The following is a 57,147-nucleotide window of genomic DNA, read 5'->3' as shown; positions in this document are numbered from 1 at the left end:
AGTTTGCCTTTGTCTGTAGCTAAGTTATTGAAAAAAGTTATTGAAACCGGTGTCTGATTCGTCCGACGCCGGCCTTCTCGATAGTGTGATCTAGTTAACAGTAATTGACGTTGTACCGGCAACCGCTGTTTTGTAGCGGAGAGTCGCCCTTTGTGGCGAATTGCTAAAATGTGTAACTCCCCGCTTGATCTGACATCAATTTCAGCTATGACCTCTAACCGCAACTAGCCCAGTGTGCCGACCACATCGATGTGCATCTGCTCCGGCACTTCGTTGTAGGACAGCACCGCCAGCCCGCGGGCGAAGGTGCGGGCATAGCGCGCCAGTAGCGGCCGCAGCTGCGGCACGACCAGCAGCACCTGGGGCAGGCCCTGACGTTTCATTTCATCGCGAACCTGTGGCATCGCCTGTTGCAGCCGTCCCAGCATCTGGGGCTCCACCGGGAAGCTGTCCAGTGACGCCTGGCCGGACTGCTGGGCCTGCTGCAGCGCCTTCATCAGGGTCTGTTCCAGCTCGTCCGCCAGGGTGACCACATTGAGCTGATCGCGTTCACCGATGGTCTGGCGTACCAGGCTGCGCTTCAACGCACAGCGTACGTCGGCGGCCAGCAACACCGGGTCCTTGGTGACGTCGGCGCTGTCCACCAGGGTGGTGGCAATGGTCTGGATGTCCGACAGGCTGACCTGGTCGGACAGCAGGTGGCGGAACACCCGCAGCTGTTGCATCGGGCTGAGCTGGCTGTTGAGGGCCTCGGCGAGTTTTTCCGACACCCCCTTGAGGCGTTCCCCCAGAGCCAGGACGTCGTCGTGGCTGAAGATTTCATCCAGGTGCTGGCGCATCACCTTGCCCAGATGGGTGCTGATCACGGTGGCGGCATCCACCACCGAATAGCCCAGGTTCAGTGCCCGCGACTTGTGCTCGGGGGCAATGGCCACCGCGCTCATGTCGTAGGCGGGCTCTTTGACCAGTTCGCCGTCGAGCTGGCCATAGGTCTCGGCGCCTTCGATGGCCAGCAGTTTGTCCGGGTCCACCTCGCCGCTGGCAATGCGAACGCCATCGAGCTTGATGCAGTATTCCGCCGGTTTCAGTCGCAGGTTGTCGCGAATGCGGACCTCCGGCAGCAAAACCCCGAGCTGCTCCGACAGGGTCTTGCGGATGCCGCGAATGCGGTTGGGCAGTTCCGCCTTCTGCTCCCGGTCGGCCAGCGGTACCAGCCGGTAACCCAGCTCGATGCGCATCTTGTCGACGTAGGGCAGGTCCTGCCAGCTCAGGGGCGGGTCTTTCTGCAGTTGTTCGGTGAGCTCCTGTTCGGCCTCCTGGTCGGCTTCCTCCGGGCTGCCCTGGTGCAGGTTCCAGGCCGCGAACGCCAGCACCCCGGCAAACGCCAGGAACGCCACCGTCGGCATGCCGGGAATCAGCCCGAGGATACCCATCACCAGAGCAGCGGTACTGACCACCCGGGGCGAGGCCAGCAGCTGCTGCTGGACCTGGTCGGCCATCTCCGATTCGTCGTTGACGCGGGTGACGATGATGGCCGCGGCGGTGGCCAGCAGCAGCGACGGAATCTGCGCCACCAGGCCGTCACCGATGGTGAGCAGGGCGTAGATCTGGAACGCCTCTTCGCCGGACAGGCCCTGCTGCAGCACGCCGATGGCGAGACCGCCCAGCAGGTTGATCAGCAGGATCAGCAGACCGGCGATGGCATCGCCGCGAACAAACTTGGAGGCGCCGTCCATGGAACCGTAGAAGTCGGCTTCCCGGGCAACGTCCTGGCGGCGCTGGCGGGCCTGGTTCTGGTCAATGGTGCCGGCGTTGAGGTCGGCGTCGATCGCCATCTGCTTGCCGGGCAGGGCGTCAAGGGTAAAGCGGGCGGACACCTCGGAGATGCGCTCGCCGCCCTTGGTGACCACCACAAAGTTGATGATCATCAGGATCACAAACACCACCAGGCCGACCACGTAGTTGCCGCCGATCACCACCTCCCCGAACGACTGGATCACCTGGCCGGCGGCGCCGGGGCCGGTGTGGCCATCCAGCAGCACGATGCGGGTTGAGGCGACGTTGAGGGTCAGCCGCATCAGGGTGGCGACCAGCAGCACGGTGGGGAAGACTGAAAACTCCAGCGGTCGCTTGGCGGAGACCGCCACCAGCAGCACCATCACCGCCAGCACGATGTTGAAGGTGAACAGGGTGTCGATCAGCCACGGCGGCAACGGCAGGATCAGCATGGCCAACACGGCCATCAGGATCACCGGGATGGCGGCGTAGGAACGGGTCAGGTTGAATTTCACCTTGGGTCACCTATTTCCTGAGGGAGTCCGGAATCTGGAAGCGGGGCAGCGGCGCGGGTTTGTGTCCGCGCCGGGCTTTCCAGGCATTGAGCTGCATGACGTACATCAGCACATGGGCCACGGCGTTGAACAGTCCGGCCGGAATCTCCTGGTCGATTCTCGTGGAGTGGTAGACTGCCCGGGTTAGCTCCGGCAGTTCCAGTATGGTTTTATTATTTTTTGTAGCAACGTCGCGGATGCGCAGCGCCAGGTCGTCCACCCCCTTGGCTATCACGTAGGGGGCATCGGCGGTATCCGGGGCGTAGCGGATGGCCACGGCGTAGTGGGTCGGGTTGGTGATCACGACGTCCGCTTCCGGCACTCGCTGGTCGATGCGCTGGCGGGACATCTGCATCTGGATTTCGCGAATCCGCTGTTTGACCTCGGGCCGGCCTTCGGTGTTCTTGTGCTCGTCCTTGACCTCCTGTTTGGTCATTTTCAGCTTCTTCACCATCGACCAGCGCTGGTAGGGCACGTCCAGCAGGGCGATGAACAGCAGCACCAGCCCCATGGCCATCAGCGCCAGCCCCAGCAACCGAACGCCTTCGCCAATGGCGGCTCCCAGCGGCAGGCGGTTGATGGCCACCAGGTCGTCGGCGTGGGTCCACAGCAGCCACACCATAACCCCAAACAGCAGCACCACCTTGAGGGAAGACTTGGCCAGTTCCACCAGGCTCTGGCTGGAAAACATCCGCTTCAGTCCCGACAGCGGGTTGAGTCGCTTGAGCTGGGGCTGGATGGCCTTGCCGGACGTCAGCCAGCCGCCCGGCACCATGCCGGAGACGGCGCCGATCAGCCACAGCGTGATCAGGAACGGCAGCATGGCGCCCAGCCCCAGCTCCAGGGCGCTGCCCAGGTGCTGCAGCATCATCGCCGGGTCGGTGGCGGCGGCGCGGTCGAGCTCAAAGTGCTGCACCATCAGATCCCGGGCAAACTGGGTGAGGAAGCTGGACATCAGCAGCAGTACCCCGCCGATGCCTACCAGGGCGGCGCTTTGCAGCTCCCGTGAGCGGGCAATCTGGCCCTCTTCGCGGGCCTTGCGAAGTCGCTGTTCCGTGGGTTCTTCGGACTTGTCCTGGCTGCTGTCGTTCTCGCTCATGGGCTGACCGTGGTTACCAGCAGGCGCATTTCATCCAGCACATGGGTGGTGAACTCGCCATAGCGGCCGGGCACGCCGGCCACCGTCAGCATCAGGCTCAGCAGCCCCATCAGCATGCTCAGCGGGAAGCCCAGGGCGATGACGTTCATCGACGGCGCCGAGCGGTTCATCACCCCGAAGGTGAGGTTGACGATCAGCATCGCCACCACCGCCGGCATCGCCAGCAGCAGGGCGCCGCCGAACATCCAGCCAAACAGGGCAAGCACCCGGTTGAGATCGAGGGCGTAGATCGACTGGCCGGGCGGCCAGGTGAAGAAGCTTTCCACCAGAATGTCGATGGCCACCAGGTGGCCATCGAACACAAAGAACAGAAACGCGCCCAGGATGATCAGCAGCTGTCCCATTAACGGCACCGCCTGACCGTTGGTGGGGTCGTTCATGATGCCCATGGCCAGGCCCATCTGCATCGACAGGATCTGCCCCAGCAGCGACATCAGGGCAAACAGCATCTGCAGCATGAAGCCGAGGAAGAAGCCCAGCAGGATCTGTTCGCCGGCCATCACCAGGGCTGTGAGGGAGAACGGGTCGACGCTGGGCATCGGTGGCAGCATGGGGGCCATCAGTGCCGCCAGCGCCAGCGACAGCAAGACCCGGACCCGCACCGCGGTCAGCCGGTCGCCGAACATCGGCATGGTCCACAGCAGCGCACCGATGCGAAGAAAGGGCCACCACAGGCGGCCCAGCAGGGAGGTGATGTCGGCGCCGGTGAGTTCCACCAGGCTCATCCGATGGCTCCCGGAATGGTGGTGAAGATCATCTCGAACAACCGCAGCACCCGCTCCAGTATCCAGTGGCCGGCGAACACGATCATCCCCAGGGTGGCGAGCAGCCGTGGCAGGAAGCTGAGGGTCTGCTCGTTGATCTGGGTGGCGGCCTGGAACACGCTCACCACCAGCCCCACCACCATGCCCGGACCGATCAGCACGGCGACGATCAGGGTGATGGTGAGGACCGCTTCGTAGATCAGTGAGACGGCGAGTTCGGCGGTCATGGCGCTACCCGAAGCTGGCGGTGAGGGTGCCGACGGTCATCGACCAGCCGTCGGCCAGCACAAAGATCATCAGCTTGAAGGGCAGCGAGATGATCAGCGGAGACAGCATCATCATCCCCATCGCCATCAGCACGCTGGCCACCACCAGGTCGATGACCAGGAACGGGATGAACAGCATGAAGCCAATCTGGAACGCGGTCTTCAGCTCCGACAGCACGAATGCCGGCAGCAGCGCCGAGAAGGGCACATCGTCCTGGGCCAGGGTCAGCGGCTCGTTGGCGATCCGCAACATCTGCTCCAGGTCCGCCTCGTGGGTCTGCTTGAACATGAAGCCGCGCAACGGCTGTTCGGCGCGGACGAACGCCTCTTTGAGGGTGATCTCATCCTGTTCGTAGGGCACGAAGGCGTTGGCGTAGATGTCGGTCCACACCGGGCGCATGATCAGCAGGGTCAGCACCAGGGCAATACCCACCAGCACCCGGTTGGGAGGGCTCTGCTGCAGGCCGAGGGCCTGGCGCAGCACCGCCAGCACCACGATGATGCGGGTAAAGCTGGTAAGCATCAGCAGCATCGCCGGCAGGAACGACAGCGCCGTCAGCAGCAGCAGGATCTGGATCTTGATGCTGTAGTCCTGGGTGGAGTCGCCGTCGGTGACCGAAAACAGCGGCAGGTCCTGGCCCCAGGCCAGCCCCGGCACCAGCAGTGCCAGCAGCAGGAGCATTCGCATCGGGCGTCAGTCCTGGTCGGGGGGGAGATTGGGGTTGCGGGGCACGTCCACCAGGCGCAGACCATAGCGGCCATCAACCACCACCACTTCGGCGCGGGCCAGCAGTTCGCCGTTAACCCGCACATCCAGCGGCTCTCCCACTTTCTTGTCCAGCGGCAGCACTTCGCCCGGGTTCAGATCCAGCAGGTTGCCAAGCATGATCTCGACACTGTCCACTTCCAGCGTCAGTTTGACCGGAATCTTGCCGAACATTGCCATGTCCCGCTTGGGGGCGGCGTTGCCGGAGCTGGCCTGATCGCCATCCGCCGGGTCGGAAAACAGCTCTTCCAGGCTCTGGTTGCCCAGCCCCTCCAGGGAGTCGAGCTGATCCTGGCCCTGGGGCTTGTCGTCTTGAGGGTTCATTCCGCGTCTCCGATAAAATCACGAATTCTCAGCGCCAGACGGTCGCCGTGTTCACAGACTTCGCCGCGCAGGCAGGGGGCGCCGCCGGCGCTGGCGGTTACCAGACTGTCCAGCTCCATCGGCAGGATGTCGCCTTCGCGCAGTTGCGCCAGGTCTTCAAGGTTGAGGGTGAGGCTGGCCAGATTGGCCTTCAGACGTACCGTGACCGCCTGCAGGTTGTGGCGCAGGCGCTCTTCCTGGCCGGCCGGCGCTTCGCCGGTGCCTTTGGGGTGGTGGCCATCGAGCGCCAGTGGCCAGCCGCAGGCCAGGGAGACCTGCCAGGCGTCGCCATTGCCAAGGCGGATCTCGCTCCACAGCGCCTGTTGGCTGCTGGTCTGTGGCGGGTAGTCCAGCCACTGGCTTTGCCAGTCGTCCAGATCCAGTGACAGCGCCGGGCACACCAGTGCCAGCAGGGCGTTGAATATCCGATTGACCAGACGTCGTTCGGTGTCCGCCAGGGGCCGGTCTTTCAGTTGGCTGTCACTGAGCTGGGCGGGGTCACCGCCAAAGAACAGTTCCGACAGGCTGTACAGGCAGCGGTTGTCCATGGCCAGCAGAACGGGATACTCTGCCTCGCCGTTGCGGATGGCCGCCAGCCAGTGGTTGTGGGGCTGGGCGGGTGCGTCGGCACGCCAGGGGCCCACGCTGACATCCAGGCTGCCAAGGTTGAGCAGCTGACGCAGCGCCGCGGCGAGTTCATTGTTGAGACTGCTGGTCAGGCCGTCGAGCTGGCGGGTCAGTGCCTGCCGGCGCTGCTGGTAGCCGGTCAGGTCGTAGGCCGGGCAGTCGGCCGCGGCGTCAGCAGACAGGAAGCGCCTGTCGGCGGGGTGTCTCGATGTCACGGGCATGGACCTTGGTTGCGGTGTTGGCTCTGTCTTTCACAGGGTAGTCCTGTCGAGGCGGTTGCGCATGAAACGGCGCTCTCGACGGCCCCGGGCTCAAGATTCTTGCACAAAAGGTCGTTTCACATTGTATAGATACTGTTTCGGGGGTTACCTGCTTGAAAAGCCAGAGTATTAAGCGTCGTCGTGAAATCCGTCACCAGCTTCGTGAACCGCTGCCCGCGAGGGTACTGTTGCGTCGTCTGCGAGACGGTGGCAGCCGTGGCGTATCGGGCCTGTTGATGGATGTCAGCAAGAACGGTCTGGGGGTTCTGGTGCAGGAACATGTGGCGCTGGACAGCCGGTGCCGCATCGAGGTGGTGTGCAACCAGAAACGCCAGGTGTTTCGCGGTGAAGTCTGCTACGGCACCCGCACCGAGGCCGGGTTGCGGCTGGGCATCCTGTTGTCCCCGGGCAACACGGTGTCGGCGTTGGAGTACCTCAAGGCTGAGCAGGTGGAGCTGTTTTAAGGCTCAGTCGATGAGCTCGCGGTTGAGCACTGTGATGGCTGGTTATTCGGCTGAGCGGGGCAGCCCTGGCAGAAAGTACTCACTCACCAGGATGGCGCCCTGGGGGCCGTGGAAGCAGGAACGGCGGGCGACCCGGGGCTGATTGCGGCCATCGGAATGGCACAGGCCAGTCTCGAACCCACTGCGTTGCCATTGCCGGGTGGCGAACAGGTAGCTGCCCAGGGGGCGTCGCCCCAGGTGGCGGAGCCGGCGTCCACTGCCCCGCAGTGTCGCCGCCGGCATCACCGTGCGGGCCAGTACCCAGGGCTGGCCGTCGCCGCACAGGCGCACTTCCCGCACCCAGGCCAGCTGTCGCTCAGGCAGGCCGAGACGGCGGGATTCCTCCAGGCTTGGCCGGGTGAAGGTCTCGCGTACGACGTCAACGTGAAAGCGCTGGCGGCAGCGCAGTGTCAGGGCGCGAGTCAGCGAGCCTTCGAGCTGCAGCCAGAACGCCAGCGCCTGCAGGGGCTGGCGCTGGTGCAGGGCAGCAGCCTGCCAGGAGGGATGCCAGTGGGTCCGGGGCAGGGCAAACGTCTGTGGCCGGACCGGGTTGGTCGGGCTCAGTCCCGCCGGGTGGTCGCAGCGGCTGGGGCTGGCGACCTCAAAGTCCCTTAACGGCATAGATGCCTGGCGCGTTGCGCCAGTAACCCTTGTAGTCCATGCCGAAGCCGAACAGGAAGCGGTCTTCCACTTCCAGGCCGGTGTAGTCCGCTTTCAGATCCGGGCGGGCTTTGCGGTCGTGCTGTTTGTCCACCAGCACCGCGGTCAGCACTTCCTCGGCGCCCTGGGCTCGGCAGTAGTCGGCAATGGCATCGAGGGTGGTGCCCTCATCAAGGATATCGTCGACGATCAGAACCGAGCGGCCCTGCATGTTGGCGTCCGGACGCAGTTTCCATTCCAGCAGGCCGCCGGTGGTTTCCTGGCGGTAGCGGGTGGCGTGCAGGTACTCCGCCTGAACCGGGAAACGCAGCTTGGGCAGCAGCTGTCCGGTGAGGATCAGGCCTCCGTTCATTACGCAGAACAGCAGTGGGTTGCGATCCTTGAGGTGATCGGTAATGGCGCTGGCCATGCGATCGATTGCGGCGTGAACCTCCTGCTCGGTGACCAGGCAGTCGGCTTCCGCGAGGACCTGGTTCATTTCGGCGACGGTATCGGTCATAGTGGTCTGATCCTGTCGTAAAACGCCGCATTATACCGAAGCCGGCTCCCGGAAGGGAGGCCGGCGCTGGTCTCCCGTCATCCTGTCGTCAAACCGCTGCCATTCGCCGCCGGCGCCGTGATCATGCCGCCTGTAGCCGAATTGGTGGCGAGTGGGTATATACCGCTATTGGCAGCAGCGTCGATCCGTGAGGTTCGATGCGGCATTGGTGTACGCGTGTTCGCTGGGTATGATGGTCGGCCAATAGGTTCGGCGTCGCCAGCGCTTGGAAGATCCTTCTAATCGTGTATGATTGTCCGACAATATTAGGCGTCCCTGATGATGAGTCTGGAGGAAGTGGTATGAAGAAGTGGCAATGCGTCGTCTGCGGCTGGATCTACGACGAGGCCGAGGGCTGGCCGGAAGACGGCATTGAGCCGGGCACCAAGTGGGAAGACATTCCCGATGACTGGGTATGCCCGGATTGTGGTGTCGGTAAAGAAGACTTTGAAATGATTGAGATCGGCTGAGCCGGTCGACCAGTAACACAGGAGCGCAGTGAATGAGTGAGCAAGCCCCCATCGTCATTGTGGGTACCGGCCTGTCCGGTTTCTCCCTGGCCAAGGAGATCCGCAAGCAGGACCGCGAAATGCCGATCCTGATGATCACCGCCGATGACGGATTCAGCTATTCCAAGCCCATGCTGTCCACCGGTTTCACCAAGGGCAAAGAAGCGGATGAACTGGCTCAGGCGACAGCAGCGGCCATGGTGGAACAGCTCAACATTGAACTGCGCACCCACACCACGGTCACCGGCATCGACAGCGCGGCCCATCAGTTGCTGATCGGCGACGAGCGTCTCGAGTACAGCAAGCTGGTACTGGCCTGGGGGGCAGACGTGATCCGCCTCGACATCGCCGGGGATGCCCACGAACACGTCTATTCCATCAATGATCTGATGGACTACCGCGCTTTCCGCCAGGCACTGGCTGGCAAGCGCCGGGTGGCCATTATGGGCGCCGGCCTGATCGGCTGTGAGTTCGCCAATGACCTGCGCAATGGCGGCTACGAGGTGGACGTGATTGCACCTTCCGACACCGTGATGCCGGGCCTGCTGCCGAAGCCGGCGGCGGATGCGGTGGTGGCGGCACTGACTGACGAAGGCGTGGGTTTCCACCTGGAGACCGTGGTGGAACAGCTGGACCGGGCCGGCGACGGCGTCCGCCTCAGCCTGGCCAATGGCGAGACCCTGGAAACGGATCTGGTGATCTCCGCCGTCGGCCTGCGACCGCGCACAGAGCTGGCGGCTGCGGCAGGGCTGGAGACCGCCCGGGGTATTGTGGTCAACCGGGCGTTGGAAACCTCCGCTGAGGATGTTTATGCCCTGGGCGATTGCGCCGAGGTGGATGGCCATGTACTGCTGTACGTGCTGCCACTGATGGCCTGCTCCCGGGCGCTGGCGAAATCCCTGCTGGGCACCCGCACCGAGGTGGCCTACGGCACCATGCCGGTGATGGTGAAAACCCCCTGTTGCCCCACGGCGGTCTGTCCGCCACCGGTCAATGCCGAGGGCGACTGGCAGGTGGAGCAGAATGGCCGCAACGTGCGAGCACTGTTCCGCGATGCCGAAGGCACCCTGCTGGGCTTTGCGGTGACCGGCGACTACGCTATGGAGAAGCAGGCTCTGGCCAAAGAAGTGCCGCCAATCCACGGTTGATCCGGGGCGCCTGGTTCTTCCAGGTAAGCGAACGGTGTTGGAGTTTAACGCCGAGACAAGGGCAGTTGTGGTCAACCACGCTGCCCTTTTTGGTCATTGCATCCTGCCCCGGGTCTGGGATAGAACGTTCTGTCCAAACCAATAAATCGAACAGGAGCAGGCATGCTGGAAGTCACCAGAAAGCTGGTAGAGTTGCTGGACCTGTCGCCCACGGGCGATGATCATTTTCAGGGGGACAGTGAGGACCTGGGCTTTCCCAACGTCTTTGGTGGCCAGGTGCTGGGCCAGTCGCTGATGGCGGCCTGCCGCACGGTGGAAGGTCGTTTGCCCCATTCCCTGCATGCCTATTTCCTACGCCCTGGTAACCACAGCCTGCCGATCGATTATGAAGTCCAGCGGGTCCGCGACGGCGGCAGCTTCTCGGTGCGTCGGGTGATTGCCCGGCAGGACGGCAAGGAGATTCTCACCGGTGCGATGTCGTTTCAGGGCGAAGAAAGCGGCTATGAGCACCAGTTTGAGATGCCGGCGGTGGCGGGGTATGACGACCTCGCCTCGGAGTCTGACTACGTTGCCCGGCTGATGCCCCACATCCCGGAAAAGATGCGTGACAAGCTGGATCGTGAGCGGCCCATTGAAATCCGCCCCATCGATCCGGTCAACCCGCTCAAACCGGAGGCCAAACCGCCCTACAAACAGAGCTGGTTCCGTGCCCAGGGCGAGCTGCCGGATGATCCGGTGCTGCATCGTTGCCTGTTGGCCTATGCCTCCGATTTCACCTTCCTTGGCACCTCGCTGCATCCCCATGGCGTTACCTTCATGAGCCGGAACATGCAGGTGGCAAGTCTGGATCATGCCATCTGGTTCCACCGCGATTTCCGCATGGACGATTGGCTGCTGTACGACAAGGACAGCCCCAGTGCCTCTGGTGGCCGGGGCTTTAATCGGGGCAATTTCTTCAGTCGCGACGGTGTGCTGGTGGCCTCCACCACTCAGGAAGCGCTGATCCGCCAGCGCTAGCCCGCAGACGGGACTCTAGCCCAGCTTGCGGGCGGTGGCGTCGGCGCGCTCGTCCAGCCAGGTCAGCAGGTCCGCCAGGGGCATGGGCCGAGCCAGGTGGTAGCCCTGGATCATGTCGCAGCCCATGGCCATCAGCAACTGCTGGGTTTCCGCGTCTTCCACGCCTTCGGCCACCACCCGGTAGCCGAGGCTGTGGCACATCTGGATGGTGGTCTGCACAATCACCCGGTCTTCGTTCTGTTTGGGCAAATCGCCCACCAGGGAACGGTCGATCTTGATCTCGCGAGCCGGCAGTTGCTTGATGTAGGAGAGCGACGAATAGCCGGAGCCGAAGTCGTCGATCGACAGTGGGATGCCAGTGGCGTCCAGTGACTTCAGGGTTCTCAGCGAATTGCCGGGGTCCAGCATCATCGAGGTTTCGGTGACTTCCAGGGTGATGTGTCCGCGGTGATCCGGGTGGCTGGTCAGCAGCCGCTGGACGTGCAGCGGGAACTCCGGCTCCCGCAGGTTGTTGGGGGAAATGTTGACGGAAACGCCGATTGCATGCCCCCGCTCCAACAGTTGTTGGCGGACCCGCAGCGCCTCCTCAAGAACCCAGCGGGTCAGGGGCTTGATCAGGCCGGTCTGCTCGGCCATCGCCACCAGCTGGTCGGCGGGAATCGGTGTGCTGCGTCCGGGCCAGCGAATCAGCGCCTCGGCGCCAACGATCTGGTTGCTGCTCAGGCCCAGCTTGGGCTGCAGGTGCAGCTCCAGTTCCTGGTTTTGCAGGGCTAGGCGGAACTCGGACACCAGAGTCAGGCGGTCGGCGCTGTAGGAGTCCCGGCTGGGCTGGTAGTACGCCAAGCCGCGATCCCGGGCCTCGTCCGATTCCTGGGCGATGTAGGCCCGGCGAATCAGCGAGTTGGTGTCCTGGGCGTGGTCGGGGTAGATCGCCACACCGGTTTGGGGGTCGAGCGGCAACTGCATGCCCAGGTAGTCGATGGGTTCGCGGAACTGCTCCAGGCCCTGGACGATGCGTCGCGGGTGCAGGGCGATTAGGTCGGCATCGATGAGAAAGCCAAAGGCGGCGGACTCCAGTGACGCCAGATAAAAGGTCCGGTGGGGCGTCTCCTCGATTGGTTGCACCCCGGGCAGATCGGCGACGATGCTGTTGAAACGGCGGGCGGCCAGCTCCAGCAGGCGGTCGGTGTTACGGTGCCCGAGGGTCTTGGTAATCGCCTGCAGGTTGGTGAGGTAGATAATGCCGACGGCCTGTCGCTGTTTGGGCTGACGACCAATGCGTTCGTTGATCACCAGCTCGAAGCTGGTGCGGTTCGGCAGTCCGGTCAGCGGATTGTGCAGGGCCTGCTCCATCATCCGCAGTTCGGCCTTGCGCCGCGCCGCCATCGCGTTCAGCTCGGCTTCCCGTGCCGCGATCTTGCCCTGACGCTCCTGATGTACCCGCACCGCCAGGGCGACGGTCAGCAGAATGGCCTCCAGCGCTGAGCCCAGTTGCATGCCATAGGTGGTGATGAAGCTGTTGGCGATCCAGCCGTACTTGTTGGCGGCGGTGATGGCGCTGCCCACCGTCAGCAGGCCCCAGGCGATGGTGTAGAAACCAGCCTGGGGGTTGCCCCGCAGCCACTGGATCGGGCCGATCACGGTCAGCATCAGGCAGCTGGGGATCGCCAGCGCCACCGACAGCCGGATCGAGGTGTTGTAATCCAGCGCAAAAGCGCCAGCGAAGCTGATGACATTGAAGATCACCAGGGAGCGGACCACCAGGTCCAGCCGTGGTGCATTCTGTGGCAGTTTGAGGAAGGCCCGGACAAACATCAGGGTGAACAGCATCGCCGCCGGTACCGACAGCAACACCGTCAGATTATGGAGTAGTGGGTGGTCCGGCCACAACAACTGGAACGGCACTCCCCGCAGGGTCGACAGCAGAAACAGGTAGCTGGCGGCCGACAGGGTGTAGAGCAGGTACGTCACCTCACGTAGCGCCAGGAAAATGAACAGGTTGAAGCAGATCACCGTCAGCAGCACGCCGTAATAGAGATTGTGAAGCCGGTCTTCCTGACCGATAACTTCGAACACCTCGTTCTGGGGCCAGAGCCGGATCGGCACCTGCAGCGCGCCCTGAGTCTGCACCCGCAACAGCAGTTCGTCCTTGCCGCTGCCGGACACGGTGTATGGAATCAGGAACGTCGGATGGTCGATGGGGCGGGCTGCAAACGGCTGGCGATCGCCGAAGTGGGTGGTCTGGATGACCTGTCCGTTGCGGACCAGGTAAAGGGTAACGTCGTCAAGGTGGGGGTAACTGATATCAAGAATCTGGTGATCCGGTGACGTTGGCGGGGTCATGCGGAACCAGTATTCGTTGGTGACGTAGCCGAAGTTGGGACTGGCTTCGGCCAGCGCCTGCCAATGACGGCTGGCCAGTGCCTGCTCCAGACTGAAAGCGGTCTTGGCGGGCACTTGCAAAAAGCGGATGTCAGGCTGGTGCCAGCGATGGCTGCTGGTTTCCGCCTGGACACCAGCGGCCACAGCCAGCAGCAACAGCAGCCAGCTGGTGATGATCAGGGATTGGCGCACGGTAGTTCTGTCTTATTGTGATTGTTCTGGTTACCGGGCAGGGGTGTTGGCTTCTGCTCCGGTGGAGCCGCCACCGGTGGCGGTCCGGCTCTGCTGTTGGTTGGCAACAGTAGAACCAGTATGGCGGTTGGGCGTGTGCGCCTCAAGCGCGGGCTGCGGCTTTTGAGACAAAAAAACGAGAATCTGTCACAAACTCTGCAGCCATTCCCGTACCCAGTGCAGGGCGGGCTCTTCCGGCTCCAGGGTCTCCAGCGCGTCGATGCGCAGGGTGTCACCGACCTTGCGGGCGCTGGTTTCGTAGAGTGCTTCTTCCATCAGTTCGCCAGCGCCGCAGAAGGTATCGCCGTAGGAGCTGTCGCCCAGCACCATCACCCCAAACGGGCGTCCCGGCATCTGTGGCAACTGCTCCCGCAGGGCCAGGTAGAACGGCAGCAGGTTGGGGGGCAGTTCGCCCTGGCCGGTGGTGGACGTGCAGACCAGGATCGGGTCGTCACTGCCGGCAATGTCATCCAGGGTGGGGGTTTCCAGCACGGTGACCTGATGTCCTTCCGGCTCCAGGGTCTTCTTGATGGCACGGGCGGTCATCAGGGCGCCACCGTAGACGCTGCCTACCAGTATCCGGATTGCGGCCATGGCGTGAACCTCTTGCTAATGGGATGGCCGGCTATGGTAGCGAGCCGCCAGCAGCGCCTCAAGCGTCGGGGATGGCCGGTGTCAGGCGGCTCTTGACCCGGGGCGCAATGCGGTTGCGGCCGGCGGCCTTGGCGTTGTAGAGCTGGACATCCACCTGCTTGAGCAGATGGTTGATGGAGTCGGATTGGGTGATGGAGCTGACGCCGGCGCTGATGGATACCGGCAGGGTCTCACCCCGGAACTGGAAATGGTTGTCTGCTACTTTCTGGCGCAGCCGCTCGGACAGGGTCAGCGCCTGCAGCAACGAGGTGTCCGGCAGCAGTAGCAGGAATTCCTCGCCGCCCCAGCGGGCCGCCAGGTCAGTCTGGCGCACCATCTGTGCCAGCAGCTCGGCAAACTGGCGCAGGACCGCGTCGCCGGCGTCGTGGCCGTAGTCGTCGTTGATGCGTTTGAACCAGTCCAGGTCGATCAGGGCGACCGAAAAGTGGTGGCCGGAGCGCTGGTAGCGGTTGTACTCGAGCTGCAGCCGTTGCTGCATTTCGCGGCGATTGGCCAGGCCGGTCAGCTCATCGGTACGGGCCGCCTGTTCATGACTCATGGCCTGGGCCAGCAGTTCGTTGCGGGCCTTGCGCCGGCTGTACTCCAGCAGGAAGCAGAACATTGCCTCGAAGCAGATGGTGGCGAAGAACCGGACCTTGAAGTCGGCGCTGTACTCGGCGGTGACAAACGGCAGCTGGGGGAACTGGAACACCAGGGTGGCGAACAGCAGACACACCAGCAGCATCAGGGTGCCCACCCGCAGGCCGGTGAGGTAGAACAGCAGCGGCGGGAAGACGTAGAACCACAGCGGCCCGGTGTTGTTCTCGCCGCCGGAGGCGAACAGGTAGACGAACAGTGCCGACACCACGATCAGCAGACCCACCTTGTGCTGGCTCGGGTCGCGGGTCTTCAGGAACGCCAGGATGTTGAGGGCCACCAGCACCGCAAAACACCAGAGCACCACGGCGTGGTTGCCATGGCCGGAGAACCACGACTTGGCACCAATGCCCAGCAGGAACAGCAGCGCCATGGCGGATAGCCAGGCCAGCAGCCGGGCAGCCCGGCCCTCTTCGTCCTGCTTGGCCGATTGGCGGCGGTCATCGGCAAGGTGTTTCATGGTGTCTCGCTCGGCGGTTATCGTTCTTTTCGGCGACCATGGTGGGATTATGCGGCAATCACTGTGGACAAAACAGTGATCGAGTGCCACTGATTAGCTTGCTTTATGTCAATAAGGCGGCAAAACGCCGAAACGCTGGGCCCGGAGTCTCGGTTTTCGAAGATTTCAATTTAATGACAAAATCACTATAGTGCGCCCCTGGTTCCTATCTGCATGAGTGTGGTTTTCTCCATGGCCCAGGCTAACGGTTTTCTCGACTCCATCCTTACCAGTCCCACCACAGAGCGCTATCGGATCGGCATCAGTCTCTTCTTCCTGCTCGGCGTCTGGCTGGTCGTGGGGCAGTTGAGCAGCGGCCTGCCCAACAGCATGCTGCTGATGGCCGCGGCGGTGATCGGTGGCTACATGGCCATCAACATCGGTGCCAACGACGTGGCCAACAACGTCGGCCCGGCGGTTGGCTCCGGGGCCCTGTCACTGGGGGCTGCGGTGGTGTTGGCGGCGGTGTTCGAAGCCAGCGGTGCACTGATTGCCGGTGGCGATGTGGTCTCCACCATCAAGGGCGGCATCATTTCGCCGGAGCGCCTGGCCGATCCCAACAGTTTTGTCTGGCTGATGACCGCGGCGCTGCTGGCCGGCGCCCTGTGGCTGAACCTGGCCACCTGGATGGGTGCGCCGGTGTCCACCACCCACTCCATCGTAGGTGGGGTCCTGGGAGCGGGGATCGCCGCCGGTGGCTGGGGCATCGCCAATTGGGCGGTGATGGGCAAGATTGTGGCCAGCTGGGTGATTTCACCGGCCCTGGGTGGGCTGCTGGCGGCGCTGTTCCTGTTCCTGATCAAGAAGGCGGTGCTCTACCGCCGCGATGTGATTCCGGCGGCCCGCAGCTTCGTGCCCTGGATGGTGGCCATCATGGCCTGGGCCTTCGGCACTTACCTGATGATCAAGGGCGTGAAGAAGGTCATCAAGGTGGACTTTCTGGATGCGTCCCTGGTGGGTCTGGCGGTGGCTGCTGTGACCTTCGCCATCATGCGTACCCTGGTGGCCCGTAAGGCGGCGACCATGGCCAACAGCTCAACCGGGGTCAACACCCTGTTCACCTGGCCGCTGATTTTCGCCGCCGCCCTGTTGAGTTTTGCCCACGGCGCCAACGACGTCGCCAACGCCATCGGTCCGCTGGCGGCCATCAATGGTGCGCTGTCCAACGGTGGTGTGGTGACTTCCGCCAGCATCCCGCTGTGGGTGATGATCGTCGGTGCCCTGGGCCTGTCCTTCGGGTTGATGCTGTTCGGGCCACGGCTGATCAAGACCGTGGGCAGCGAAATCACCGAGCTGGATAAGACTCGTGCCTTCTGTATCGCGCTGGCGGCGGCGCTGACGGTGATCATCGCCTCTCAGCTTGGGCTTCCGGTCAGCTCCACCCACATCGCCATTGGCGGGGTGTTCGGGGTGGGTTTCCTGCGGGAATACCTGAAATCCAACTACGCCTCCCAGCTGCACTCCATCATTGAGCGTCATGGGCCCGAGCAGCGGGCGCGCCTGCAGCCGTTCCTGGACAACTTCCGGGAGGCGTCGGTGGAAGAGATGGAGCAGCTGCTGAAGGAAGCCAAGCAGAACAAAAAAGACGTCCCGCTGTCGAAGTCAGAGCGTAAGCGGCTGAAGAAGATCTACCGGGAAGAGCTGGTGAAGCGTTCTCACCTCACCAAGATCGTGGCGGCCTGGGTGATTACCGTGCCGGCGTCGGCCAGCATGGCGGCGGTGCTGTTCTTCACGGTGCGGGGGCTGATGGTCTGACCGCCTGGCGTCCGTTGCCGCCGATGGCATTCGCCCCTGCTATAATGGGCGGTGCTGCGGGGGCGGTATCGTGGGCCGTGACAGTATCGCGCGGTTGCGGCATGATCGCAGCCCGGGTCATTTATCGAGGGAGTAAACAGATGAGTTCAGCATCCGAGAGTCGTCAGGCCAAGACCATTGACGAACTGCGCACCTTTATCAAGAAGGTGCTGAGCGATCCCACCGTGGCGGTCAAATCCGTGGAGATCGCCCGCAAGTACCGCAATGAGCAGAACGCCAACGAACTGATCGCGCGGGAAATCAGCGCCAACACCACGGTCCGTATCCCGGAGCAGTGGAGTGAGGCGGATCGCATGTTCCTGGACATCCTCCACGAGGTGCTGGACGACGAGGCCGCCCTCTACTGAGGTCCGGCCCCCGCCATTCGGTGACGGGACGGCATCGGCCGTCCTGCACCCGTCTCAGGCCTGTGAGCGCAGGTCTTCCCCGCCTTCCTGCCCGGCCAGCACGGTCCGGGTGATCTCCTCCAGAATCGCCATCTCATCGGCAATGCCCGCTTCCCGGGCCAGTTCCGCCTGTTCGCTGAGAATGTCCCGCAGGATTTCGTCAGTGGTCAGCGGGTTGGCCAGCACCACGCGGAAGACAATGCAGGGGAAACGCTGATAGGCCACCGGTTCCAGTCGGGTTCGGGAGACAAACGCCTTGCCCCGCTCACGCTGGGTTTTCTGGATGAACTTGGTCACCCGGTTGAGTCCGGTATTGAGGCGCTCCTGCTGGAGCGGGTCTGCCAGCGCCAGTGCTTGCTGAACCTTGGCGGGACAGTAGCGGTAGGTGAGAATGTTCAGCTCCGGTCGGGAAATCAGTTCAAAGTCGTCGCGGGCATCGATCAGGTCGGCAAAGCGACGGGCCTTGGCGATGCCCTCATTGATCAGGATCTCATAGCCCTCCCGGGCGAGAATCTTGAGCCCGGAGTGGATCAGCATCGCCATGCCCGGGCGGGAACCTTCCAGGGTGGTGCTGCCGAGGTCACGGGAACCCTTGCGGATGATGTACTGGGCATGGTGCTCCACCGCGCTCGACAGGCTGGGGTCACGGAACACCACCAGGCCGGCCCCCATCGGCGTATACAGCTGCTTATGGGCGTCAAAGGTGACCGAGTCGGCCTGCTCAATGCCCTTGAGCAGATGGGCGTGCTGGCGGGAGAACAGGGTCGGCCCGCCCCAGGCGGCGTCAACGTGGAAGTGGGCGCCAAATTCCCGGGCAATGTCGGCCATCGCTTCCAGCGGGTCGACATTGCCGGTTTCGGTGGTGCCGGCAACGCCGCAGATGGCCATCACCTTGATCTTCTGTTTCTGCAGTTCCAGGCACTTTTCCCGCAGCGCATCGGTCTGGATGCGGTTGTCATCGTCGGTCGGCACCGGCACCAGGAAGTCCCGGCCCAGCCCGAGCACGTCGGCAGCCTTGCGCAGGGAGTAGTGGCCGCGACTGGACACCAGCACCGCAGCGCCTTCGTGGCCGTAGTAGCGCAGCGCCCGGAACAGACCCTCCTGGTGCAGGCCGCGGAAGCTGCCCTCGGCGGGGAAGGCGCGGTTGCGGGCCACCCACAGCGCCGTCAGGTTGGCCACGGTACCGCCGGAGCACATGGCCCCCAGTGAATGCCGTGGATCGTGCATCCATTTGCGGTAGAAAGCGCCGTCCTGCTTGTAGACCAGGCGGTGAATCATTCCCAGCACCTGCCGCTCCATGGGTGTGAAGGCCTTGGAGGTCTCCGTTTTCACCAGGTTCTGGTTCAGTGCGATCATGATCTTTGACAGCGGCAGCATGAAGTAGGGCAGTGCCGAGGTCATATGACCGATGAAGCTGGGGGAGGCGGTATGCACCGAGTTGGCCACCAGCTTGTCGAGCAGGAACTGGGTCTGCTCGGACACAAACACCGGTTTCTCGGGGATGCTGGAGTCGGAGAAGTTCTTCTCCACATCGCTCAGGTCCCGTTCAACGGCGACGATGTGCTCCTGCAGGAAACCCGCCAGGTTGTTGGATATGTTCTGGTCGATCCGGCTCAGGGTGGAGTCGGGTGCTTCCGGTACGGTGAACACACGATACATGGCCTCGATCGAGGCGTGAGCGGATTTTTTCTTACCGGTCATAGGCGCCACACGGTCTCCGTGGTATCCGTCGGCCGATCCCGGCTGGCCAACGGAGAACGGCGGTAAGCCAAGGCTTACCGCTGGTCTGTTACAGCAGTCTGGCACACTTTTCTGGGTTCCCAAACGGGGAGGCCGACTGCCGGTTGCAGAGACACTCTGAACAACACCTCACACCGTCCGCTGGCGAAGCAAGTGCTGTTCAGAGGCTTCTGTTAGCTGCCTCTAAATACCTTCGGATCACCTATGGGCCAGGGCGCAGAGGCGATTCAGAGTTATTCAGAGGGTCATTTCTGGTCCTCTCAGGGGGGCGTAGTATACGGGCTCCCCGGCAGTGGTGCCATAAGCCGGATTGACCCGGGTCGGATCGTTGCCGCGGGCACCCGGGCGGCCGTCAGAGCAGTTCCCGCTGGACCTCGAGCACCGGCGCGTCGATGCGCTCGGCAATGGCTTTCTCGATCTGGTCCAGGCGCTGGTCGATGGCCTGGGAGGAGGTGCCAAGGACCGCGACGCTCCAGGTGGCGCAATCAAGCGCTTCCTGGTCGGCGGTTTCCGCCACCGCCAGGTCCGGCTCCCGTCCCCAGACCGCCTTCAGCGGCGCGAACGCCTTGCGCTTGGCCTTGAGGTCGTCGCAGCCATAGACCTGGAAATGCAGGGTCATTACCCCGATATGCGGGGTGATGGTGGGCTGTTGCGGATCGGCCTGGATCAGGCGGCGCAGGGCGTCGGACATGAGAAACCTCCGGCAGTGGAGCAGGGCAGGCCGGACGCAGGACGCGACCGGCCGGGGCTGTGTGATACGCCGTCAGTCTACTATACGCCGTCAATCGACTACAGGTGTGGCCCGCTCGATAATGGCGCGGACATCCACACCGCGGGGCAGGTTGCCGTAGTTGAGGCCGCCGTGGTGCTCCAGGCGGGCGGCGCAGAATGCGTCCGCCACCGCCGGGGTGCCCTGTTGCAGCAGCAGCGAGGCCTGCAGTGACAGCGCCAGCCGGTCCACCAGGTTGCGGGCGCGGTACTGGATGTCGTCGGTGCGGGCAAAGTCACCCTTGAGCTGATCGACAAAGCGGTCGAAGCGATTGTCGCTGCCGCGGGCCAGGTCGAGCTCGGCAAAAAACGCCTCCAGCGAGTCCGGCGACTTCTGCAGTGCCCGCAGGGTGTCCAGGCACTGGACGTTGCCGCTGCCTTCCCAGATGGCGTTGACCGGGGACTCCCGGAACAGCCGCGGCATGATGCAGTTTTCCATGACCCCGCTGCCGCCGATGCATTCCATCGATTCGTAGGCGTGATTGGGTACCCGCTTGCAGATCCAGTACTTGCCCACCGGTGTCGCCAGCCGGGTGAACAGCTGCTCCTGTTCGTTGTCCGGATTGTCGAGGGCGCGGCCGACCCGCAGGGTCAGGGCCATGGCGGCTTCGCTCTCCAGCGCCAGGTCTGCGAGCACGTTCTGCATCAGCGGCTGGTCTGCCAGGGTGGCGCCGAACGCACTGCGGTGGCGGCAATGGTGCAGGGCCTGGGCGGCAGCCTGACGCAGGCCGCCGGAACTGCCAATCATGCAGTCAAAGCGGGTCATGGCCACCATCTCGATGATGGTAGGGACGCCACGGCCTTCTTCGCCCACCATCCACGCCAGGGCGCCGCGCAGTTCCACTTCGCTGGAGGCGTTGGCGACGTTGCCCATCTTGTTCTTCAGGCGCTGGATCTGCCAGGGGTTCTTGCTGCCGTCCGGGCGCCAGCGCGGCATCAGGAAGCAGGACAGGCCACCGGGGGCCTGGGCCAGTACCAGGAAGGCGTCGCACATCGGGGCTGAGACAAACCACTTGTGGCCGACCAGCTCGTAGGCCTGGCCGGGGCCACCCTGGCCCATCGGCAACGCCCGGGTACTGTTGGCGCGGACATCGCTGCCGCCCTGCTTTTCTGTCATCGCCATGCCAATGGTGACGGACTGTTTCTCGCTGTCCGGGACATTGCGGGGATCGTAGCTGTTGTGGAGGATCTTGCTTTCCCACTGCGCCGCCAGGTCCGGCTGATGGCGGATCGACGGAATGGCGGCGAAGGTCATGGTGACCGGGCAGCCATGGGCGGCCTCGACCTGGGAGTGCATGTAGTACTTGGCCGCGCGGGCGACGTTGGCGCCCGCGCCCGGGTTGGTCCAGGGGCTGCTGTGGAGGCCGTTTTCCAGGGCAATCGTCATCAGCTCATGGTAGGCGGGGTGGAACTCCACCTCGTCGATACGGTGGCCATAACGGTCGTGGGTGTTGAAGGTCGGCTTGTTCTCGTTGGCCTTGAAGCCAAGATCAATGGTCTCGGCCTGACCGGCCAGGGCGCCAAAGCGCACCAGCTCATCCTCAGCCCAGCTCGCGCCTTCCCGCGCCACGGCCTGCTGCAGGGCGGTGTCCTGCTGGTAGAGGTTGTAGTTCTCCAGCGCGGTTGGCTGGTTGGTGACCTCGTGGGTAACCGCCAGGTAGCGGTCGGTTGGCTGCTCGTCGATGGAGCTGGCCGTGGGCTGGTGCTGGGCGTTCATAACTTACCTCCGGTTGCCGGTCAGTCCCTGCAGGCAAAAGCGCACAATGGTGTCGACCAGCGGGTCAGTGTGTTCCGGCTCGACGATATCGCCATCGCCCGCTTGTGTGGGCGACAGTGGCCCCACCAGGCTTTCCGATATCGCGCCTACCAGACAGGTACTGCTGAAATGCGCATCCTGTGGCGGCAGTGAGCCTTCCTCGATCCCTTCTTCAATGGTGCGTTGAAACAGCTCGGCGTAGGCCCGGCGGTAAATCAGCCGTTGCGCCTCCACGCGCGGGTCCACCGGTTCGGCAATCAGCGCCCAGGCCATCACCGGGGCATCCAGTGCCCGTTCGGCGAAGCGTCGCAGCGCCTTGCCCAGGCGGCTGACGGCATCGCCGTGACTGGCCAGATCCTCCGACACCTTGTTGACCTCCCGTTCGGTGGCGTCACGGAAGATCTCCGCGAACAGCTCCTCCTTTGAGTCAAAGTGGCGGTAGATGGTACCCGTGGCCACACTGGCCAGTTGCGCGATGCGGGTTACCTGGGCGTTGCCGAAGCCCCCCTCGAAGACCCGTTGGCGGGCGCAATCCAGAATGCGCTGGCGTGTCTGGGCCTTGCGTTGGCGCATCTTTTCGGTTTCGCGATAGGCCATGGCTGTTTCCTCTAAAACAAGTGAATCACTATTCATTCTTTGTGTCAACGCCGCCGGGGCAATCCGTGGCGCGGCGTCCGTTGCGGTACGCAGTTGCCGCAATGCCGGTGCCCTGGGTCGCGCCGCAGGTCAGGGCTGGTGCGGTCTGGGCGGCGCTGTCATTAATCTGTAACAATTTGGTTGCTACCCTCGTCGTGTCGGGGTCTGTGCTCCTCGCGGCAGAGGTGTATGATGGAAGAATTTCCTTTCCTAATAGACTCCTACAGGAGGTTGCAGTGAACTCTCCCATCCATCGTGCCTTCCCCGCCAGCCGTTTGCGTCGTAACCGGGTCGACGATTTTACCCGTCGGCTGGTGCGGGAGCATCGGCTCAGTGTTGATAACCTGATCTTTCCGGTGTTTGTGCTGGAAGGGGAAGGTCAGCGGGAGGCGGTGCCTTCCATGCCGGGCGTTGAGCGCCTGAGCATCGACCTGCTGGTGGAGCAGGCGGCGGAACTGGTGGAGCTGGGGATTCCCGCGGTTGCCCTGTTCCCGGTGGTGGCGCCGGAGGACCGCAGCCTGTCGGCCAGCGCGGCCTGGGACAGCCAGGGCCTCATTGCCCGCACCATCCGGGCGCTCAAGCAGGCGCATCCGGAGCTGGGGGTGATCACCGACGTGGCACTGGACCCTTACACCTCCCACGGTCAGGACGGCATCATCGACAATGATGGCTATGTCCTCAACGATGTCACCGTAGAGGCGCTGGTGAATCAGGCCCTGTGCCACGCCGATGCCGGTGCCGACATGGTGGCGCCGTCGGACATGATGGATGGCCGCATTGGCGCCATTCGCCAGGCGCTGGAGGAAAACGGCCATATCAACACCCGGATCATGGCCTATTCTGCCAAGTACGCATCCAGCTACTACGGTCCGTTCCGGGACGCGCTGGGCACGTCCTCCACCCTGGGCAAGAGCAGCAAGGAAACCTACCAGATGGACCCGGGCAACAGCGATGAAGCCCTGCACGAAGTCGCCATGGATCTGGCGGAAGGCGCGGACATGGTGATGGTGAAGCCGGGTATGCCGTACCTGGACATCGTTTACCGGGTCAAGCACGAACTGAAGGTGCCCACCTTTGTCTATCAGGTCAGTGGCGAGTACGCCATGCACATGGCGGCTGCGGAGAACGGCTGGCTGGACGGCGACAAGGTGATGATGGAAAGCCTGCTGGCCATGCGCCGGGCCGGTGCCGACGGCATCCTGACCTACTTCGCCGTGCGAGCGGCGCGGATACTCCAACAACGCGGCTGAGCCCAGGCTGGCCGTGGCGAACTGCGAGGACGACACGACATGACGACGGATTCTGCAAATGCCCTGAAACCGGTGGCCGGCAAGGCCGAGGTGGATTCAGTGGAGGAAGTTGTGACCATTGATCCCACGGCCAGCGAGAACTACTTCAATCGCGAACTCAGCCACCTGCAGTTCAACTACCGGGTGTTGCAGCAGGCTCTGGACCCGACCCACCCGCTGATCAACCGGTTGATCTTCTGCTGCATTTTCAGCAGCAACATGGATGAGTTCTTTGAAATCCGGGTGGCCGGGCTGCGTCAGCAGATCAAGTACGGTCGTGAGAGTACGGGGCCGGATGGCATTCTGCCCAACCAGCTGCTGAATGAGATCAGCCAGGTGGCGCACCGGTACATCACCGAACAGTACGACATCATCAACAACGTGCTGATCCCGGAGATGGAGAAGGAGAACATTCACTTCGTCCGCCGCCGGGAGTGGACCCCCGCCCAGGTGGAGTGGGTGCAGCGCTATTTTGAGGAAGAGATCCTGCCGGTGGTGAACCCCATTGGTCTGGACCCGTCCCACCCATTCCCGCGGCTGGTCAACAAGAGCCTCAACTTTATTGTCGAACTGGACGGCAAGGACGCCTTCGGTCGTGAAACCGGTATGGCAATCGTGCCGGCGCCGCGTTCACTGCCGCGGCTGGTGCGCTTGCCGGACGAGGTCTGCGACGGTGGCGACAACCTGGTGTTTCTGTCGTCGATGATTCACGCCCATGCCGATCAGCTGTTCCCGGGTATGGAGGTCAAGGGCTGCTACCAGTTCCGGCTGACCCGCAACGCCGACCTTGAGCTGGAAGACGACCTGGAAGACCTCGCGTCCGCCCTGCGGGGCGAGCTGCTGAGCCGCCGCTTTGGCGACGGCGTACGGCTGGAAGTGGCGGATAACTGTCCTGAGGAACTGGTGCAGTTCCTGCTTCGGGAGTTTGGCCTCACCGAGCGTGATCTCTATAAGGTCCATGGCCCGGTTAACCTGACCCGGCTGATGGCGGTGGGTGGCCTGGTGGACCGGGACGACCTCACCTATCCCGGTTTTTCGCCCTCGGTGCCGAAGAAGATCCGCAACGCCGAGGCGATGTTTGACGCCATCCGTCAGAAGCCGCAGCTGCTGCTGCATCCCTATGAGAGCTTTACGCCGGTGATCGACTTCCTGCGTCAGGCCGCCAAGGACCCGCAGGTGCTGGCCATTCGCCAGACCCTTTACCGCACCGGCGCCGACTCCGAGATTGTGGAAGCGTTGATGGACGCGGCCCGGCGCGGCAAGGAAGTGACCGCGGTGATTGAACTGCGGGCGCGGTTCGACGAGGCGGAGAACCTGGAGCTGGCCAGTCGTCTGCAGGAAGCCGGGGTGATCGTGGTGTACGGCGTGGTGGGCTTCAAGACCCATGCCAAGATGATCCTGATCGTGCGCCGCGAGGAAGGCCGGCTCAAGCGCTACGTCCATCTGGGAACGGGCAACTATCACGCCGGCAATGCCCGGCTGTACACCGATTACAGCCTGCTGTCCTGTGACGACGCCCTGGGGGACGACGTCAACAAACTGTTCCAGCAGCTCACCGGCATGGGCAAGGCGCTGAAGATCAAGAAGCTGTTCCATGCACCCTTTACCCTCCACAAGAAGCTGATCGAACTGATCGACCGGGAGGCGGAGTACGGCGAGAACGGCCATATCATCTTCAAGATCAATGCGCTGACCGAACCTGAGGTAATGCTGGCGCTGTTCCGCGCCTCCCAGGCCGGGGTGCGGGTGGACCTGATCATCCGTGGCATCTGCTGCCTGCGGCCGGGGGTGCCGGGACTGTCGGAGAACATTCACGTGCGCTCCATCATCGGCCGTTTTCTGGAGCACACCCGGGTCTACAGCTTCGGTAACAATGGCAAGCCGGAGATCTACTGTTCCAGCGCCGACGGCATGGTCCGTAACCTGATCAACCGGGTGGAAGTGGCTTTCCCGGTGGATGACCGGGACCTGGCCGAGCGTTTGCGCAGTGATCTGGACGCCTACCTCCATGACAACTGTCAGAGCTGGGAGCTGCAGCCGGATGGCCAGTACATCCAGAACCACCCGGCGGAGGGCGAAGAACGCTTTGCGTCCCAGCTGGTGTTACTGGAGCGCCTGGCGGGTAAATGACCGCCGGTAAACAACCGCATATAGCGACGGAGTAGAGTTTGAAACGACCATGGATGTTGGCCGCCGGGGCGCTGGTACTGGCCCTGGCGGCCAGTGCGCCCTGGCTGGTGGGCAAGGCCACCGAAACCCAGTGGCAGCGGGCGGCAGCGGAGCTGAACCGCACTCAGGCATTGTTCCGGCTGGAAACCGGCCGCTACGACCGGCATTACCTCAGCGCCGATGTCAGCGGTCGGTTGGTGTTCACCAACCCCGAAACGGGGCGGGCGATCACCATTCCGTTCCAGGGCGAGGTCAGTCACGGCCTGCTGGGCAGTGAATTGGACGTCACCACCTCAGAGCGTTTCCAGGTCCTGGGGCAGCCGCTGTTCGGCGAGCGCCGGCCGCACCTGGTGATGGCATCGCGACTGTGGGGCACGGTGACGCTGGAGCTGAACGTGCCGGCGGTCAGTGTCGAGAACACCGCCACCGGGGAGTCCTTTAACGCCGCCGAAGCCTATGGCTGGGCGCGGATCACCAATCAGGGCCGTGATGCCGAGATCGACCTGCGCTGGCCAGGAATGGCGGCCAGGGCGCCAGGGGTGCGGCTGACGTTCGACGATCTGCGGCTCAGCCAGCAGCTGCAGCAGGTTCGCGGGCAGCTCTGGCAGGGCGGCGGCGAGCTGACGCTGGCGCAGGTGTCCCTGGCGGATACCGATCAGCCGGCGGTGGTGCTGAAGGACATTGCGGTGCGGGGCAAAACCACCGCCACCGATGACCAGCAGCGCTTCGACAGCGAGGCGGAATTGGAGGTGGATGAACTGGCGGTGGCTGACACCGACTATGGTCAACAACGGGTGAGCTTCGCCATTCAGGGCGCCCACCTGGACAGCTGGAATCGCCTCAGCGAGCTGTTCGCCGATCTGCAGAGTCTGGCGCGTCCTTCCGGGCAACCCACCCGGGCCCAGGTAGATCGACAGCTGGCGCTGATGGCGGAGCTGTCGGATACCCTGAAAGCCCTGGCAGGCCATGGTCTGACGGTGGCGGTACCGGAACTGTTATTGCAGACACCGGAAGGCGACATCACCGGGCGGGCATCATTGCAGCATCCGTTGGTGCCGGAAGCTGAGCGGGCGAATCTGCGGGTGGTCATGGATGGTCTGGTCGGGGATCTGGAGCTGGCGGTGCCGGCGGCACTGGTGGACAAGAATCCGCAGCTAGCCCGGGACGTGCTCCGTCCGCTACAGGCCCAGGGCCTGATTGTGAGGGATGACGATGTCTATCGCATCGAGGCCCGGCTTAAGGACCGGGTGATCGGCGTTAACGAGACCAGCATCCCGCTGCCGCCGTTGATCTGAAAGCCGGCGGCTGTCGGGCCCGGTACCAGAGAGTGGGCCGGGCCGACCGCCGCGTTGTGTTATTACCCGGTCAGTTGGTGGTATTTGTCCATCAGCTGCTCCCGGGTCTCCTCCCGTTCCGGATCGACCGGAATGCAGTCCACCGGACATACCGCCTGGCACTGGGGCTCATCGTAATGGCCGACGCACTCGGTGCACTTGTTGGGATCAATGATGTAGATCTCATCACCGGGCGAAATCGCCTCGTTCGGGCATTCGGGTTCACAGACGTCGCAGTTGATGCATTCGTCGGTAATCATCAAGGCCATCAGGCATCACCTCGGGAATCTCAAAGAACGCCGGTATTTTACCGGAAACCGGGGGCAAAGTGGTGGCTGTTGCCCCCGGAATGCTGATCAACAGAGCGACTATTGGCGACCGAACTTGCGGGCCAGCGCCGCGGCCACCGCCGGCGGCACGAATTCGGAAATATCACCGCCCAGGGATGCGATCTCCCGAATCAGCGTCGAGGAAATGTAGGACAGGTGGTTGGCCGGTGTCAGGAACACGCTTTCCACCTCCGGAGCCAGGCGCCGGTTCATGTCCGCCAGTTGGAATTCGTACTCGAAATCCGACACCGCGCGCAGGCCGCGAAGGATCACCGTGGCGTTCTGCTCTCGCACAAATTCCGCCAGCAGATTGCTGAAACCGGTCACCCGGACATTGTCCAGATGGGCGGTGCACTCCTCCACCAGTTCAACCCGCTCTTCCAGGGTCAGCAGCGGTTGTTTCTTGGGATTGTAGGCAACGGCGACCACCACCTGGTCAAACATCCGGCCGGCCCGCTCGATCAGATCGGTGTGGCCGTTGGTGATGGGGTCAAAGGTTCCTGGGTAGATGACGGTGGGCATGATTGGGCTCCTTGTGCTCTCCAGGCGCGTAGGATAGCAGCAACTGGGGCCGAAGTTCGCGTCGGTACGGTGACAGCGATGATCTGGTGCGCAATCCGGTTGGCAGGGAGGTTGGTATAGCTGGGTGGCCGGCCCGGCGGTCAGCGCGGGCCGGCAGTGGAGCTCAGCGGATAAACAGCTTGTACACCAGCTTGTGCATGGCGGTGCCATGGGGGGCATAGACATATTTGCCGCTGTTGAAGCGCTGCTTGGTGAAGATGGAGCGGGCGTGGGAGAAGGTCAGGAAGCCTTCCTTGCCGTGGTAATGGCCCATGCCAGAGTCACCAATGCCGCCAAAGGGCAGGTCGTCCTGGGCAACGTGCATCAGCGCGTCGTTGATGCACATGCCACCGGAGTGGGTGCTTTCGGTGACGTGCTGTTGCAGCCCCTTGTCGTAGCCGAAATAGTACAGCGCCAGCGGACGTGGCCGCTCATTGATGTAGTGGATGGCGTCGTCGAGGCTGTCATAGCTCACCACTGGCAGGATCGGGCCGAAGATCTCGTCCTGCATCAGTTTCATGTCCGGGGTGGTGTTGAGCACCAGGGTCAGCGGAATCTTGCGGGTGCCGTCACTCAGGTTCTCCCCGGCTGGGTTGATCTCGATGATCTCGGCGCCCTTGTCCCGGGCGTCGTCCAGGTAGCCCCGCAGCCGGTCGTACTGGCGTTCGTTGATGATGGCGGTGTAGTCATCGTTGTCCCGCAGGCTTGGGTACATGGTGGAGAACTGGCTGCGGAATTCGTCGACGAAGCTCTGCAGGCGGTCGGCCGGGCACAGCACGTAATCCGGGGCGACGCAGGTCTGGCCGGCGTTGAAAGCCTTGCCGAAGGCAATCCGTTGCGCCGCATCGGCCATGGGAACATCAGCGGACACCAGTGCCGGGGATTTGCCGCCCAGCTCCAGGGTGACCGGGGTCAGGTTCTCGGCGGCGGCCCGCATGACGATCCGGCCGACGGAGGTGGAACCGGTAAACAGCAGGTGGTCAAACGCACGGCCGGAGAAATCCGCGGCGACATCGGCCTCACCGAGAATGACGGACACCAGATCTTCCGGGAATGTGGCGCTGAGGATATCGTGGACCAGCGCGGAGGTGTGCGGGGTGAACTCGGACATCTTGATCATCGCCCGGTTACCGGCGGCCAGGGCGGCCACCAGCGGCCCGATGGCGAGAAACAGCGGGTAGTTCCAGGGCACGATGATGCCGACGACGCCCTTGGGCTGGTAGAACACCTGGTTGCTGGCGGGCTGGAACAGCACTGACACGTGGCGTTTGGATGGCTTCATCCAGCCGTCCAGGTGCTTCATGGCGTAGTTGATGCCCTGCACCGACGGCATGATCTCGGCAATCCGGGTCTCATCGCGGGAGCGGCAGCTGAAATCCTGGTCGATGGCCTCGAGCAGTCGTTCCTGGTTGCTGAGCAGGGCGCGTTTGAGGCGCTTGAGGTTTTCCAGTCGTTCCGTGGCCGAGGGCATCGGGTTTTTGCGGAAGGCCGCGCGCTGCGCGTTGAAAACCTGGCCGATGTGTTGAATCTGCTTCTTGCTTTCGGTCAACTCGATGACGGTTGCACCCATGATTCTCTCCTCGTCTCCCCGGACCGTGTCAGCACGGGCGGATGGCGTTTTATCGTGGCCGGGAGGCTGGCCGGTAGTGCGCTGTGTCGGGCCGGTTCCCGGGTGTGTCTGTGCAGGTCTGTGTTGGTTCAGGACTGCATTTCTGTTCAGGGCTGCCGTTCAGGGTTTTGCGGCTGTACAGAAACTGTTCGATTTGATCTTTGGTGTATTATTAGAGTATATACTCTAGTCAGTCAAGGGAAGGGGTGGCCGATCGGGCCATGCCGGAATTGCCACCCACGATGCGTTGCCGGACAGCGCTGAGTGCAAGCAGTGAGTCTATGAAAACAAGAGATAAAATCATCCTTGCCAGTCTGGATCTGTTTAACGAGCGGGGCGAGCGCAACGTCACCACCAACCACATTGCCGCCCACCTGGCGATCTCGCCGGGCAACCTCTATTACCACTTCCGTAACAAGTCCGACATCATCTACGAGATCTTCCTGGAGTATGAAAAGCTGGTGGATTACTACCTCCAGGTGCCGGAGGGGCGCTCACTGACCCTGGAAGACAAGATGTTCTACCTGGAGTCGGTGTTTGACGGGCTGTGGAGCTATCGTTTCTTCCACCGCGATCTGGAGTTCCTGCTCGACAGTGACGAGCGCCTGCGGGAAGACTATCGCCGCTTCACCAACCGCTGCCTGGACGCCATCAACCGTATTTTCGCCGGGCTGTCCGATGGTCAGGTGCTGCAGCCGCAGACCGACGAGATGCGCACCGCGCTGGCGCTGAACGTGTGGCTGGTGATCACCAACTGGATGGCGTTCCTGAAGACCGCCCATGGCACCGAGTTGTCCTGCAGCCTCAACAAGACCAAGCTCAAGCAGGGGATCTTCCAGGTGCTGACGCTGGAGCTGCCCTACGTTACCGAGCCTCATCATGAGGCGGTGCTGGCGTTGCGGGAGCGGTACCGGCCGGATTTGCCGGAGGCTGATTAGTTTCCCGGAACTTTTGGATCTGTCGCCGGGTCGTACATACACGCCCAAGGATTCGGACTTCCGGGGCGTCTCCTGAGCGTTCGCTCGGGTTTTAGCACGTCGATAACCCTGACGTTTGGCCGGGGTCCCGATGCGGGACGCCGGCTTTTTAGAGGCGGGCGGCGGCTGTCTGGCCGGTCATGCCACCGGGGCGGGGGACTCAAACCATTGGCTGAGAATGTCGCGGGTTTCATCGAGACCGCGCTTGGTGGTGGCGGAAAACATCACCAGATTTTCCACGAACTGCTGCTGCTTCAGTTCCTTGGCGATGGTCAGCATGGCGGTCTTGGCCTGCCCGAACTTCAGTTTGTCCGCCTTGGTGACCAGGATGGTCAGTGGCACCTGGTTGTGCTCGCACCAATCCACCATCATCCGGTCGAACTCGGTGAGCGGGTGGCGGATGTCCATCACCAGTACCAGTCCCCGCAGGCAGCGGCGATCGTTGAGGTAATGACCCAGGTGTTCCTGCCAGTCTTCCTTCATGTTGCGGGAGACTTTGGCGTAGCCGTAGCCGGGCAGGTCCACCAGACGGCAGTGTTCTCGATTGAGGCTGAAGAAGTTGATCAGCCGGGTGCGTCCCGGTGTCTTACTGGTGCGGGCCAGCTTGCCATGGCCGGTGATGCAGTTGATGGCGCTGGACTTGCCAGCGTTGGAGCGACCGGCAAACGCGATTTCGACACCGTCGTCGGGCGGACATTCGTCCAGCCGCGAGGCGCTGATCAGGAAGCGGGCGCTGTTAAAGGATACGGGTTTGGACTGCTGTTCGGCCGACACGAATTTAGGCTTTCCTATTGGATTTCAGTTATCAGGGATTAATGTATAATGCTACACCAATTTCAGGCGGCACGCCGAGCGTAGCTGCTGACAGCCCCGGAGAACCGAGGCTGCGTGAAACTGTCTTAGGTCAAGGCCCAGCCTCGCGTTTTCTGGCAAAAAGGCCCTTCGCAGACGGCCCGTCAACCTCTTGCCTGCGGTTTGGGGTTCTTTCCGGTGGCGGCCACGTTGCCGGTAAGAGGTGTTCGGCGAGCCGGGTTCACGCAGCACCTCCTTGGCCCAGGCCCGCCGGCTGTATGACGAATAATCGGTTTTAAGATGAGAGAGAAGCGGAGCGAGCATGAAAAAACTGATCGCAGGAGTAGTTCTCGGCGTTAGCCTCAGTGCCGTGGCTTACGGGGCGGGAGATCCTGAAGCTGGTAAAGAGCTGGTGTCGGGTATGGCGTGTCAGAGCTGCCACGGCCAGGGCGGTGCCCAGCCACTCATGGGCAACTACCCGAAACTGGCCGGCATGGGCGAGGTCTACCTTACCCGCCAGCTCAAGCATATCCAGGATGGCACCCGGAACATTCCGGAGATGGCTGGCCAGTTGAATGGTCTGTCTGACCAGAACCTGCAGGACCTGGCAGCCTATTTTGACCAACAGCCCGTGGGCCTGAACCAGGCCGACCCGGCGCTGGTGGAGCGCGGTTCTGCGATCTACCGCGGTGGTAACATGGCCTCTGGCGTTCCGGCTTGTGCCGGCTGTCACAACCCCCAGGGCAAGGGTAACGAGCCGGCCGGCTATCCCCGTCTGAGTGGTCAGAACGCCGAGTACGTGGCCAAGCAGCTGCGGGCCTTCCGCGATGGTGAGCGTGCTGCCACCGCTAACGCCCAGATCATGGCTGATGTGGCATCTCGCCTGACGGATGCCGAGATCGAAGCGGTTGCCAACTACGTGTCCGGCCTGCACTAAGGCCAGTAGACGTTGTGGCAGAAAACCCGCCGTGTGCGGGTTTTTTTGTGGCCGAACTGGCTGGATTAACATGGCGTAACCTGCCAGGCGTGGATAAATGTGGCTGTTTATCGATAATTTGGGGCATCGTCGGAGCCCGGATGAGCAGGGCGTAAGCTGCCTGGCCAGAACTATTTGGCTGGTGCATGGTCACAGCGCGGGCATGACGACGAATCGGGCCCGTCGGGCCAATCCCTTGCAATGTGGAGAAAATCGATGACCAAACTACTGAACGTGGCGCTGAGCCTGGTGTTGGCGCTCACGGCTTTTTCAGCCCAGGCCGCCGACGGTTCCTGGGAAGAAGGGCGCCACTATGAGCGCCTGAGCAATCCGGTGCGCACCAGTAACCCCGATGTGATCGAGGTGGCTGAAGTATTCTGGTATGGCTGTGGCCACTGTTACCGCTTCAAGCCGCTGGTTGAGGCGTGGGCGGACAAGCAGGCTGAAGACGTCAGTTTTGAGATGGTGCCGGCTGCGCTGGGGCGTTCCTGGACCCCTCATGCCATGGCGTTCTATGCCCTCAAGGCCATCGATCAGCTCAATGACACCACCAACGATGCGCTGTTCAAGGCACTGGCGGTGGAGCGTCGGGCGCTCAACGACGCCGATGCCCTGGGTGAGTTCCTGTCGGACTATGGTGTCGACAAGGCTGAGTTCGTAGCCGCCTACGAGAGCTTCGGGGTCAGTGCCCAGTTCCAGCAGGCCCAGTCGCAGATCCGTGGTGCCCGCATCACCGGAACTCCGACTATGCTGGTAAATGGCAAGTACACGGTCACCGGCACTGGGGCGGGTAGCCATGAAGCCATGCTGGAAGTGGTAGACTACCTGGTGGCGAAGGAGCGCGACGCGCGCTGATTCGCTGCGCCGCCGGATCTGAACGGGTCCGGCGGTGTGTGTCAGGGAGACGAAAGGCCTGGAGGTAGTGAGGCGAGCCGTCCATGTACAAGCGAATCCGTAAGCAGCTCAATGGCATGCTTGGCACCGAGTCTCAACCTCGGGGTGCCTGCTCGGGCGAGGTCCATGTTCCGGACTTCGAGCCCCATCGACATATCCGCCTGTTGACCTTCAATATCCAGGTGGGCATCAATACCTCTTCCTACCACCATTACCTTACCCGCAGCTGGCAGCACTTCCTGCCCCATCGTCGTCGTATCGAGAATCTGGACCGTATTGCCGGGCTGTTGCGTGGCTACGATGTGGTGGCGCTACAGGAGTGTGACGGCGGCAGTCTGCGCAGTGGCTACATCAACCAGGTTCAGTACCTGGCGGAGGCGGCGGGCATTCCCTACTGGTACCAGCAGCTCAACCGCAATCTGGGTCAGCTGGCCCAGCACTCCAACGGTCTGTTGAGCCGATTCCGGCCCCTGGATGTCTGTGAGCACCGGCTGCCGGGGCTGATTCCGGGGCGCGGTGCGATCATCGCCCGTTACGGTGCCGAGGATGATCCGCTGGTGCTGGTGATGATGCATCTGTCCCTGAACAAAACCGCGCAGCAGAAGCAGTTGGGGTATATCCATGAGCTGATCAGTCAGTACCAGCATGTGGTGCTGATGGGGGACATGAACAACCATGCCGAAGAGCTGTTGAGCGGTACGCCGCTGAAGGCGGCGAATCTGGTGCCGCTGCCGGAGACCGCCCACAGCTTCCCCAGCTGGCGGCCGGAGCGGGCGCTGGATCATATTCTGGTGAGCCCCAGCCTGGAAATACGGCGTTCCGAGGTGGTCAGCTACCCAATGTCGGATCACCTGCCAATTGCGATGGATATCGCCTTGCCGAAGGGGTATCTGGAGACTTTCTGAGCCGATTGGCGGCCACAAAAAAACCCGGCGGTTGCCGGGTTTTTTTGTGGCCGGAGATCAAATTACTTGATCTTGGCTTCTTTGTACGCCACGTGCTTGCGAACCACCGGATCGTACTTTTTGATCTCGATCTTTTCCGGGGTGTTACGCTTGTTCTTCACCGTAGTGTAGAAGTGGCCTGTGCCTGCTGAGGATACCAGCTTGATCTTTTCGCGCATGATGCGGCTCCTTAAACTTTCTCGCCGCGGGCGCGAAGATCGGCCAGCACAGCGTCAATGCCTTTTTTATCGATGATGCGCATGCCCTTGGTGGATACGCGCAGCTTCACGAAACGTTTCTCGGACTCGACCCAGAAGCGATGGTTCTGCAGGTTCGGCAGAAAACGACGCTTGGTGTGGTTCATTGCGTGAGAAACATTGTTACCGGTGACCGGTCGCTTACCGGTAACCTGACAAACTCTGGACATACTTGCCTCCGACCTGAGCGTTGGTCTACTAAAGAACGAATTCGTTAAATTGCGTCTCTGGTTGCTACTCGCGCCTCTGCTATTGCGCCCCTGAGTGCACGCTGCCCGCCAGACGCCGCCAGAAAGGGACGCTTTTATACCAGAACTGCCCAGGCAAAGCAAAAAATTGTTGGGAATTTGGCCAGGCCATCGGCTAAGCCCCCGTTTTCACAGCAGCCCCCGTTCTGCCAGGGAAACCACCTCACCGTGCCCCACCACCATATGGTCCAGCACCCGAATGTCCACCAGCCCCAGGGCTTCCCGCAGTCGTTTGGTGAGGGCGACATCCGCCTGGCTGGGCTCGGCGACGCCGGACGGGTGGTTGTGGGCGAAGATCACCGCGGCGGCGTTATCCTCGAGAGCCTGACGCACCACTTCCCGGGGATAGACCGCGGCGCCGTCAATGGTGCCGCGGAACAGCTCGCGATACTGGATCACCCGGTGGCGGTTGTCCAGGAACAGGCCGGCAAACACCTCGTGGGGATAGGTGCCCAGGCGACTGCACAGATAGCGTCGGGTGTCCTCTGGAGAGCGTAGAGGGTCGCCCTGGCGCAGGGGTTCGTCCATCACTCGCCGGGCCATCTCCATGGCGGCCTGGATCTGGGCGTACTTGGCGCTGCCCAGGCCGCGGACGTCGCAGAACTGGCGCTGGCTGGCGGTCATCAGGCCCCGCAGACTGGTGAAGCGCTCGATCAGTTGCTGCGCCAGCGCCATCACCGGTGTGCCGCTGGTGCCGGTGCGCAGGAAGATGGCCAGCAGTTCGGCGTCGGAGAGGCTGCCGGCGCCATGGGCCAGCAGGCGTTCCCTGGGGCGTTGGTCCCGGGGCCAGGAAGATTGTGACATGGTGAATCCATTCCCTTGATGTCGATAACGGCTCGTCCTGAGCCGGGTTTACGGTGTCCGTGACGATGAGACTACCACAGTTGGCGGGCTGTCGATGGGCGGCCAGCGGTGCTATCTTATACGCCCCTGGGTTTGCTAACAGGGTGCCTTGATTTTCAAGGCTTTTGGCGAGATCAAACGGGAGAGGACATGGTGCAGAAACGCATCCTGCTGGGAGTAACCGGCGGTATCGCGGCCTACAAGAGTGCCGAGCTGGTTCGCCTGCTGCGCAAGGCCGGGCACGAGGTGCGGGTGGTGATGACCGGCGGTGCCGAGGCCTTTGTGACGCCGCTGACCTTCCAGGCCCTCAGTGGCGAGCCGGTGCGGACCTCATTGCTGGACCCGGAAGCGGAGGCCGGCATGGGGCACATCGAGCTGGCCAAGTGGGCCGAGCTGGTGCTGGTGGCTCCGGCGTCGGCGGACTTCCTTGCCCGCTTCGCCCAGGGCATGGCGGATGACCTGCTCACCACCGTGTGCAGTGCCACCGAGGCGCCCATTGTGCTGGCGCCGGCGATGAATCAGGCGATGTGGCGCAATGCCCGCACCCAGCGCAACGTCGCCCTGCTGGCGGACGACCCCCAGGTGTCGCTGTGGGGACCGGACCAGGGCGAGCAGGCCTGTGGCGACACCGGCCCCGGCCGGATGCTCGAACCCCAGGCGCTGCTGGCCAGGCTGCAGGCGCCGGTTGACGGTGTGCTGGCAGGGCTGCGACTGGTGATTACCGCCGGTCCCACCCGTGAGCCGATCGACCCGGTGCGCTACATCAGCAATCACAGCTCCGGCAAAATGGGGTACGCCCTGGCGGCGGCGGCCCGGGCTGCGGGTGCCGAGGTCACGCTGGTGAGCGGGCCGGTGGCCCTGGCGGCGCCGGACGGGGTTGCGGTGGTGCCGGTGGTGACAGCGGCCGATATGCTGGCGGGCGCCAGTGAGGCGGTCGATGCCGGTTGCGACATTTTCATCGCCACGGCGGCGGTGGCGGATTACCGCCCAGACCAGTGTGCGGATCAGAAGATCAAGAAATCCGAGCGCGCCATGTCATTGGCTCTGGTGCGCAATCCCGATACGCTTGCGACAATATCTTGTCGCGAGAGCGCCCCATTTACCGTCGGATTTGCGGCGGAGACCACAGACGTGGCCCGCTACGCCCGCGATAAAATGCAACGCAAAAACCTCAACATGATCGTTGCCAACGATGTGTCCCGCCCCGGGCTGGGATTCAACAGCGACGACAACGCCGTGACGGTGTTCTGGGCCGACGGCGAGCAGCCCTTCGAGGCCCAGGGCAAGGCCGAACTGGCGACCAAACTGGTGGCGTTGATCGCCGACCGCTACCGTGACCGGGCCAGTGCCGGCTGATGCCGTTTACTGCGGCGCGGAACGCAAACGTTTATTAAGGAATCTGGATGACCAAACAATCTTTACAGGTCCGGGTGCTGGACCCCCGCATCGGCGATACCATCCCACTGCCGGAATACGCCACCGATGGCTCTGCCGGGCTCGATCTGCGGGCCTGTCTGGATCAGCCGCTGACCCTGGAACCCGGTCAGACCGAGCTGCTGAAAACCGGCCTGGCGATCCACATCGGAGATCCTTCGCTGGCGGCGATGATCCTGCCCCGCAGCGGGCTGGGTCACAAGCATGGCATTGTGCTGGGCAACCTGGTGGGACTGATCGATTCCGACTATCAGGGCGAGCTGATGGTGTCCTGCTGGAACCGGGGCAACACCACGTTCACCATCGAGGCCGGGGAGCGCATTGCCCAGCTGGTGCTGGTGCCGGTGGTGCAGGCGGAATTTGAGCTGGTGGACAGCTTCGAGAGCAGCGATCGTGGTGCCGGTGGCTTCGGCTCCACTGGCAAGCACTGAGGGATTCGCTCTCCCTCGGGTAGGGTGACTATACTTTTCCACTAAACATTTGTTGCTCTAAATCATATTCCTACGAATCATCGTGTCGTCACCGATACGCAACTGGCATGCAGGGTTGGCTATGAAACTGGGGAAGAAAAAGGCGTCGGACGACGACGTGCCGGCAAAGCCGAAAGACAAAAAGGACGCTTCTGCCAAGCAGAAGAGAAAAGCCGACAAAGGTAAAGGGGAGCCTTCCCTGAAGCGACTCGGCAGTGTCGCCGGAATGCAGGCTGCGGTGGTGGTGATTGCCGCCGCGGTCGCCGCAGCCCTGCTCTACCTGCTGGTGTTCCAGCCGGCGGAGAATCGCCGCCAGCAGGCGGTGGTGGAGCGTTTGGCGGACCAGGCCGAAGCCCGGTTTGCGCAGCGGGTGGCAGGCCTTCAGGCCTTGGTCGGTGGGATGTCAGAGCTGGATCAGGTCCGTGATGCCTTGGGCAACCAGGCGGCCACCCAGCAGATCAGTGCCGATCTGCAACGGCTGATGCCGGGGATTCAGGAAGTCCACCTGTTCCCCTATGGCCGGGTGCCCCGCTCGGCGGTGGGGTCGGTTCGACTTGGCTTTGCAAGCCTGGACCTGGCGCGTCGTGCCGAGTCCGGCCGGGCGCTGAATCCGGATGCCTTCCCCCGGGATGGTAACTGGTTTGTGCAGATTGCCGCGCCGGTGAGGAACCCGACCAGTCAGGCGGTGGAAGGCAGTCTGCTGGTGGTGATGAACGCGGATATCCTGGCGCCGGCACTGACCAGTGCTAGTGCAGAGCAGAGTGCCCGGGTGGCCCTGGTGCAGACGGTATCCGGCAATACCAATACCGTGGTGGCCCAGGGCTCCGGCCAGGGTGCCGTGGTGGAACGCAGTCTCGACATCCCCAACTGGACCCTGCAGGTGACTCCGGGTATGAGCCTGGCTCCGGTGCTCAACCCGATGCTGGCGCTGGCGATGGTGGTAGCGCCGCTGCTGGTGGCCGCGGTGGTCGTCTGGCTGTTGCTGGGCCAGGCCCAGAAGTCCCTGCGTCAGGAGTCCACGGCGCTGATCCAGTGGGCCCAGAAGACCTTCAGTGGCGAGCGCCAGAAATTGCCCGCCATGTCCTGGGAGACCCTGGCGACCATGGCGGATGTGCTCCAGCGCCTGTCCCAGGCGATTGAGAAGCGGCTGCTCAAGGCTGCTGAAGCCGCACGAGCCAAGCCCGCTGCGCGGGCTGCTGCCCCTGCCTCCGAGTCGGCCGCAGGCGCCAAGGCGGCGCCAGCAGCCGAAGAACCGCTGTTCCAGGACAAGGATATGCTGGACATCGACATGCTGGACGGCGACGACGACCTGTTGGGCCTGGGTGACAGCCTGGACAGTGCGGCGGATGAACTCGGAATCGAGGAACAGCCGGCGGCCCAGGTGTCGGTTGATGCGGGCATCTTCCGCGCCTACGACATCCGCGGCATTGTCGGTGAGACGCTGACGCCGGCGGTGGTGGAAACCATCGGCCGGGCCATTGGCAGCGAGGCACGCCAGCGTGGCCTCGATACCCTCTGTGTCGGCTACGATGGCCGTCACTCCAGTCCCGAGCTGGCCGTGGCCCTGGGCAATGGCCTGATGGCAACCGGTTGCAACGTGATCGACATCGGCGCGGTACCCACGCCGGTGCTGTACTTCGCCACCCACCAGCTGGAAACCGGTTCCGGGGTGATGGTGACCGGCAGCCACAATCCGGCCAACTACAACGGCCTGAAGATGATGCTGGGCGGGGACACCCTGTCCGGCGACGCCATCCAGGGGCTGCTGCAACGCATCCAGACCGGCGATTTCGCCACGGGGCAGGGCCAGAGCCGTCAGGAAGACGTCCGTCGTCCCTACCTCGATCGGATACTTGGCGACATCGCCGTGGCGGCACCGCTCAAGGTGGTGCTGGATGCCGGCAACGGCATTGCCGGCGAACTGGCACCGATCCTGGTGGAAGAGCTGGGCTGTGAAGTCATTCCGATGTACTGCGAAGTTGATGGCAGTTTCCCCAACCATCATCCGGACCCGGGCAAGCCGGAGAACCTCAGTGACCTGATTGAACGGGTCAAAAGTGAAGGCGCAGACCTTGGTCTGGCGTTCGATGGCGACGGCGACCGTCTGGGTGTGGTGACCAACAGCGGCAAGATTGTCTGGCCAGACCGGCTGATGATGCTGTTTGCCCGCGACGTGGTCTCCCGCAACCCGGGCTCGGACGTGCTCTACGACGTCAAATGCAGTCGCCGCCTGGCCAGTGTGATCAACGAGGCCGGTGGCCGGCCGATCATGTGGAAAACCGGCCATTCGCTGATGAAGGCGAAGATGAAAGAAACCGGCGCCCTGCTGGCAGGGGAAATGAGCGGTCACGTCTTCTTCCAGGAACGCTGGTACGGTTTTGACGATGGCCTCTATTCCGCCGCCCGCCTGCTGGAGATCCTCGGGGTGGAAGACCGCCAGAGCGACGAGGTGTTTGCCGACTTCCCCGAGGACGTCAGTACCCCGGAGCTCAACGTGGCGGTGACCGAGGACAGCAAGTTCTCGCTGGTGGAGAAACTCAGCAGCGAAGGTGACTTCGGCGATGGCAGCATCAGCACCATTGACGGTGTGCGGGTGGATTACCCGGACGGCTGGGGCCTGTGTCGCGCCTCCAACACCACGCCGGTACTGGTACTGCGCTTCGAGGCGGAGTCCGGCGATGCCCTGGAACGCATCAAGACCGTGTTCCGGGAACAGCTCCAGAAAGTCGCCCCGGACCTGGTGGCGGAATTCTGAATCGCTCCCTACCCAGGGCCGGCAGGCAACGGCCGCCGGCCCACCCCAACAACACTTCGATGAGTAAGGCAGAGAATGGCACTGGATCGTGAAACGGCAATGCAGGTGGCTGCGGTATTGAGCAAAGGCCTGCCCTACATCCAACGGTTTACCGGCAAGACGGTGGTCATCAAGTACGGCGGTAACGCCATGGAGAATGAGGACCTGCAGCGCAGCTTTGCCCGTGACATGGTGCTGATGAAGCTGGTGGGTATCAATCCCATCGTGGTGCACGGTGGTGGTCCGCAGATCGGTGAGCTGCTGGAACGTTTGAGCATCAAGTCTCACTTCGTCAACGGCATGCGGGTGACCGACAGCGAAACCATGGACGTGGTGGAGATGGTGCTCGGTGGTCAGGTCAACAAGCAGATAGTGTCACTGATCAACCAGCAGGGTGGCACGGCGGTGGGGCTGACCGGCAAGGACGGCAACCTGATCCGCGCCCGCAAGCTGGAAGTGAAAAACCACGCGGACGAACTGGCCCGCCCAGAGATCATCGATATTGGTCACGTTGGCGAGGTGCAGGAGGTCAACGTCGAGATGATCGACATGCTGACCCGCAGCAATGTGATTCCGGTGATCGCCCCCATTGGGGTCGGCGAAGACGGCGCGTCCTACAACATCAACGCCGATCTGGTGGCGGGGAAGGTGGCTGAGGCGCTGAAAGCCGAGAAGCTGATCCTGCTCACCAACGTCTCCGGGCTCAAGAGCAAGGACGGTGAGGTGCTGACCGGGCTCACCGCCCAGGAAGTGAACGACCTGATTGAGGACGGCACCATCCACGGCGGCATGCTGCCGAAGATCCGCTGCGCCCTGAACGCGGTGGAGAGTGGGGTACGGACCTCCCACATCATCGATGGCAGGGTGGCCCACGCCACCCTGCTGGAAATCTTTACCGACGAAGGTGTCGGCACCCTGATTTCCCGGCACTGATCGCAGTGGCGTTGGCAGACCGGGACAGGATGTAGGGAGGCCAGAGTGAAGAAACTGTTGGTGACGCTGGTTTTGATGGCCCTGGTGGTCTTCGGGGCCTACAAGGCGGCGGTGTGGTGGCTGACGGAGCAGGACCTGAAGCAGGCCCGCGCCGAGCTGGAATCGTTTGGCGTGCTGGAGTGGGGCAGTATCCATTCCAGCGTGGCTGGTCAGTTGACCCTGCGGGGTAACGGCTACCAGTCCTTCCACCTGACCCAGCCTCTGGAGATTGGCGAGGCCTCGCTGGATGCCTCGTCACCGTGGGCGCTGTTGCAACTGCTGGCCGACCCGGCCCGTTTGCCGTCGCACTGGGAGTTTCAGGCCCGGGACGTTGGTCTGGCGCTGGACGCCGCGATGTTCCGCAGCTGGGTCAGCGCTGGCGACAATGGCGGCAACGATTCCTTCGCACCGGTATGCGGACCGGACCATCGTCAGCGCCTGGGCAGCGGCGACCTGGTGCGCATCGGCATCACCGAGGTGAGTGGTGAAGCGCTGTTGCGACAAAGCCCCGACCGGCTGCATGCCGAGCTGGTGACCGATGGCACCGGCAGTATCGAGATCGACTGGCCCGGCGCCCGGTTCCGGTTGCTGGAGCCGCAGTCGCTGTGGCAGGACGCCCCCGGTCCGTTGACCCTGACACTGCGGGATGGTGGCACCATGCGGAAAATCGCTGCCTACTGCGCCCGGGAGTCCGGGCTGGCGGTTGACGAGTGGACCGCCTCGGCGCTGGCGGCGCTGAAGGCCCGTTTCCGGCAGGCCGGGCTGGCGCCCAGTCGCCAGTTGCAGGCGCTCTATCGACGCTGGCTGGCCGACGGCGGCGAGCTGGTGGTGGTGCTGGACCCGCGCCAGGGCCATTGGGGACTGCCGGTCCGCGCGGCCAATACGGACTCTGGAGCTGACGGCACGACTAACGACGGTGCCGAACTGGCGGCACGGTACAACGGCGCCGAGGTCCCCGGGCTGTTCCTGAACCGGGTGGCTGCCGCCGTTTCCGAGCTGCCCACCGAGGCCCTCGAACCGGTGGTGCCCCGGGACCGCAGTCTGACCCAGCCGGGTTGGCGAACGGTGACGGTGGAGAGTGCCTCGCAATGGCTTGGCCACCGGGTTCGGGTTACTCTGAACAATGGCCGAACCGTCCAGGGCCGTCTGGATCGGGCCGATGACCGGGAGCTGGAAGTAGCGCGGGCGGTGGACGGCGGCGAAGTGGCCTACCCGATGATGGTTCGCGCCGTGGCCACCCTGGAAGTGTGGCGGCGAGGTGGCCAGCCATCATCCCGATAAAGTACCGGCGACCGGGCCGTGGTGATGGCGCCGTGGTGATACGGTGGTCATGCGGTGGTGATGGACAGTGGTGATGGACAGCAGCGATGGGAGAACGGTGATGACCCAGGCAAACCCGGTGGCAACCCCGCCGGACATCCAGACCATGCTGGCCCGGCTGATTGCGCTGCCGTCGGTCAGCAGTGCTTCCCCGGACTGGGACCAGAGCAACGCTGCGGTGATCAACCTGCTGGAGGAATGGCTCCAACCCCTGGGCTTTCGCACTGAGGTGCTGCCGGTCCCTGGTCGGGATGGCAAGTTCAACCTGGTGGCCACCCTGGGGAGCGGTCCCGGTGGTCTGGTGCTCTCTGGCCACACCGATACCGTGCCATACGACCCCAGCCGCTGGCAGAGTGATCCCTTCACCCTGACGGAGCGGGATGATCGTTGGTACGGCCTGGGCACCTGCGACATGAAGGGTTTCTTCGCCCTGGCCATCGAGGCGGCCCGGGAGCTGGCGGGGAAAAAGCTGAAGCAGCCGCTGATCCTGCTGGCGACCGCCGACGAGGAAAGCTCGATGGACGGCGCCCGGGCACTGGCGGAAGCCGGCTACCCCAAGGCCCGCTATGCGGTGATCGGCGAGCCTACCAACCTGCGTCCCATCCGTATGCACAAGGGCATCATGATGGAGCGGTTGGCGTTCGAGGGTCAGTCTGGCCATTCCTCCAATCCGGCGCTGGGCCGCAATGCCCTCGAGGGCATGCACCAAGCCATGAGTGAGCTGCTGGCGCTGCGGGCAGACTGGCAGGCCCGTTACCGCAACCCGGCGTTCGAGGTGGCGGTGCCGACTCTCAACCTTGGTTGCATTCACGGTGGCGACAACCCCAACCGCATCTGTCGTCGCTGCGAGCTGCATTTCGACCTTCGGCCATTGCCGGGCATGGCGATGACCGAGCTGCGCGAGGCCATATTGGAGCGGCTCCAGCCGCTGGCCCGGGCGCGTCAACTGGACCTCACCTTCGAGCCGCTGTTCGATGGCGTGCCGCCGTTCGAGACTGCTGCCGACGCCGAGCTGGTCAAGGCCTGTGAGGCGCTGACCGGGCATCGCGCGGAAGCGGTTGCCTTCGCCACCGAGGCGCCCTGGCTGCAGAAACTGGGCATGGAGACCCTGGTGCTGGGGCCGGGCTCGATCGACCAGGCCCACCAGCCGGATGAGTTCCTGGCGCTGTCCCAGGTGGCCCCCACGGTGACTCTGTTGCGGCAGTTGATCCAACGTTTTTGCCTGGAGTAACTCCTTGAAATCGAATGACTGGCTGCACGGGTTCCGTCACTCGTCGCCGTACATCAATACCCATCGTGGCCGTACTGTGGTGCTCTCCATCAGCGGTGATGCCATTGCCCACGACAATCTGATCAACATCATTCATGACCTGACGCTGCTCAGCAGTCTGGGCATCCGTCTGGTGATCACCTTCGGCGCCCGCAGCCAGATCCAGCGACGGCTGGATCAAGCCGGCGAGTCGTCCCGCTTCCATCGTGGTTTGCGTATTACCGGCGAAGGCCAGCTTCCGCTGGTGCTGGAGGCCATCGGCGGCCTGCGGAGCCACCTGGAGAGCCAGCTGTCCATGGGGCTGGTGAACTCCCCCATGCACAACGCCCGCATCCGGGTCAGCAGCGGCAACTTTGTGACGGCGCGCCCGGTCGGGGTGCTGGATGGGGTCGATTTCGGCTACACCGGCAAGGTTCGGCGGGTTGACGTCGAAGGCATCGAACGGCTGCTGGAGTTGGGTCACATCGTGTTGGTACCGCCCCAGGGCTATTCGGCCACCGGCGACGTCTTCAACCTCTCCTACGAGGACGTGGGCAGTCAGGTGGCGGCCGCCCTGCAGGCGGAGAAACTGATCATCTTCACTCGCCACCAGGGCGTGCTCGACGAGGAAGGTGCTCTGGTGCGGGAGCTGTCCGCCCGCCAGGCGTCTGACCGGCTGGCCGCCGGGCGCCTGACCGGCGACGATGCCGACCTGCTGCGGGCTGCCTGCGATGCCTGTGTCAAAGGCGTCAAACGGGCCCATATCATCAGCTACGCCGCCGACGGTGCGTTGCTGGAAGAACTGTTCACCCGCGACGGCTCCGGCACTCTGGTCAGTGGCGACACCTACGAGCAGATTCGCGCCGCCGGGGTGGAAGACATCGGCGGCATCATGGAGCTGATCCGGCCGCTGGAAGAGCAGGGGGTGCTGGTACGCCGTTCCCGGGAGATGCTGGAAACTGAGATCGACCGTTTTGTGGTGGCGGAGCGGGATGGTACCGTGGTTGGCTGTGCGGCCCTCTACCACTTTCCCGACGAACGCGCGGGTGAGTTGTCGTGTTTCGCCGTGGATGCGGCCTACCGCCGCGCCGGTCGTGGTGATGACATTCTCGCCACGGTGGAGCAGATGGCCCGACGCCAGGGTATCCAGCGGCTGTTTGTGCTGACCACCCAGACCGAGCACTGGTTTCGCGAGCGTGGCTTCCAGCCCTCCACGGTGCAGGCACTGCCTGGCCCGAAGCTGGCTACCTACAACGCCCAGCGCAACTCCAAGGTGTTCGTCAAACCGCTCTGAGGGCCTGAGGTGATCCGCCGTTAATCGGAGTCCCCATGATCCGGATCGGGTTGGCCGGCAGCGGCGGTAGCCAGCGTGTGCAGCCGGCGTTGCCGTTGCGCTGGGGGTTGTGCGGCGAGCGTTTTGACAGCGTCATAGAAGTCGGCAAAATGATGGTCATGCTCGCGCAGCAGTTGACGAAAGGCCGGCAGGTATTGGTTGTACTGACGAAACAGCGCCAGGTGGGCGTTGTTGAATGCCGGCGGCGATAGCCCGAACGGACCCGGCGCGTGCCATTCCCGGGTTTTGGCCAGATAGGCCTGACGCAATTCGGAGAGGATGCGGGCCTTGTGTTGTCGCAGCTGCTCGGGCGGCAGTGGGTCTTCACTGTGGTACAACGCCTGCAACTGCTCGCTGGCGGCGGCGACCAGGGCGAGGGTCTGGTCCCGCCGCTCCAGGCGCGCCAGGGTGGCCTGGAAACGCGCCTGTTCACCTTGCCGGCTGAGCCACAGTTCCAGTCCGGCCAGTTCCACCGCCGTGGCGAAGCTTTCATTGAAGGCGGTATCGCCGGCGACGTACACCACCCGGTGGGCGAGTTCGTGGAACAGCAGGGCGGCCATGCGCTCACTGGGCAGGCGGGTGAATCCGCTGTGCAGGGGATCGTCGAACCAGCCCAGGGTGGAATAGGCGGTGACGCCGCTGACCAGGGTGTCAAAGCCCTGATCCCGGAAAGTCTGGGCCTCGGCCCTGGCCATCTGCGGATCGAAATAGCCGCGGTAGGCCTGGCAACCCACCACCGGGTAACACCACTGGTGGGGCTGCAGGGAAAACTCCGGCACTGCCACCACGTTGACCACCACGTAGGGGCGGTCGAGGGCGACGAAGTCGCGGTAGGCGTCGCCCACCGGCAGTGCCAGCTGGTCGCGGGCAAAACGTCGGACCGCCTGGGTCTGCTCCAGGCGCTGACGCAACGCAGGATCGGTGTCCGGGTCGGCAATTACCTCGCTCACCGGACGCGCGGACCACATCAGATCAAGCTGACCTGCGACGGCCTGCTGGTAGTAGCGCAGCGACGAGCAGCCGCAAAGCAGGCCGGAGATCAGCAATGCCAGCACCAGCAGGCAACCGCGTCGGGACCATACGGCGAGAGCGTCTGCATGTACTGGAAGGCTACGCAAAATCACGGGTTTTTTCTCCTACCTTGGTAGCCGCTATACTACAGCCAACGTAATCCGGGTGGCAGTTGCCACGCCGGGTCAGAACAAGGAAGCGGGAGGGCACCGCCACTCTCGTATCGGCTTCGCCAGGTATCAGGTCGTCAATGGATTCCAAGGATCGTCGTTCCAGTCCCCGCAGGGCTATCAAACTCGCCGCTCAGTTGGTGCTGGACGATGGCACGGTGCTGCCGTGCCAGATCGCAGACTTCTGCGCCGAAGGGCTCTACATCCGCTTTTCCCCGGACTCTGAACGCCGTATGGAGCAGCAGCTCCAGCGGGGCGACAGCCATGCGGTGGATGTGCGCTTTCGCGCCGCCGATGGCCAGACCCGCCATGAGTTGCGGGTCAATGTGGTGCGCCGCACCTCAGGCGCTGCCGGCGTGGCGTTTGCCAGCATCAAGCCGGAGGCGGTGGCTGCCATGCTGCAACTGTGTGGGGCCGAGCAGGAACAGGAGCGTCCGGCCCTCAACGCCCCCAGCGAGCGGGTCCAGTTTGTGCTTCACCAGTGTGCCCGCTCGGTGGTGCGCTATCTGGAACCGTTGATGCAGGAATGCTTCGGTCAGATGACCGCCAGTTTGCAGGAAGCGGCGCAGCATGCCACCAGCGACCAGCAGGCGAACGACTTCCTCGATGCCTCGGGGCTGTTGGCCGGTCGCCAGAAGGTGATCTGGCACCAGATGAGCCAGGCCCTGTCGTCGCCCCTGAAGCCGGCCGGCAAGAGTGCCGATGGCGGTGAGCTGTCGCTGGTCGAAAAGGGCGAGTTTGAGGACTGGCTGACCCTGCGGGTGATGGTGACCAAGGCTGACACCCAGTACCGTGGCGATCTGCTGCAGCTCAAACTGCGCCTCGACAAGCTCGGTGTCAGTAACGACACCGGCCACCAGAATCCCTTGGGGCCGGCGTTGATCTGCGAGTCTTTCCATGCCGGCCTGGCACTGCTCAAGGCCAGCCGGGCGGTGGAGAAGGTGTGCCTGAAAACCTTCGAGAAAACGGTGCTCAACCGCCTGGCGGAGCTGTACCAGGAACTGAATCAGATTCTCATTCGTCACGGCATCCTGCCGGATCTGGATCTCAGCAAGTACCTCAGTGAGCGCAAACCGGTCAGCGCCCAGGCTGAGCGCAAGCAAACAGTGGCTCCGCCGATGGCCGAACCTGCTGCAGCGCCGGCCACGCCGTCACCGGCGGATGTCGGGGCGACTCCCAGGCCTCGCGCCGACGCGGCCCAGGCCGGCGCCTCGGGACTGGGGTTCCAGAGTCATTCCCAGGCCGCGCAGTCGGCGTTTGCCACGGTGCGCAACCTGTTGTCTACCCTGCAGGCCAGTCGCCTGGCCCGGGGGGATTCGGACCCGGTAGCGTTTCCACCCAACGCTAGGCCACTGTCCACCGGGGAGTTCCAGCGTGAACTGCAGCAACTGCAATTGGCCGCTGTCGCCAAGGCGGATGACCACACGCCGTTGAAAGACCGGGTGGTGGCGCGGGTGCGGGACGATGCCGACGGTCGCCTCGATGACGAGCAGCAGGACGCCCTCGATGTGGTGGACCGCTTCTTCAGCAGTATTTCCGAGAGCCCCCGTATCAACGAGGCGGTGCAGCGCCACCTCAAGCAGCTGGAAGTCCCGGTATTGAAGGTGGTTCTGCGTGACCGCTCGTTCTTCGATGACGAAAACAGCCCGGTGCGGGGCGTGCTCAATCGGCTGGCCCAGCTCAGCGTCAAGGGCGGCCGGATCAATCCGGTTACCCAGCGCCGTATCGATGAGCTGGTGCAGCAGATTGCCACCAACTTTGAGCAGGACACCGGGGTGTTCGAGCACGTGGTCCATGAGTTGGACACCCTGATCGAGCGTCAGAACCTGGTCTATCGTCGCAACGTCGAGCGGGTCACGGCGGCCTCGGAAGGGGCCCAGAAGGTGGCGGAATCCAAAACTGCGGTGGCTGAAGCGCTGGATCAGCGTCTCGCCGGTCGCCGGGTGCCGAAGGTCATCGTCAGTCTGCTTGATGGAGGCTGGCGTGACCTGCTGTCGCTGACCTGGATTCGCCAAGGGGCTGACAGCCAGTTGTGGGAAGACTACCTGGCGGTGATCGACTTGCTGATTGCCTTCGGCGAAGACCCCGACAGCGACATCAACCTGCCGGAACTGCTGCGGTTGATCCAGGACGGGTTGGCGTCCATCTCCAGCAACCACCTGCCGCCGTCCCAGATCCGGGACCAGCTCAAGCAGTTCCTGGTGCGCAAGCCGGATCAGGACGTGGAGTACGTTGACATGCCCGAGGCTGAGGGCAGCCGGGACAGCACCGACGATGGCAGCAACAGCGAACACAGCCTGCTGCGGTGGTTGCACCGGGCCCAGCAGCTGCGCACCGGCGACTGGCTGCGGGATCAGGAAACCCCGGAGACCGCCCAGTATATTCGCCTGGTCTGGGTGGCCCGGGAATTCAGTCGCTTTGTGTTTGTGAACCACCAGGGTATGCGGGTGGTGGAGCTGGATCTTGAAGAACTGGCCCGCCGTATGAAAGCGGGCAGGATCGTGCCCGACAGCCAGTACGACCGACCGCTGGTGGACGAGAGCATCGATCGCATGGTGCGCAAGGTTTACGATCAGCTGTCCTGGGCGTCCACTCACGATGAACTCACCGGTCTGCTGGCCCGACGTGAGTTTGAGCGTCTGCTGGAACAGCAGCTGGAGCGCCATGAGGACGAACGCTTCCTGGTGCAGCTCGACCTGCGTCAGTTCCGGCTGCTGAATGACACCGCCGGCTACCAGGCCGGGGATGGCGCCCTGAGACAGGTGGCGGAGATCCTCCAGTCCCGGGTGGACGGCGGCATGCCCCTGGCCCGGTTCGGCAGCAACGAGTTCGCCTGGCTGTTGCCAGCGGAGCAGGCCGAGACTGTGACCGAGCAGGTCATTCGCGATATCGAGGCGCTGGAGCTGGTTCACTCCGGGCGTCGCTACCAGTTGTCGGCCTCTGCCGGTCTGGCCGCGCCCCTGCCGTCCCTGTCCACCCCCGAGCGCTGGTTACGGGCGGTGGATGATGCCTGCAAGAGCGCCAAGCGGCTGGGGGATGGCCGGCTGGCCTATTACGCGGCGAACGAGACCGAGCAGAACCGCCAGGAACAGATTGCCGCCAAGCTTGCCAGTCTTGGCAACCTGGACGAAGAGCGCATGTTGCTGCGCTGCCAGAAAATCATTCCACTGCATCCCGGTGCCCGCATGGGGTCCCAGTATGAGGTGCTGATCAGCATGTACGACGATGCCGGCAACCTGATCACTGGCAGCGATTTTGTGCGGGCGGCGGAGCGCTACAACCGCATGCAGGCGGTGGACCGCTGGGTGGTCGGCCACATGCTGGACTGGCTGCGGGAGTCGGATGTACGGGCCGAGCAGTTGGGGGGCGTGTGCATCAATCTGTCCGGTTACTCACTCAACGACGAATCGTTACTGGAGTTCATCTACGACAAGCTCAGCCAGAAGGATGCGCCAATCGAGAGGCTGTGGTTCGAGATCACCGAAGCGGCGGCCATCAACGATCTGCCCGGCGTGGCCGAGTTCATTCGCGAGATGAAGGAGCTGGGGTGCCGTTTCTGTCTCGGCAATTTCGGCAGCGGTCCCAATTCCTATCAGCTGCTGCGCAGTCTGCCCGTGGATCTGATCAAGCTGGACGGTGCCTTTACCAGTCAGGTCACCAGCAGCCAGACCGATCGCGCCATCGTGGCGTCCATGGTGGAAATGGCCCACTACATGAAGCGGGAAGTCATCGCCACTCAGGTTGAGACCCGCGAGATCCTGGATGGCCTGCGCCAGCTCGGTGTGGACTATGCCCAGGGCTATGTCATCGAGAAGCCTCAGCTGCTGGACAGGCTGGGCTGAGGGTATGTCGAGACGTCATCCGATCATTGCGGTGACCGGCTCCTCGGGTGCCGGGACCACCACCACCGGGCAGATCTTCAGCCGACTGTTTGCTGCCGAGGGCATTCACGCGGCGATGGTCAGTGGTGACAGCTTCCACCGCTATAACCGCGAGCAGATGGCCAGACTGGCGGCCAAGGGCCAGTTTGGTGAGCGCAACCATTTTGCTCTGGCGGCCAACCACATCGACAAGCTCGAAGCGCTGTTTTACGACTACTGCCACACCGGGAGCGGCCAGAGCCGGCAATACGTCCACGACGAAGACCGGGCACTGATCGCCAGCGGCCATAAGCCGGGCACGTTTACCCCATGGGAGGCGCTGCCGGCGGACACCGATCTGCTGTTCTACGAGGGACTGCACGGTGGTGTGGTCAGTGACAGCTTCAATACCGCCCAGTACGTCGACCTGCTGATTGGTGTGGTGCCCATCGTCAATCTGGAGTGGATACAGAAGATCCACCGCGACACCTTCAAGCGGGGTTACAGCCAGGATGCGGTGGTGACAACCATCATCAACCGCATGGACGACTACGTCCACGACATCGTGCCGCAGTTTTCCCATACCCACATCAACTTCCAACGTATCCCGCTGGTGGACACCTCCAATCCCTTTGTGGCCCGGGAGGTGCCCACCGACGACGAGAGCATGATCGTCATCCACTTCCGCGACCCGCTGGATGTGGACTTTCCCTACCTCCTGCAGATGATCGCCGGCAGCAGCGTTTCCCGCCACGACACCCTGGTCATCCCCGGCACCAAACTGTCCCTGGCCATGGACCTGATCATGCGGCCCATGGTTCAGAAGCTGATGCAGCAGAAGCCGTTTGCTTGAATATGATCACTGCTGATGCGGAATTCACACGGTAACCGGTGAGCGTGGGAGATAGGTACGTGTCCAACTCAGAAGCTGGCTGTGTGATTTTCACCGGCGGCCCTGGCTCCGGCAAGACCACCACCCTTGAATACCTCAAACAGCAGGGCTTTGACGGTGCTCCGGAAGTGGGGCGGGCGGTGATTCGACAGCAGCTTGAACAACAGGGGCAGGCCCTGCCGTGGCTGGATCGTGCAGCCTTTCTTGAGGAAATGATCCGGGCGGAAGTGGCTCGCTATGGCGCTTATCTGGCGTGTGCTGATCCGGTGTTTTTTGACCGGGGACTGATCGACTGCCTGGGCTATGCCCGACTCGAAGGGCTGGCGCTTCCTCCCGGTCTTGAAGACCGCTGTCGGTCTCTGCGGTACCACTTGCAGGTGTTCCTGTTTCCACCCTGGCAGGAGATCTTCGTCAACGACGCAGAGCGAAAGCAGAGTTTCGCTGAAGCGGAGCGAACCTGTGAACACATGCTTGCCAACTACCAACAGTACGGCTATCAGGTGATTGAGGTTCCGACCGGCTCCGTTGCCGAGCGGGCATCGTTCATTCTTTCACGGCTTGGTCTTGCTGGATCTGCGGCTATCCCCCCGGGCGGTGCCATCGCGTTTCGCCCGGCCCGGGACAAGGCGTTTGCAGAGGGTCTTAGTCGCGACAATATGGCGAGCTATTACTCTCAAGCCGGGATGAGCTGGGACCCTGAGCAGTTTGAGCGGGACTGGCGGCAACTGGACAACCTTGAGATCACCGGGGCTGGACAGGTTATCGGTGTTATCCAGCTGGGCTGGGACGATCTGGCATGCTACGTCCGGAACCTGCAGGTCTGTCCCGGTTGGCAGGGGAAGGGCATTGGAACCCAGGCAATCGAACATGTCGTAACCCGGGCCCACAAGGCTGGAATAAAGCGCCTGCGGTTGCGAGTGTTTCCCGGTAATCCGGCTGTGGTGCTGTACCAGCGGCTGGGGTTTCAGGCATTGAAAACGGCAGACGGCACCCATTACATGGAGAAGCGGCTGTCAGCCTAGGGAGTTAATCTAGGGTTCCCTAGAAAATCGACCAACCGATCCTCTCACTCAGCATCTCCAGCGCCGCCATACCTGCGAGGGAGTTGCCGGCCTCGTTCAGCTCCGGTGACCAGACACAGACGGAGAACTGGCCGGGAACGATGGCCACGATGCCGCCGCCGACACCACTCTTGCCCGGCAGGCCGACCCGATAGGCGAAGTTGCCGGCTTCATCGTACAGCCCGCTGGTGGCCATCAGCGCGTTGATCTTCTTGGTGTCTCCTCGGGCCAGGATCTGGGTGTCGCTGTGGCGACAGAAGCCACCGTTGGCGAGGAAGCTGAAAGCCCGGGCCAGGTCGATGCAGGACATTCTCAGTGAGCAGTTGTTGAAGTAATAGCGCAGCACGTCCTCCACGTTGTTGTGGAAGTTGCCAAACGACTGCATCAGGTAGGCCATGGCGGCGTTGCGGGCACGGGTCTCGTACTCCGAGTCGGCCACGGCCTGGTCGTAATGCAGTTCGGAGTTGCCGGACAGGCGGCGGACGAACGAGCGCATGGCCTGCTGAGGGGCGGCAATGTGGGCGTAGTTGATGTCGCTGATGACCAGGGCGCCGGCGTTGATAAAGGGGTTACGGGGAATGCCGGCCTCATACTCCAGCTGCACCAGGGAGTTGAAGGGTTGCCCGGACGGTTCCTGTCCCACCCGTTGCCAGATGTCCTCCCCACAGTGCTGCATCGCCAGGATCAGATTGAAGACCTTGGAGATGCTCTGGATCGAGAATGCCTGGTTGGCATCGCCGGCGGTATAGAGATCCCCGTTGTTACTGTAGATGGCGATACCAAACTGGTCCGGGTTCACACGGCCGAGGGCCGGGATGTAGTTGGCGACCCGGCCCTGCCCAATAAGTGGGCGGACGTGGTGGCAGATGTCGTCGAGCAGCTCTTTCACGGGTTAGTCCGGAGCATGAAAATGGGCGGGCATTATCGGGTGTGGTTGCTGGTTCGTCCATTCGCCGAGAGTCGAGGGTGGGCATCGTGCTGCGCCTACACCGGGTTCGATCCGTTTGGTAACGGCAAGGCGACGGCGAAGAGGCTGTGAAATGCCAGGAAGTGTGTCTGGCACCGAGTTGTTTGTGATCAACATGGAGCCGGCCCGGTTGTTCAGAGAAGCGTTAAGTTCAGGTAATATTGTCGCGGATGATAATCATTTGCTTTGGTGTGGTCGGAGGGAGCGTGCGTGGCGGCAATGTTGAACTGGGAGGCGGAGATCGCGGTGCTGTATCAGGAGCATCATGGCTGGTTGCGCAATTGGCTGACTCAGCGACTCTGCTGTCCGGAGACCGCCGCCGAGCTGGCCCAGGACACCTTTATCCGTGTGCTGAGGCAGCGTCCGTGCGAAGAGCTGCGACAGCCCCGGGCCTACCTGGGCCGCATCGCCCGTAACCTGATGGTGGATCTGATCCGTCGACGCCGTCACGAGCAGGCGTATGTGGATTCCCTAACGTTGCAGCCGCCAGTGTTTGAGCGCTCGCCGGAGACCCGGGAGAGCCTCATCGAAACCCTGGTGGCGATCGATAGTCGGTTGGGTGAACTTGGTGCCCGCACCCGGGAGATCTTCCGGTTATCCCGGCTCGAGGGCATGAATTACGTCGCCATCAGCGGTCAGCTCGGGGTGTCGGTCAATACCGTCCGCAAGCACGTCACCCACACGGTCGACGGCTTCCTGCCGTTGCTGGAGGCGTAGTCGCGCGATGGTTGAGAAAAGACGCACCGGGCGTTGTTGTTTTTGATTCTCATTCGTCTTTGTTGGTAGCGGCGTTGCGTACACGCTGCCGAACCATCAAAAAGGAATGAGTAATGCTGATACGAAAAACCAAGTGTTCCATGATGTTGTGGGGTCTTGCCACGATCCTGCCTGCCGCCACCCTGTCACCGGTGGCGGTGGCCCAGGGGTCGTCGACATCGGCGTCCCAGCGCGTGGAGCAAACCGTCCGGTTCGCCATCGCCCCGGGGCCCCTGGATGCGGCGCTGAAGCAGTTCCGTGCCCAGGCCGGGGTGGCGGTGTCGTTGCCGGCGGACGCTGCGGAGGTGCATAGCCAGGGGCTGAACGGCGGTTATACCGCAGCGGCGGGGCTGGCCCGATTGCTGGCGGGGACCGGGTTGCAGGCGTTGGCCTCGGCAAACGGAGGCTACTCGGTGATCCCGGCCGCACACCATGCCCTGGCGCCGGTGGAGGTGTCGGCAACGGCTCTGGCGATGGCCACGGAGCACACCCGCTCCTATACCCTGATCGGAGAGAGCGACACCGCAACCGGGCTGGGGCTGACCCTGCGGGAAACACCGCAGTCGGTGACGGTGATCACCCGCCAGCAGATGGACGATCAGAATGTCCGCACCATCAACGATGCGCTGGAGCAGACGGTGGGCATCTTACGGTCCCAGCATGGGGATGCGGAAACCGGTTACATCACCTACTACTCCCGTGGCTTTGGCATCAACAACTACCAGTTCGATGGCATCAATACGTCGGCCCTGGGCGGGTTCCGGGGGCGCGGTGGTGCGTCGGGTCGCGATATGGCGGTCTATGACCAGATGACGGTGGTGCGGGGAGCGACGGGGCTGCTCAGTGGTGCCGGAGACCCCAGTGCCACCATCAACCTGGTTCGCAAGCGGCCGACCCGGGAGTTCCAGGGACACGCGAGCGTGAAGGCCGGCCGTTGGGACCGCTATCGTGGCGAGGTGGACGTGTCCGGTCCCCTGGCCGGGGACGGCAGTGTGCGTGCCCGGGTGGTCGCCGCCCACACTGACAACCAATCCTGGATGGAGCGGGCCAGCAGTGAGAAAAGCACGCTCTACGGCGTGATAGAGGCGGACCTGTCAGCGGAGACGGTGGTGCGCGGTGGTATCGAACACTTCCGGATGCGCAATCGCCAGACCAGCATGCACGGCTTCCCCTATGCGGACACTGACGGCAACCGGACCCATCTGAGTGGGTTTGATAACCCGTACACCAGATCCTCCTATCTCGACATGGACCACAGCACGTTCTTCGCCAACCTGGATCACCGCTTTCACAATGGCTGGGAAGCCAGGTTGGCGGCGACCCATACCCGCATCGACGGCGATCAACTCTATGGCGTGGCCGCCCACGATATCCAGGCAGAGGACAATTCCTCTGGGGTGACGTTCGGCAAGAGTATCGACAAACCGACCCAGAACACGCTGGACGGCAGCCTGTCGGGCTACTACACCCTGTTTGGCCGGGAGCATGAGTTGGCTGCCGGCTTCAACTGGGCTCGGCTGGAGAAGGATGATCCGGGCTTCCGGCGCCACGTTGTGCCGGTGGACAACATTTACGAGTTCGATGGCAGTACGCAGCACCTGCCGTTTGAGTCCTCTGGCCGCAGCACCTCCAACATTCGCCAGTCCGGGGGCTACGTTACCACCCGGCTGCGCCCGGTGGATGAACTGGCAATCATCCTCGGCGGTCGGGTCAGCAAGTACCGCAATGTGGAAAGTGATCTGGACGAAAGCGGTCAGTTCACGCCCTACCTGGGTCTGGTCTACGAGTTTGTCCCCAACTGGTCTGCCTACGCCAGCTACACCACCATCTTCAATCCCCAGAGCAATGAGGATGAGGACGGCACTACGCTGGACCCGGAGCAGGGCAAGAACTACGAAGTCGGTGTGAAAACCGAGCTGATGAACGGGCGTCTGAATGCGACGGCTGCGGTATTCCACACCCTCAAGGACAACCTGGCGGTTGCCGATGGCGACAAGCTGACGCCGGACGGTGGTCAGGCCTATGTTGCGGCCAGTGATACCAAGACCAATGGCTGGGAGCTGGAAGTGAGCGGCGAGCTGACGCCTGGGTGGCAACTCGCCGGGGGCTTTACCCACGTCATCACCCGGGATGGGGATGACAACCGCCTCAACACCTCCGTGGTGCCGGAGAACCAGTTCAAGCTTTCCACCAGCTACGACTTCAGCCAAACCCTGCAGGGCTTGACCCTGGGTGGTGGTGTGATCTGGCAGAGCAAGGTCTGGGAGAACGGCTCCTATTACAGCGATGCACAAAAGGCCCTGTACCGCGAGGACAGTCGTGCGGTGGTGGACCTGATGGCGCGTTATCGGATGCACCCGCAGCTGAGCCTGGCACTGAACCTGGAGAACGCGCTCGACAAGCGCTATCGCACCCAGGTGAGCCAGCACAACATCGGTGCGCCTCGCAACCTGACGGCCACGGTGCGCTACTCGTTCTGACCAGAGATCCCTGGCAGGCGGTCGGTTGGCCGCCTGAATGCCGGAACGTGAAGAGGGCGTCATCAGCCCCCTTGGTTCTGCCGCCAACGACGGTATTTCTTCACATACCCCTTGATCATCGCCGGGTACAGCACAAGGCAGACGGTGGCGAGTACCATCGGCAGGAACCACATCTGATGAAAGCTGTTGATCGTCGCCGCACTCGCATTCTGCAGATCGAACGTCACCTCGACCGGCTTGCCGATCTGATCGTCGCATTTCCAGAGAAATCGCACTTCATCAACCGTACCCCGCACCCGCCTCCCGGACTCCGTGACGGCCACAGGCACACGCCGATAGCGAGGGCTCGAGCCCGACAACCGGATGGATTCACAATCGGTGATGACGGCCTCTTCTGTCCCTTCGTAGCTCAACGACGCCAGAGTGTCCCGTGACACGTAGTACAGACCAAAGGCCGGCCCCAGAAACAGTGCCAGGACCAGTAAGCCTCCGATCAGTCCACCAATGATTTTCATCGACGAATACCCCGGTTGCGTGATGTGTGAGGTTGGTATTGCGCTGTGGCATGTGTTTATCCCGCCTGACTGGGTTGTTGAAAAGCCTGGTGTCCCGTCTGGTTACTTCGTTAACTTACTGCTTGTCTCTGAGGGTTCTGACCAAGGCGCTGCTGTGCCGATGTGGTGGTTCCACATCAAACAGTGGCAACACAGGCTCAGAGCCCTCAGAGACAAGCCCTTCGGGAG

At 63.0% G+C, this 57,147-nt stretch carries 52 protein-coding genes and 1 riboswitch (1 of these 53 only partly in view); of the genes, 26 read left to right on the top strand and 26 right to left on the bottom strand.

What is annotated here, in order from left to right:
- Positions 1–18, bottom strand: a riboswitch (cyclic di-GMP riboswitch); it reaches 72 nt to the left of the window's first position.
- Positions 19–224: 206 nt separating this feature from the next.
- Genes flhA through MLD24_RS11920 form a run of 7 tightly spaced genes read right to left on the bottom strand, consistent with a single transcriptional unit; the run spans position 225 to position 6,490 of the window.
- Positions 225–2,291, bottom strand: coding sequence for a flagellar biosynthesis protein FlhA (flhA, locus tag MLD24_RS11950; RefSeq protein ID WP_344815760.1), 2,067 nt, complete (start codon positions 2,289–2,291; stop codon positions 225–227).
- A gap of 10 nt (positions 2,292–2,301) precedes the next feature.
- Positions 2,302–3,429: a flagellar biosynthesis protein FlhB gene (gene flhB / locus MLD24_RS11945; protein WP_248166805.1), complete on the bottom strand. Its 1,128-nt coding sequence runs from the start codon at positions 3,427–3,429 to the stop codon at positions 2,302–2,304.
- Positions 3,426–4,214: a flagellar biosynthetic protein FliR gene (fliR, locus tag MLD24_RS11940; protein WP_248166804.1), complete on the bottom strand. Its 789-nt coding sequence runs from the start codon at positions 4,212–4,214 to the stop codon at positions 3,426–3,428. Before fliR ends, flhB begins: the two co-directional genes overlap by 4 nt.
- Complete coding sequence (locus MLD24_RS11935; protein WP_227173770.1) at positions 4,211–4,480, bottom strand: flagellar biosynthetic protein FliQ; 270 nt, start codon at positions 4,478–4,480, stop codon at positions 4,211–4,213. Before MLD24_RS11935 ends, fliR begins: the two co-directional genes overlap by 4 nt.
- Before the next feature lie 4 nt (positions 4,481–4,484).
- Positions 4,485–5,207: a flagellar type III secretion system pore protein FliP gene (fliP, locus tag MLD24_RS11930; RefSeq protein ID WP_227173771.1), complete on the bottom strand. Its 723-nt coding sequence runs from the start codon at positions 5,205–5,207 to the stop codon at positions 4,485–4,487.
- 6 nt (positions 5,208–5,213) lie between these two features.
- Complete coding sequence (locus tag MLD24_RS11925; RefSeq protein ID WP_282450614.1) at positions 5,214–5,609, bottom strand: FliM/FliN family flagellar motor switch protein; 396 nt, start codon at positions 5,607–5,609, stop codon at positions 5,214–5,216.
- Entirely contained in the window at positions 5,606–6,490 is an 885-nt protein-coding gene (locus MLD24_RS11920) for a FliM/FliN family flagellar motor switch protein (protein WP_248166803.1), read from the bottom strand. The genes MLD24_RS11925 and MLD24_RS11920 overlap by 4 nt, the downstream gene beginning before the upstream one ends.
- A gap of 158 nt (positions 6,491–6,648) precedes the next feature.
- On the opposite strand from MLD24_RS11920, the gene MLD24_RS11915 reads away from it, so the two are divergent.
- Positions 6,649–6,999, top strand: a complete 351-nt coding sequence (locus MLD24_RS11915; protein WP_227173773.1) for a PilZ domain-containing protein — start codon at positions 6,649–6,651, stop codon at positions 6,997–6,999.
- Positions 7,000–7,041: 42 nt separating this feature from the next.
- Here MLD24_RS11915 and MLD24_RS11910 read toward each other — a convergent pair whose 3' ends face one another.
- Positions 7,042–7,659, bottom strand: a complete 618-nt coding sequence (locus tag MLD24_RS11910; protein WP_248166802.1) for a chorismate--pyruvate lyase family protein — start codon at positions 7,657–7,659, stop codon at positions 7,042–7,044.
- Entirely contained in the window at positions 7,640–8,197 is a 558-nt protein-coding gene (locus MLD24_RS11905) for a hypoxanthine-guanine phosphoribosyltransferase (protein ID WP_227173775.1), read from the bottom strand. Before MLD24_RS11905 ends, MLD24_RS11910 begins: the two co-directional genes overlap by 20 nt.
- A gap of 341 nt (positions 8,198–8,538) precedes the next feature.
- On the opposite strand from MLD24_RS11905, the gene rubA reads away from it, so the two are divergent.
- The 3 genes from rubA to MLD24_RS11890 all read left to right on the top strand — a co-directional run bounded on the left by rubA (position 8,539) and on the right by MLD24_RS11890 (position 10,910).
- A complete protein-coding gene (gene rubA, locus MLD24_RS11900) occupies positions 8,539–8,706 on the top strand; it encodes a rubredoxin RubA (protein ID WP_227173776.1) in 168 nt (55 codons plus the stop codon).
- 32 nt (positions 8,707–8,738) lie between these two features.
- Positions 8,739–9,893, top strand: a complete 1,155-nt coding sequence (locus MLD24_RS11895) for an FAD-dependent oxidoreductase (RefSeq protein ID WP_248166801.1) — start codon at positions 8,739–8,741, stop codon at positions 9,891–9,893.
- A gap of 162 nt (positions 9,894–10,055) precedes the next feature.
- Positions 10,056–10,910 (top strand): acyl-CoA thioesterase, encoded by an 855-nt coding sequence (locus MLD24_RS11890; protein WP_248166800.1) that lies wholly within the window; start codon positions 10,056–10,058, stop codon positions 10,908–10,910.
- A gap of 15 nt (positions 10,911–10,925) precedes the next feature.
- Here MLD24_RS11890 and MLD24_RS11885 read toward each other — a convergent pair whose 3' ends face one another.
- The 3 genes from MLD24_RS11885 to MLD24_RS11875 all read right to left on the bottom strand — a co-directional run bounded on the left by MLD24_RS11885 (position 10,926) and on the right by MLD24_RS11875 (position 15,273).
- Positions 10,926–13,484 (bottom strand): EAL domain-containing protein, encoded by a 2,559-nt coding sequence (locus tag MLD24_RS11885; protein WP_248166799.1) that lies wholly within the window; start codon positions 13,482–13,484, stop codon positions 10,926–10,928.
- 186 nt (positions 13,485–13,670) lie between these two features.
- Positions 13,671–14,117, bottom strand: a complete 447-nt coding sequence (locus tag MLD24_RS11880; RefSeq protein WP_248166798.1) for a flavodoxin — start codon at positions 14,115–14,117, stop codon at positions 13,671–13,673.
- Between the two features lie 58 nt (positions 14,118–14,175).
- On the bottom strand, positions 14,176–15,273 hold the full coding sequence (locus tag MLD24_RS11875) for a GGDEF domain-containing protein (RefSeq protein WP_248166797.1): 1,098 nt from the start codon (positions 15,271–15,273) through the stop codon (positions 14,176–14,178).
- A 231-nt stretch (positions 15,274–15,504) separates the two neighbouring features.
- On the opposite strand from MLD24_RS11875, the gene MLD24_RS11870 reads away from it, so the two are divergent.
- Positions 15,505–17,067, top strand: coding sequence for an inorganic phosphate transporter (locus tag MLD24_RS11870; RefSeq protein ID WP_248166859.1), 1,563 nt, complete (start codon positions 15,505–15,507; stop codon positions 17,065–17,067).
- A 140-nt stretch (positions 17,068–17,207) separates the two neighbouring features.
- On the top strand, positions 17,208–17,474 hold the full coding sequence (locus MLD24_RS11865) for a hypothetical protein (protein ID WP_227173782.1): 267 nt from the start codon (positions 17,208–17,210) through the stop codon (positions 17,472–17,474).
- Between the two features lie 54 nt (positions 17,475–17,528).
- On the opposite strand, the gene panP is transcribed toward MLD24_RS11865, so the two are convergent.
- The 4 genes from panP to MLD24_RS11845 form a co-directional block, all read right to left on the bottom strand.
- The gene (gene panP, locus MLD24_RS11860; RefSeq protein ID WP_248166858.1) at positions 17,529–19,214 is read right to left on the bottom strand and encodes a pyridoxal-dependent aspartate 1-decarboxylase PanP; all 1,686 of its coding nucleotides are present in this window, start codon (positions 19,212–19,214) and stop codon (positions 17,529–17,531) included.
- 391 nt (positions 19,215–19,605) lie between these two features.
- Complete coding sequence (locus MLD24_RS11855; protein ID WP_248166796.1) at positions 19,606–19,944, bottom strand: DUF503 domain-containing protein; 339 nt, start codon at positions 19,942–19,944, stop codon at positions 19,606–19,608.
- Positions 19,945–20,034: 90 nt separating this feature from the next.
- On the bottom strand, positions 20,035–21,738 hold the full coding sequence (locus MLD24_RS11850) for an isovaleryl-CoA dehydrogenase (RefSeq protein ID WP_248166795.1): 1,704 nt from the start codon (positions 21,736–21,738) through the stop codon (positions 20,035–20,037).
- Between the two features lie 3 nt (positions 21,739–21,741).
- Positions 21,742–22,374, bottom strand: coding sequence for a TetR/AcrR family transcriptional regulator (locus tag MLD24_RS11845; protein ID WP_227173785.1), 633 nt, complete (start codon positions 22,372–22,374; stop codon positions 21,742–21,744).
- A 275-nt stretch (positions 22,375–22,649) separates the two neighbouring features.
- On the opposite strand from MLD24_RS11845, the gene hemB reads away from it, so the two are divergent.
- The 3 genes from hemB to MLD24_RS11830 are packed head-to-tail and all read left to right on the top strand — an operon-like array spanning position 22,650 to position 27,166.
- The gene (hemB, locus tag MLD24_RS11840; protein ID WP_248166794.1) at positions 22,650–23,663 is read left to right on the top strand and encodes a porphobilinogen synthase; all 1,014 of its coding nucleotides are present in this window, start codon (positions 22,650–22,652) and stop codon (positions 23,661–23,663) included.
- Between the two features lie 39 nt (positions 23,664–23,702).
- The gene (gene ppk1 / locus MLD24_RS11835; protein WP_248166793.1) at positions 23,703–25,832 is read left to right on the top strand and encodes a polyphosphate kinase 1; all 2,130 of its coding nucleotides are present in this window, start codon (positions 23,703–23,705) and stop codon (positions 25,830–25,832) included.
- A 38-nt stretch (positions 25,833–25,870) separates the two neighbouring features.
- The gene (locus MLD24_RS11830) at positions 25,871–27,166 is read left to right on the top strand and encodes a DUF945 family protein (RefSeq protein WP_248166792.1); all 1,296 of its coding nucleotides are present in this window, start codon (positions 25,871–25,873) and stop codon (positions 27,164–27,166) included.
- A gap of 62 nt (positions 27,167–27,228) precedes the next feature.
- Here MLD24_RS11830 and MLD24_RS11825 read toward each other — a convergent pair whose 3' ends face one another.
- From MLD24_RS11825 to MLD24_RS11815, 3 genes are all read right to left on the bottom strand, one after another.
- Entirely contained in the window at positions 27,229–27,474 is a 246-nt protein-coding gene (locus MLD24_RS11825; protein WP_227173789.1) for a YfhL family 4Fe-4S dicluster ferredoxin, read from the bottom strand.
- A gap of 99 nt (positions 27,475–27,573) precedes the next feature.
- Positions 27,574–28,056 (bottom strand): pantetheine-phosphate adenylyltransferase, encoded by a 483-nt coding sequence (gene coaD / locus MLD24_RS11820; protein WP_227173790.1) that lies wholly within the window; start codon positions 28,054–28,056, stop codon positions 27,574–27,576.
- Between the two features lie 163 nt (positions 28,057–28,219).
- Complete coding sequence (locus MLD24_RS11815; protein WP_248166791.1) at positions 28,220–29,665, bottom strand: coniferyl aldehyde dehydrogenase; 1,446 nt, start codon at positions 29,663–29,665, stop codon at positions 28,220–28,222.
- Positions 29,666–29,985: 320 nt separating this feature from the next.
- On the opposite strand from MLD24_RS11815, the gene MLD24_RS11810 reads away from it, so the two are divergent.
- Positions 29,986–30,642, top strand: a complete 657-nt coding sequence (locus tag MLD24_RS11810; RefSeq protein ID WP_248166790.1) for a TetR/AcrR family transcriptional regulator — start codon at positions 29,986–29,988, stop codon at positions 30,640–30,642.
- Positions 30,643–30,819: 177 nt separating this feature from the next.
- On the opposite strand, the gene yihA is transcribed toward MLD24_RS11810, so the two are convergent.
- Positions 30,820–31,455, bottom strand: a complete 636-nt coding sequence (gene yihA, locus MLD24_RS11805; RefSeq protein ID WP_248166789.1) for a ribosome biogenesis GTP-binding protein YihA/YsxC — start codon at positions 31,453–31,455, stop codon at positions 30,820–30,822.
- Positions 31,456–31,795: 340 nt separating this feature from the next.
- On the opposite strand from yihA, the gene MLD24_RS11800 reads away from it, so the two are divergent.
- From MLD24_RS11800 to MLD24_RS11790, 3 genes are all read left to right on the top strand, one after another.
- Positions 31,796–32,410, top strand: coding sequence for a c-type cytochrome (locus MLD24_RS11800; protein WP_227173794.1), 615 nt, complete (start codon positions 31,796–31,798; stop codon positions 32,408–32,410).
- 255 nt (positions 32,411–32,665) lie between these two features.
- Entirely contained in the window at positions 32,666–33,304 is a 639-nt protein-coding gene (locus MLD24_RS11795; protein ID WP_248166788.1) for a thiol:disulfide interchange protein DsbA/DsbL, read from the top strand.
- Between the two features lie 83 nt (positions 33,305–33,387).
- Positions 33,388–34,248: an endonuclease/exonuclease/phosphatase family protein gene (locus tag MLD24_RS11790; protein WP_248166787.1), complete on the top strand. Its 861-nt coding sequence runs from the start codon at positions 33,388–33,390 to the stop codon at positions 34,246–34,248.
- Between the two features lie 62 nt (positions 34,249–34,310).
- Here MLD24_RS11790 and rpmG read toward each other — a convergent pair whose 3' ends face one another.
- The 3 genes from rpmG to radC all read right to left on the bottom strand — a co-directional run bounded on the left by rpmG (position 34,311) and on the right by radC (position 35,596).
- A complete protein-coding gene (rpmG, locus tag MLD24_RS11785) occupies positions 34,311–34,466 on the bottom strand; it encodes a 50S ribosomal protein L33 (protein WP_227173797.1) in 156 nt (51 codons plus the stop codon).
- Between the two features lie 11 nt (positions 34,467–34,477).
- Complete coding sequence (gene rpmB / locus MLD24_RS11780) at positions 34,478–34,714, bottom strand: 50S ribosomal protein L28 (protein ID WP_092020087.1); 237 nt, start codon at positions 34,712–34,714, stop codon at positions 34,478–34,480.
- A 207-nt stretch (positions 34,715–34,921) separates the two neighbouring features.
- The gene (radC, locus tag MLD24_RS11775) at positions 34,922–35,596 is read right to left on the bottom strand and encodes a RadC family protein (RefSeq protein ID WP_227173798.1); all 675 of its coding nucleotides are present in this window, start codon (positions 35,594–35,596) and stop codon (positions 34,922–34,924) included.
- 189 nt (positions 35,597–35,785) lie between these two features.
- Between radC and coaBC the strand changes: the two genes are divergently transcribed.
- From coaBC to argA, 7 genes are all read left to right on the top strand, one after another.
- On the top strand, positions 35,786–36,991 hold the full coding sequence (gene coaBC / locus MLD24_RS11770) for a bifunctional phosphopantothenoylcysteine decarboxylase/phosphopantothenate--cysteine ligase CoaBC (protein WP_248166786.1): 1,206 nt from the start codon (positions 35,786–35,788) through the stop codon (positions 36,989–36,991).
- Positions 36,992–37,038: 47 nt separating this feature from the next.
- A complete protein-coding gene (dut, locus tag MLD24_RS11765; protein WP_227173800.1) occupies positions 37,039–37,500 on the top strand; it encodes a dUTP diphosphatase in 462 nt (153 codons plus the stop codon).
- A 121-nt stretch (positions 37,501–37,621) separates the two neighbouring features.
- A complete protein-coding gene (locus MLD24_RS21590; RefSeq protein ID WP_282450612.1) occupies positions 37,622–40,294 on the top strand; it encodes a phosphomannomutase/phosphoglucomutase in 2,673 nt (890 codons plus the stop codon).
- 75 nt (positions 40,295–40,369) lie between these two features.
- Positions 40,370–41,266 (top strand): acetylglutamate kinase, encoded by an 897-nt coding sequence (argB, locus tag MLD24_RS11755; protein WP_248166785.1) that lies wholly within the window; start codon positions 40,370–40,372, stop codon positions 41,264–41,266.
- Positions 41,267–41,311: 45 nt separating this feature from the next.
- Positions 41,312–42,586, top strand: a complete 1,275-nt coding sequence (locus MLD24_RS11750) for an acetylornithine deacetylase (RefSeq protein WP_248166784.1) — start codon at positions 41,312–41,314, stop codon at positions 42,584–42,586.
- Positions 42,587–42,686: 100 nt separating this feature from the next.
- Positions 42,687–43,856 (top strand): acetylornithine deacetylase, encoded by a 1,170-nt coding sequence (argE, locus tag MLD24_RS11745; RefSeq protein WP_248166783.1) that lies wholly within the window; start codon positions 42,687–42,689, stop codon positions 43,854–43,856.
- A 4-nt stretch (positions 43,857–43,860) separates the two neighbouring features.
- Complete coding sequence (gene argA / locus MLD24_RS11740; protein WP_227173804.1) at positions 43,861–45,168, top strand: amino-acid N-acetyltransferase; 1,308 nt, start codon at positions 43,861–43,863, stop codon at positions 45,166–45,168.
- A gap of 20 nt (positions 45,169–45,188) precedes the next feature.
- Here argA and MLD24_RS11735 read toward each other — a convergent pair whose 3' ends face one another.
- Positions 45,189–46,331: an aminopeptidase gene (locus MLD24_RS11735; protein WP_248166782.1), complete on the bottom strand. Its 1,143-nt coding sequence runs from the start codon at positions 46,329–46,331 to the stop codon at positions 45,189–45,191.
- Between the two features lie 137 nt (positions 46,332–46,468).
- Between MLD24_RS11735 and MLD24_RS11730 the strand changes: the two genes are divergently transcribed.
- Genes MLD24_RS11730 through MLD24_RS21690 form a run of 3 tightly spaced genes read left to right on the top strand, consistent with a single transcriptional unit; the run spans position 46,469 to position 52,162 of the window.
- The gene (locus tag MLD24_RS11730; RefSeq protein WP_248166781.1) at positions 46,469–50,230 is read left to right on the top strand and encodes a DUF1631 family protein; all 3,762 of its coding nucleotides are present in this window, start codon (positions 46,469–46,471) and stop codon (positions 50,228–50,230) included.
- A gap of 4 nt (positions 50,231–50,234) precedes the next feature.
- Positions 50,235–51,101, top strand: a complete 867-nt coding sequence (locus MLD24_RS11725; protein ID WP_248166780.1) for a phosphoribulokinase — start codon at positions 50,235–50,237, stop codon at positions 51,099–51,101.
- A 59-nt stretch (positions 51,102–51,160) separates the two neighbouring features.
- On the top strand, positions 51,161–52,162 hold the full coding sequence (locus tag MLD24_RS21690) for a GNAT family N-acetyltransferase (protein WP_248166779.1): 1,002 nt from the start codon (positions 51,161–51,163) through the stop codon (positions 52,160–52,162).
- Positions 52,163–52,181: 19 nt separating this feature from the next.
- Here MLD24_RS21690 and glsB read toward each other — a convergent pair whose 3' ends face one another.
- The gene (gene glsB, locus MLD24_RS11715) at positions 52,182–53,090 is read right to left on the bottom strand and encodes a glutaminase B (RefSeq protein WP_248166778.1); all 909 of its coding nucleotides are present in this window, start codon (positions 53,088–53,090) and stop codon (positions 52,182–52,184) included.
- 297 nt (positions 53,091–53,387) lie between these two features.
- On the opposite strand from glsB, the gene MLD24_RS11710 reads away from it, so the two are divergent.
- Together MLD24_RS11710 and MLD24_RS11705 are read left to right on the top strand one after the other, a co-directional pair.
- On the top strand, positions 53,388–53,885 hold the full coding sequence (locus tag MLD24_RS11710) for a sigma-70 family RNA polymerase sigma factor (RefSeq protein WP_227176030.1): 498 nt from the start codon (positions 53,388–53,390) through the stop codon (positions 53,883–53,885).
- A 113-nt stretch (positions 53,886–53,998) separates the two neighbouring features.
- Complete coding sequence (locus MLD24_RS11705) at positions 53,999–56,404, top strand: TonB-dependent siderophore receptor (protein WP_248166776.1); 2,406 nt, start codon at positions 53,999–54,001, stop codon at positions 56,402–56,404.
- Positions 56,405–56,466: 62 nt separating this feature from the next.
- Here the strand turns inward: MLD24_RS11705 and MLD24_RS11700 are convergent, their stop codons facing one another.
- The gene (locus tag MLD24_RS11700; protein WP_248166775.1) at positions 56,467–56,919 is read right to left on the bottom strand and encodes a hypothetical protein; all 453 of its coding nucleotides are present in this window, start codon (positions 56,917–56,919) and stop codon (positions 56,467–56,469) included.
- Here MLD24_RS11700 and MLD24_RS11695 point away from each other — a divergent pair.
- On the top strand, positions 56,909–57,147 hold a 239-nt coding region (locus MLD24_RS11695; protein ID WP_248166774.1), incomplete at its 3' end, for a hypothetical protein. The genes MLD24_RS11700 and MLD24_RS11695 overlap by 11 nt on opposite strands.

The organism is Marinobacter xestospongiae (assembly GCF_023156385.1).
Taxonomy (GTDB): domain Bacteria; phylum Pseudomonadota; class Gammaproteobacteria; order Pseudomonadales; family Oleiphilaceae; genus Marinobacter; species Marinobacter xestospongiae.
Note: the sequence above shows the minus strand (reverse complement) of the source record. Positions and strands in the feature narration are given on the sequence as shown.

Coding starts and splice junctions, on each gene's coding strand:
- argE (WP_248166783.1), top strand. CDS start 42,687: ATGACCCAGGCAAACCCGGTGGCAACCCCGCCGGACATCCAGACCATG.
- MLD24_RS11890 (WP_248166800.1), top strand. CDS start 10,056: ATGCTGGAAGTCACCAGAAAGCTGGTAGAGTTGCTGGACCTGTCGCCC.
- MLD24_RS11730 (WP_248166781.1), top strand. CDS start 46,469: ATGGATTCCAAGGATCGTCGTTCCAGTCCCCGCAGGGCTATCAAACTC.
- MLD24_RS11705 (WP_248166776.1), top strand. CDS start 53,999: ATGCTGATACGAAAAACCAAGTGTTCCATGATGTTGTGGGGTCTTGCC.
- MLD24_RS11925 (WP_282450614.1), bottom strand. CDS start 5,609: ATGAACCCTCAAGACGACAAGCCCCAGGGCCAGGATCAGCTCGACTCC.
- MLD24_RS11935 (WP_227173770.1), bottom strand. CDS start 4,480: ATGACCGCCGAACTCGCCGTCTCACTGATCTACGAAGCGGTCCTCACC.
- rubA (WP_227173776.1), top strand. CDS start 8,539: ATGAAGAAGTGGCAATGCGTCGTCTGCGGCTGGATCTACGACGAGGCC.
- MLD24_RS11810 (WP_248166790.1), top strand. CDS start 29,986: ATGAAAACAAGAGATAAAATCATCCTTGCCAGTCTGGATCTGTTTAAC.
- MLD24_RS11850 (WP_248166795.1), bottom strand. CDS start 21,738: ATGAACGCCCAGCACCAGCCCACGGCCAGCTCCATCGACGAGCAGCCA.
- MLD24_RS11870 (WP_248166859.1), top strand. CDS start 15,505: ATGGCCCAGGCTAACGGTTTTCTCGACTCCATCCTTACCAGTCCCACC.
- MLD24_RS11895 (WP_248166801.1), top strand. CDS start 8,739: ATGAGTGAGCAAGCCCCCATCGTCATTGTGGGTACCGGCCTGTCCGGT.
- MLD24_RS11865 (WP_227173782.1), top strand. CDS start 17,208: ATGAGTTCAGCATCCGAGAGTCGTCAGGCCAAGACCATTGACGAACTG.
- MLD24_RS11790 (WP_248166787.1), top strand. CDS start 33,388: ATGTACAAGCGAATCCGTAAGCAGCTCAATGGCATGCTTGGCACCGAG.
- MLD24_RS11880 (WP_248166798.1), bottom strand. CDS start 14,117: ATGGCCGCAATCCGGATACTGGTAGGCAGCGTCTACGGTGGCGCCCTG.
- radC (WP_227173798.1), bottom strand. CDS start 35,596: ATGTCACAATCTTCCTGGCCCCGGGACCAACGCCCCAGGGAACGCCTG.
- fliP (WP_227173771.1), bottom strand. CDS start 5,207: ATGCGAATGCTCCTGCTGCTGGCACTGCTGGTGCCGGGGCTGGCCTGG.
- flhB (WP_248166805.1), bottom strand. CDS start 3,429: ATGAGCGAGAACGACAGCAGCCAGGACAAGTCCGAAGAACCCACGGAA.
- MLD24_RS11815 (WP_248166791.1), bottom strand. CDS start 29,665: ATGGGTGCAACCGTCATCGAGTTGACCGAAAGCAAGAAGCAGATTCAA.
- rpmB (WP_092020087.1), bottom strand. CDS start 34,714: ATGTCCAGAGTTTGTCAGGTTACCGGTAAGCGACCGGTCACCGGTAAC.
- MLD24_RS11795 (WP_248166788.1), top strand. CDS start 32,666: ATGACCAAACTACTGAACGTGGCGCTGAGCCTGGTGTTGGCGCTCACG.
- dut (WP_227173800.1), top strand. CDS start 37,039: ATGACCAAACAATCTTTACAGGTCCGGGTGCTGGACCCCCGCATCGGC.
- fliR (WP_248166804.1), bottom strand. CDS start 4,214: ATGAGCCTGGTGGAACTCACCGGCGCCGACATCACCTCCCTGCTGGGC.
- MLD24_RS11825 (WP_227173789.1), bottom strand. CDS start 27,474: ATGGCCTTGATGATTACCGACGAATGCATCAACTGCGACGTCTGTGAA.
- MLD24_RS11905 (WP_227173775.1), bottom strand. CDS start 8,197: ATGACCGATACCGTCGCCGAAATGAACCAGGTCCTCGCGGAAGCCGAC.
- MLD24_RS21590 (WP_282450612.1), top strand. CDS start 37,622: ATGAAACTGGGGAAGAAAAAGGCGTCGGACGACGACGTGCCGGCAAAG.
- MLD24_RS11710 (WP_227176030.1), top strand. CDS start 53,388: ATGTTGAACTGGGAGGCGGAGATCGCGGTGCTGTATCAGGAGCATCAT.
- MLD24_RS11725 (WP_248166780.1), top strand. CDS start 50,235: ATGTCGAGACGTCATCCGATCATTGCGGTGACCGGCTCCTCGGGTGCC.
- coaBC (WP_248166786.1), top strand. CDS start 35,786: ATGGTGCAGAAACGCATCCTGCTGGGAGTAACCGGCGGTATCGCGGCC.
- MLD24_RS11800 (WP_227173794.1), top strand. CDS start 31,796: ATGAAAAAACTGATCGCAGGAGTAGTTCTCGGCGTTAGCCTCAGTGCC.
- ppk1 (WP_248166793.1), top strand. CDS start 23,703: ATGACGACGGATTCTGCAAATGCCCTGAAACCGGTGGCCGGCAAGGCC.
- MLD24_RS11855 (WP_248166796.1), bottom strand. CDS start 19,944: ATGTCCGACGCCCTGCGCCGCCTGATCCAGGCCGATCCGCAACAGCCC.
- rpmG (WP_227173797.1), bottom strand. CDS start 34,466: ATGCGCGAAAAGATCAAGCTGGTATCCTCAGCAGGCACAGGCCACTTC.
- MLD24_RS11910 (WP_248166802.1), bottom strand. CDS start 7,659: ATGCCGTTAAGGGACTTTGAGGTCGCCAGCCCCAGCCGCTGCGACCAC.
- argB (WP_248166785.1), top strand. CDS start 40,370: ATGGCACTGGATCGTGAAACGGCAATGCAGGTGGCTGCGGTATTGAGC.
- coaD (WP_227173790.1), bottom strand. CDS start 28,056: ATGCCCACCGTCATCTACCCAGGAACCTTTGACCCCATCACCAACGGC.
- MLD24_RS11845 (WP_227173785.1), bottom strand. CDS start 22,374: ATGGCCTATCGCGAAACCGAAAAGATGCGCCAACGCAAGGCCCAGACA.
- MLD24_RS11875 (WP_248166797.1), bottom strand. CDS start 15,273: ATGAAACACCTTGCCGATGACCGCCGCCAATCGGCCAAGCAGGACGAA.
- panP (WP_248166858.1), bottom strand. CDS start 19,214: ATGACCGGTAAGAAAAAATCCGCTCACGCCTCGATCGAGGCCATGTAT.
- MLD24_RS11700 (WP_248166775.1), bottom strand. CDS start 56,919: ATGAAAATCATTGGTGGACTGATCGGAGGCTTACTGGTCCTGGCACTG.